Genomic DNA, 55776 nt, shown 5'->3' with positions numbered 1-55776 from the left:
GCTCGGCCATCCGATCGGTGCCTCCGGTGCGCGCATCCTGGTGACGCTTCTCAACGAAATGCAGCGCCGCGACGCCAAGAAGGGCCTCGCCACGTTGTGCATCGGCGGCGGCATGGGCATGGCGCTCTGCGTCGCTCGCGATTGAGGCGCTGAACCACCCGTCATCCTCCTCCCTCGCTCCCCCCGACCTCCGGCCCGACAGCTCCCTCCCATTCCAGATCGGTCCGGCGGTCGCGCCTCCCGCCCGTCCACACTTCCGGGCGGGAGGCGGCAGGGAGCCCGCTTCCTCCGCCCATTCGTCCCCCGCTCACGCCCCCCGCTTATCCTAGGACTTTTCCCATGACTGCCTTTTCTCAGATCCCCGAAACGCGTTCGCAGCTCGCCCGCCTCAAAGAGCTGTGCGCGCATCTGCCGCCGCTGCCGACCTCCGTCATCTACCCGTGCGACGAGACCTCTCTGCGCAGTGCGGCCGACGGTGCGCGCGAGGCGCTGATCGATCCCGTGCTCGTCGGTCCGAGTGCGATGATCGAGAAGCTCGCGCTCGCCCATGAGATCGACATTTCGGGCCTGCGCATCGTTGAGGCGCCGAATGCGGCCGCCGCTGCCGCGCGCGGTATCGATCTCGCCCGGGAAGGGGAGACCGGCGCGGTGATGAAGGGGGCGCTGCATTCCGACGAATTGATGGGCGCCGTCGTCAAGCGCGACCGCGGCCTGCGCACGTCAAAGCGCATCAGCCACGTCTTCATGATGCGCGTTCCGACCTATCCGAAATCGCTGATGATCACCGACGGCGTCGTCAACATCGCGCCGACGCTCGAAGACAAGGCGCATATTGCGCAAAACGCCATCGATCTGGCGCGGGCGCTGGGCGTGGAGGCGCCGCGGGTCGCGGTTCTTTCCGCGGTCGAAACGGTCAATCCGAAGATCCCGTCGACCGTCGATGCGGCGGCGCTCTGCAAGATGGCCGATCGCGGCCAGATCCGCGGCGGCATCATCGACGGGCCGCTCGCCTTCGACAATGCGATCTCGGCCGAAGCGGCGCAAACCAAGGGCATCGTCTCGGAAGTCGCGGGCCGTCCCGATATCCTGCTCGTGCCGGATCTCGCGGCCGGCAACATGCTCGTCAAGGAACTCACCTTCCTCGGGCGTGCCGAGGTCGCAGGCATCGTTCTCGGCACCGCCGTTCCGGTGATGCTGACGAGCCGCGCCGACAGCCTCGATTCCCGCCTGTCCTCCTGTGCGCTCGCCTCTCTCGTCGCCAACCATGCCGCGGTCGCGTGAAATGGAGTTTGCCATGCCCTCAGAAATGTCGCGCGAAGGCGCCCTCTTGGTTCTCAACAGCGGCTCCTCCAGCATCAAGTTCACCGTCTTTCAGGTCGCCGATGCCGGGAAAGACATTTCCCCTCTGTTTTCCGGCCAGGTGACCGGCATCGGCACGGCGGCGGAATTCTCCGTCAAGGATGTCGATGGCGCCTCGCTTGCCCGCGAATCCTGGGCGGAGCGGGATACGGGCGGTGTTGCGCCTCTGTTGCGCGATCTCATCGCCTGGATCCGCGCGCGCCTGCCGGATCTGCCGCTTCTCGCCGCCGGGCATCGTGTCGTTCACGGCGGGGCCGGCTTCCATCATCCCGTGCGGGTGACGAACCACGTTCTCGACGAGCTGGAAACTCTGGTTCCGCTCGCCCCTCTGCACCAGCCGCAGAACGTTTCGGCGATCCGGGTGCTCGCCGAGAGTTTCGACGGTCTGCCGCAGATCGCCTGCTTCGACACGGCCTTCCACCATTCGCAGCCGTTTATGGCGAAGACCTATGGTCTGCCGCGGCGATTGAGCGAGAAGGGTGTGCAGCGCTACGGCTTTCATGGCCTCTCTTATGAATATATCGCCGGCAAGCTGCGCGAGACGCTGCCGGAGGTGGCCGAGGGCCGGGTGGTGGTTGCCCATCTCGGCAACGGTTCGAGCCTCTGCGGCCTCAAAGACGGACGCAGCATCGACACGACGATGGGTTTTTCGGCGCTCGAAGGCGTGCCGATGGGGACGCGGTCCGGCAGCCTCGATCCCGGCATCCTGATCTATCTCATGCGCGAGATGGGGATGGATGCCGACGCGCTGGAACATCTCCTTTATCAGGAATCGGGACTTCTCGGCGTTTCGGGCATTTCGAACGACATGCGCGTGCTTCTGGAGAGTGACCGGCCGGAGGCGAAAGAGGCGGTCGATCTCTTCTGCTACCGCGTGGCGAAGGAGATCGGGGCGCTCTGCTGTGCGCTGGGCGGGCTCGACGCGCTCGTCTTCACCGCCGGCATCGGAGAGCATTCCGCGCCGGTACGGGCGCGGATCTGCGACTACCTCGCCTTCCTCGGGATCTCGATCGACGCGGCGGCGAACGAAAGCGGAGAGACCCTCATCTCCGCACCCGCGACGCTTCCCGTCGCGATCATCCCGACCAACGAGGAATTCATGATCGCCCGCCATGCCGTCGATCTCATGAATTTCCGCAACGCCGCGTAACGGGATCATGTCTGCTATTTGAGATGCGGTAAGGCGCGTGCGCCTTGCCATGATGCGTGGCGGGCTCTGTCCCTGAGCTCTCCGGCCCGACGCGCCGGGCGCCAGCAGCGCCGTTTCGCGCAGACGGCGCCATTTCCTCTGCCGTTTCGCTGGCTTATCCTGGGGACAGTCGCCCCTCGCGCAGGGGCGTGGATCGAAACAGGCGGAGCGCTGCGCGTTTGAGGCGGGGACGATCAGCCGCCTGCGCTCGGCGTATGGCCGAAGGTTCGTTTGAAGGCATGTGAGAAGGCGCTTTGTGAGCTGTAACCCACCGCGGCCGCAACGGTTGCGACGCTCTCGCCGGCGCTGAGCTGGCGCTGTGCCAGAACCATGCGCCAGCGGGTGAGGTAATCGAGCGGCGGGCGGCCGACACGATCGGCAAAACGCTGCGCAAAGGCTGAACGCGACATGCCGACCTCCGACGCCAAGATCGGGACTGTCCAACGGCGCGCGACATCGCCGTGCAGCGCCGTGAGCGCCTTGCCGATGCGCGGGTCCGCCAGCGCGGTGATCCAGCCGACTTTGTTTGCAGGACGGGTGGCGACGAAGGCGCGGACCGCCTCGATGACGAGAATTTCCGCCAATCGCTCGGCGACGAGCGCGCCGCCGAGCTCCTTGCTGTCGACCTCATGTCGCAAGGATTGCAGCGTCGTTGCGACAGATGCGGCGGCGGGTGAGGTCCGGTCGATGCGCAGAAACGCCGGCAGCGCGTCGAGGACGAACGCGGCGCTGCCACCGGAAAAGCCGCTGCCGCCGCCCATCATGACCGTCTCGTCGCCCGCCCCGAGACGCACCACGTCCTGGCCTGGGTTCTCATAGAGCGGCATGCCTTCGATCGGCTCGACCGCCGGATCGCTGGCGACGACATAGCGCGTGTTGGCGATCAGGACGACATCGCCTTCCTCCAGCATCTCCGGTGGCTGGCCCGGAAGGAGGAGAAAGCATCGGCCGCGGGTCACCGCCACGAATTTCAGCCGGGCGCGCCCGTCGAAGGCGAGGGCCCAGTCTCCAGCGGCTTCTAGGCCCGTTCCCCGAACGCTCCGAGCGCCAAGCGCGGCCAGAACCTGCGAGAAGGGATCCATGGATATTTCGGCGTATCGCGACGAAGACATGGCTTATCGAGCATAGATCATCCGGAAATGGCCGCATAGGCTCGTGCTTCCAATCGGGAGACGGAGCCTTCACCGTGACCATCGCCAACAAAGTCGTCGTCCTGACGGGAGCCGGCCGCGGGATCGGCCGGGCGACCGCCCTTCATCTTGCCGCGCACGGAGCGCATCTGGTGCTCGGCGCACGAAGCGAGGCGGAGATCGCCGCCGTGGCGCAAGAGATCGAGCGAGAGGGCGGCAAGGCCGTCTATCGTGCGACCGACGTCACCCGACGCGCGGACCTCGACGCGCTGGTTGGACTCGCCTGCGAGCGGTTCGGCCGGCTGGACGTCATCGTCAACAATGCGGGCATCGGCCCGATTTCGCGCTTCGACTCTCTGCATGTCGATGATTGGGACGCCATGATCGACGTGAATTTGCGGGGCGCGCTTTACGGCATCGCCGCGGCACTTCCCGTTTTCGGCCGTCAGGGAAGCGGGCATATCATCAACGTCGTTTCGACGGCGGGCCTCAAAATCGTGCCGACAATGGGCGTCTACGCGGCGACCAAGAACGCGCTGAGCACCGCCACCGAAGCGCTGCGGCAAGAATCGCCCAATCTGCGTACGACGGAAGTCTCTCCGGGTTTCATCGACACGTCGTTTGCAGAGCGCGCGATCAGCGATCCCGACATCAAGGCCGCGATCCAAAAGCGCAAGGACGAGCTGGCGATTTCACCCGATGCGATCGCACGGGCGATCGCCTTCACCATCGACCAGCCTGAGGATGTCGAGATCGGCAGCATTGTCGTGCGTCCGACCGCTCAGGATTGATGAGGCGGGCTCCTCACCCCCGCCGAAGAGCCTCGCCGCGATGCGGAACGTTCCGATGAGAGATTTTCGGCCCGTCTCAGAAGCGGGTGATGACGGTGGCGCCGACGGACTGGAATTTGTCCATGGCCATCAGGGCCTCGGGCGCCTCGGCAAGGCTGATCTGATCGCCCACCAGGCGGGCGGGATCGAGCTTGCCGCTCGCCACCATGTCGAGCATGGCGCCATAGCGGTGCGCCTGCATGCCGTGAGAGCCGATGAGTTCGATCTCCTGGCCGACGATCTTGGGCATGGGGATCGCAGGGGCGGCATGTTCGCCGAGCATCAGCCCAACCTGAATGTGTCTGCCCCGGGGCCTGAGGCCGAGGATGGAGTTCGTCATGGTCACCGGATGGCCGAGCGCATCGAGAGAGACATGCGCGCCGCCCCTGGTGATCTCTTTGATCGCGGCGGGGACATCCGCCTCCTGGCCGTTGATGACGGCGACGGCACCGAGGTCTTTCGCGAGATTGAGCTTTGCCTCATCGAGATCGACGCCGATGACGTTCGCCCCGGCCGCCGAGGCGATCATGACGGCGGAGAGACCGACACCGCCGCAGCCATGCACGGCCACCCACTGGCCGGCGCGCACCTTGCCCTGATCGATCACCGCCCGGAAAGAGGTGGCAAAGCGGCAGCCGAGGCTCGCCGCGGTCGCAAACGCCATCCCTTCGGGAAGGGCGACGAGGTTCAGATCCGCCTGATGGATGGCGACATATTCCGCAAACGAGCCCCAATGGGTGAAGCCCGGCTGCTCCTGATTGAGGCAGACCTGCTGATGCCCCGCGGCGCATTCCGGACAGCTGCCGCAGCCGCAGATGAAGGGCACGGTGACCTTGTCGCCCACCTTCCAGCGGGTGACATTCCGGCCGACGGCCGCGATGACGCCGGCGAGTTCGTGGCCTGGAACATGCGGCAGCTCAATGTCGCTGTCGTGCCCCATCCATCCATGCCAGTCGCTTCGACAGACGCCGGTCGCCGCGACCTTCAGCACGACCCCATGCGTCTCGGGGCTCGGGTCATGCACCGTGACCAGCCGGGGCGCTTCTTGAAATTTTTCGAACAGGACGGCTTTCATCGCAGGGGTCTCTCCGTTTCGCCGAGAGCTTTAGGGGGAAATCGCGGGCGTGAGAATGCCTTTGCCGATCTCGTGGGTCCGCTCACGCCCCGCCGCCCGATAACGATCACGCCTTGTCGGATGATGTCATATTGGCCACAATGATATCATTGCTATCACTGGGTCGGAGATGCCATCAGATGCCTGCGGTGACCATTCGCAATCTTTCGGACGAGACCCATCGCGCTCTCAAGGTGCGCGCGGCGCAGCATGGCCGCAGCACCGAAGCCGAAATGCGCGACATTCTGGAAGCGGCCGTGCGTCCGGCCGAGCGCCTGCGCCTCGGCTCTGCCCTGTCGGCGTTGAGCCGCGAGGCCGGGCTGACGAATGCCGATTTCGAGGCGCTGGAACAGGCCCGCGACAAGACGGCCGCCACGCCGATGAGCTTTGAATGATCGTTCTGGATACGAACGTCGTCTCCGAAGCGATGAAGCCGGAGCCGGAGCCCGCTTTGCGCGACTGGCTGGACGAACAGGCTGCCGAAACCCTCTACATCTCCAGCGTGAGCGTGGCGGAACTCTTGTTCGGCATCGGCGCGCTGCCGGATGGACGGCGCAAGCAGACACTCGCGGCGATGGTCGACGGGATGTTGCCACTGTTCGAGGGCAGAATCCTCGCCTTCGACACCGATGCCGCCCGTCATTATGCAGATCTTGCGATTGCAGCCCGCAAGGCCGGCAAGGACCTTCCAACGCCGGACGGCTATATCGCCGCGATTGCGACCGCCCATGGTTTTACGGTCGCGACCCGCGACGCCAGCGCTTTCCACGCGGCAGGCGTTCCGGTGATCGACCCTTGGATGGCCCGGCACTGAGAAGGGACGTAGCCGAAAGCAGACCGTCGCAGCTTTCGGGATCTGGCAACAAGGCAGGAACGTATGGCTGTTCCCACGAACAAAGACGAATTGCTCAAAGCGATAGATTTAAACTTTGATAAGCTTATCTTCAGTTATGAGTGATTTTGTTAACTTGGAACCATCGTTTGGGGGAGCGAATGCCTGGGTCGATCGAAATTTGCAATTTACGCAATATTCAACGCTTAAAATTCTCAATCCCCGACCGGGGCGTATGGCTACTGACCGGCGCCAATGGCTCAGGAAAGACCTCCCTACTGGCCTGCATTCGGCGATTGGGCACTCGCAACGCCTTTCCCGTACACTTCCCGTCGTCCCTGCGCTCTGATCGCCTCGACAATCACACAACGGGGACTGTGACCTATGAAGTCAACGGCATCACAGTCGAGTACGCTTATCGGGGCGAGCGTTGGACCCCAAGGCCGCGCAGCGCATCGCACATGTTTCAAAGCTTCGGATATTCCTCGGTCACCTACATTGGCGCAACGGCGGATCGTATTACGCCGAGGCCCGAAGATTTCGATACGCGACACGTCAAAACTGTAGACAAGCAAATCATCTCTGCCGCGAACCAGATCTTCCAGACTAAAAAATTCTTGAACCTGCGCTCGATTAACCTCGCTCGAGGAATCGGAAATGATGCCTTCGTGTTGGCCTTGGGCACGTCACCTCAGACCTATCATTCGGAGAAGCACTTCAGCCTTGGGGAGTTGTGCGTCCTAAAATTGCTGCGTTTATTGAAGAACGTTGCGAATAACAGCATGATCATCGTCGACGAGTTGGAGATGGCACTCCACCCGCGAGCGCAGGTGGAACTGCTTCGTTATCTGGAGCAGCAAGCTAAAGATAAGTCACTGACGGTCATTTTTTCGACCCACTCCGTTACCTTGCTCAAGACGATTGACCACACACGCATCATCTATCTTGAGAAGCAGGAGGACGGCGAGATCAGCCCCATCGTTGGTTGCTTCCCAACATATGCGATTGGCAACATCGCATCGGACGAGGAGGCCCTTCCTGACATCATGCTATATGTCGAGGATCTCTTCGCCAGAGATTTCTTGGCCTCTTTCTACGAACTTTTCGTCAACGAGAAATACACCAACCCCACCCTTCGTCCATCGGCAAAAATTGTGCCCGTGGGAGGGTTCAACGAAGTTGTCGGTTTCTTGGACCGCAATCGTTCTGTGCTTCCCGTTTCGGTCAAACAGATGGCCGTGCTCGACAGCGACGTTTCAGGCGAGGTGATTTCAGCTTGGAAAAAATCGAACAACCATGCGAAGATGTCAAAATACAATCAACTAAGAAAGCAGATCGCGTTCCTACCCTTCACTCCGGAGGTTGGTTTGATGAAGTATGCAGGCAGCAATTCTGCTGCGTTCGAACAGAAGATGCGAACAAGATTTGGAGACAATCTGCTGCAGATAACGAGCATTCTCTCGAAATATGATAAAAATCTCGAGGGTGCTGACCAGAGGAAAGCGGCAAAATTGATTGTCGAAGAGATGACTGACTATCTGAAGACGCGTACCCAAGGAACGGACGACGTCATTAGGGAGAAACTGTCTGGCGTGTTCGCCACGGCGACTTGGCCAACATATAAGGCGAGTTTCATGACGCTTCTTGGTGGTCTCGTGTAGGGATTAGCTTGTCATATTCTTGGAGCTGGCATCGGCGAGCAGCGGATGGGCCGCTATTGACATGGCCGTTCCAATTATGACTTCCGAGAATGCTATGGCAGTTAACGAGAATTAGATCGCTAATTCTGAATGTTCGATATGAGGTCGATAACTGCCGGGCGCTGGCCTCCAAGACTTATCGCGCTGTAGTGTAGAATCGGTCCTTCGTCAGGCCACACGGCGAATGTGCGCTCATCGGCAACAATATCGGATAATAGAGGGCAATCAGCGGGAAATGGCGGAGGGGCAGGGATTCGAACCCTGGGTACGCTCACGCGCACAACGGTTTTCGAGACCGCCCCGTTCGACCGCTCCGGCACCCCTCCGCGGGCGCTGAAATTCGAGGCGCCGCGTATCTACGCATGCATGATGCGTCTGACAAGGGTGTCGGAAAGATTTCCTGGAAAAGTGCAAGCCTGTCGCAAGATCGGCCGTTTTCGTGACAGCGTTTCGGACCGGCCGGGCCGCTTCGGGGCGTTCCTAAGGGGTGTTTGATGGGGCGCCCAGAGCGGTGCTCCCGAAGAGACGCTTCGGTGCTCAATGGGGAGCGTCCGGCGCGTCCGGCAGCAGGGAGGTCGGAAGGCTTGCCGAAGGGTGCGCTCACAGGGAGCGCCGAGCGAGGATGTTTCGCGGGGCTCCGAAGGAGGAGCCTCGGGGGGGGGATACGCAAGGGCGCAGCGAGGGCTGTCTTCAGGTGCCGGCGGCCTTGACTTTCGGGGCTCGCTGATCTTTATGCGGCTGAAATCGGCGTGGGCTCTGCCCGGCGCCGTTTTGCTTTGGCCGCAAGCGGCCCCATATCAACCGGTTCAGACTGAACAAAAAGCCGATCCGGCGGGCCACCGCCAGGACGGGAATTGAGGACGAAATGTTCGCAGTCATCAAAACCGGCGGCAAGCAATATCGCGTTGCCGCCGATACGCTTCTGGAAGTCGAAAAGCTCGCAGGCGAAGCCGGCGACACGGTCACCTTCGAAGAGGTGCTCATGGTCGGCGGCGAGGGTGATCCGAAGATCGGTTCGCCGTTTGTCGGCGGCGCCGCCGTCACCGCGGAAATCGTGGAGCATACGCGCGGCCGCAAGGTCATCATCTTCAAGAAGCGCCGGCGGCAGAATTCGCGCCGCAAGAACGGCCATCGCCAGGATTACACGCTCATCCGCGTGACCGACATCCTGACCGACGGCAAGAAGCCTTCGAAGGCGAAGAAGGCGGCGCCGAAGGACGAGGCGAAGCCGGCCGAGACGAAGGCGGACGCCCCGGCGGAGACGAAGGCCGAGACGAAAGCGGCCGAAAAGGCGGAAGCCAAGAAGCCTGCCAAGGACGCCGAGACGGACGGTGCCGTCTTCGAGGCGCCGGCGGGCGAGCCGGACGACCTGAAGAAGCTGAGCGGCGTCGGCCCGGCCATGGAAAAGAAGCTGAATGCGGCCGGCGTCACGCGCTACGACCAGATCGCCGGCTTTTCGAAGGACGACCTTCAGAAGCTGGACGAGGCTCTGAAGCTCAAGGGCAAGGCCGAAAACGAGGATTGGGTCGCGCAGGCCAAGGCCCTCGCTGACGAATCGAAGGAGAAGTAACCATGGCGCACAAAAAAGCAGGCGGCTCTTCGAGAAACGGCCGCGATACCGCTGGCCGGCGCCTCGGCGTCAAGAAGTTCGGCGGCGAAGCGGTCGTCTCCGGCAACATCATCGTTCGCCAGCGCGGCACGCAGTGGCATCCGGGCCAGAATGTCGGGCTTGGCAAGGACCACACGATCTTCGCGCTGACCGACGGACGCGTGGAATTCCACAAGGGCCTCAAGGGGCGCACCTATATTTCGGTGCTGCCGCCGGTGGAGGCTGCCGAATAGCTGCGTTGCGACGCGGCCTCCCGCCGATCCAGCGCAAGTGATGAAGGGGAAGCGGGCGACCGCTTCCCCTTTTCGATTCGGGGCCCTTTTCGATCCAGGCCCTTTTCGATTTGGGGCCCTGTTTTGCGGTTCGCCCGCCTCGGGTGCTGCCGGGCCGGGGGGCGCCCGCCGGCCCTTGCCGAAATCTCAGAAGAGGCCGCTAGGTTTTTGGCCCGCAAGGTTGACGAGACGATGCATTCACCGCTCAGCGATTTGACCACCGACCGGCTCGTTCTGACGCCGAAGCGCGCCCGTCATCTCGCCACCCTCGATCACCTCAAGAACGATTGGGAGGTGGTGCGCATGCTGGCGATGCCGGCCTGGCCGTTCGTGCAGCGTTCCGAGCAGGTGGAGCAGGACGAGGGTTTTCATCATCTCACGATGCTCTGCGGCAAACAGATCGTCGGCGAGGTGACGGTGAAGCGCGCCGGATCGGGCACGCCGCCGCGCAAGATGCCGCGTCTCGGCTATTTCGTCGGCCGGCCGTTCTGGGGGCGCGGCTATGCGACGGAAGCGCTGGCCGCGACGGTGGCTGCGATCTTCGATCGACCCGGTTTCGGCGGCGATGCGCCGGCCGAGAGGGTGGGCGCCGGCGTCTTCGTCGACAATCCCGCCTCGCGCCGGGTTCTGGAAAAGCTCGGCTTTACGAAGTCGGGCAGCTATTCGCTTTATTGCCGGGCCCGCGACAGTGACGTCGATGTCGACGACATGCAGGTGACCCGGTCCGAATTTGAGACCGTTGGAGGCAGAACGCCATGAAGTTCCTCGACCAGGCGAAGGTCTATCTGCGCTCCGGCGACGGCGGTTCGGGATCCGTCTCGTTCCGGCGCGAAAAGTTCATCGAATTCGGCGGGCCGGACGGCGGCGACGGCGGCCGCGGCGGCGATGTGTGGCTGGAGGCGGTCGACGGGCTCAACACGCTCATCGACTATCGCTACCAGCAGCATTTCAAGGCGGAGCGCGGCGGTCACGGCATGGGGCGCAACCGCACCGGTGCCGGCGGCAAGGACGTGGTCTTGAAAGTGCCGATCGGCACGCAGGTCTTTGCCGAAGACAACGAGACGATTCTTGCCGATCTCGACCATGTCGGCGAGCGGGTGAAGCTTCTCCATGGCGGCAATGGCGGCTTCGGCAACATCCATTTCAAGAGCTCCATCAACCAGGCGCCGCGGCGGGCCAATCCCGGCCAGGAAGGCCAGGAAATGTGGGTGTGGCTGCGCCTGAAGCTGATTGCCGATATCGGGCTCGTCGGGCTTCCGAACGCCGGCAAATCGACGTTTCTTGCCCGCGTTTCGGCGGCGAAACCGAAGATTGCCGATTATCCCTTCACGACGCTGCATCCCAATCTCGGCGTCGTGCGCCACAAGGGCGGCGAATTCGTGCTCGCAGACATTCCGGGCCTGATCGAAGGCGCGCATGACGGGGCGGGGATCGGCGACCGGTTCTTAGGCCATATCGAACGCTGCCGTGCGCTTCTGCATCTCGTCGATGCCTCCGGCGATCCCGCGGCCGCCTATCGCACGGTGCGCGAGGAACTTAACGCTTACGGTCACGGTCTTGCCGAAAAGCCGGTCATTGTCGCGTTGTCGCGCGTCGACCTTCTCGACGAGGGCGCGCGGGAGGTGGCGATTTCAGAGATCGTCGACGCGTCGGGCAAAGAGCCGTTCCTGGTGTCTGCCGGGACGGGCGAAGGCGTCTCGGAGGTTCTCGACGCTTGCCTTGCGGCGCTGCCGCGCGGCGGCAAGAAGGAGGCGGAAGAGGACGGCGAATGGACGCCGCTCTAATGAGGCGCGTTCTTTGATGACACGGGTTTTGCCTGGCGCGGGAGCGTGGGCAAGCGTCGGGGGGGCCGGCTGCGGTGCCGGGAGCCGGGCGAGGGGGCAATGAGAAAGCTATCGGGTTACAAGCGCATCGTCGTCAAAGTGGGTTCCGCCCTTCTGGTGGAGCGCGGCGGCGGCGTGCGCCGCGACTGGCTCGGCTCGCTGGCCGCCGATCTCGCGGCTTTGCGCCTGGAGGGGGCGGAATGCCTCGTCGTCTCGTCCGGGGCGATCGCGCTCGGGCGCGGGCGGCTTTCCCTCAACGGCCGGCGCTTCAAGCTGGAAGAGGCGCAGGCCGCGGCGGCCGTCGGCCAGATCGCGCTGGCAAAGGCCTGGGCAGAGGAGCTGCAGACGCGCGAGATCCATGCCGCGCAGGTGCTCCTGACGTTGGGCGACACCGAAGAGCGGCGGCGCTATCTCAATGCGCGCGCCACTTTGACGACGCTTCTCGGCATGGGCGTCGTGCCGGTGGTCAACGAAAACGACACGGTGGCGACGACCGAAATTCGCTACGGCGACAATGACCGGCTGGCGGCGCGCGTCGCGGCCATGGTCGGCGCCGATCTTCTGGTGCTCTTGTCGGATGTCGACGGGCTTTATTCGGCCCCTCCGGCGCAGGATGCCAATGCCCATCTCATTCCCGAGGTGACGGCGATCACGCCCGAGATCGAGGCGATGGCAGGCGACGCCGGCTCGGAATTGTCGCGCGGCGGCATGCGCACCAAGGTCGAGGCGGCGAAGATCGCGGTCGCGGCCGGCGCGGCCATGGTGATCGGCTCCGGCCATCACCTCAATCCGCTGACGCGCATCGACAGCGGGGCGCCCGTCACCTGGTTCCGGCCGCAGACGACGCCCGCCACGGCGCGAAAAGCCTGGATTGCCGGCCATCTGGAGCCGAAAGGCTCGCTCAGCCTCGATGCGGGGGCGGTGACGGCGCTCAGGGCCGGGCGGTCGCTGCTGCCGCCGGGCGTCAGCGGCTTTTCCGGTCATTTCGCCCGTGGCGATACGGTGCTTCTCGTCGATCCTGAGGGGATCGAGATCGGCCGCGGCATCGTCGGTTACGATGCCGACGAGGCGGCGCAGATCATCGGGCACCAATCGAAGGAAATCTCAGAGATTCTCGGCTATGTGCGGCGCTCGGCTATCGTCCATCACGACGATCTCGTGCTCCGAGAGACGTGAGCGGCCGACGAGCGAAGGGGATACGCGGCCCGACGCGTGTCACTTGCGGGCAAGGGTCGTTGGGATATGGTTCTGTAGGACTTGTTGGAGGGACGAATGGCCGAACGAAAGGCAGCCCTGAAGCGTGCGCCCGATCGACCCGAATTGCATGCGCGCTTGGAGCAAGCGAAGAATGTCGTGATGACGGATGAGCAAATTCTCGAGCAGAGGGCCAGTTTCGCCTACGGGAATGCGCCACGAGGATCTCGAATAACCAAGGAATCCGCCAAGGAGGCGGCCGGACATATTCGGATCCGAAACCCCGCCTGACGAAGTGGTTCGGCTTCCAGTCGAGGTCGATGATATGCTGGTTCTGGAAGAAGAGAACGGCGACCTGTACGTGCGGATGCAGGAGCAAAATCTTCTGCGTCAGTACGACTACATGACAAACTGCGTCGAGATCGGGCTGCAGCAGGGACGTGCCTTCGACAAATACATGTTGTGGGTGCTTAACCATATCGCGGTTGCCAACATCTCGGCATTCGGCGGGCGCTATCGGGAGGAGCCCATCTACGTTGGCGACCACAAGCCCCCGCATTTCAAAGATGTCGGCGATTGGATGGACCGTTTCATCTCCAACGTGCATGAAAACTGGTACATTTGGAGCCCGACCGAACTCGCCGCATACGGGTTATGGCGTTTGAACTGGATACACCCCTTCGTCGAGGGCAACGGCAGAACCGCGCGAGCGGCCAGCTACTATCTTCTTTGCGTCCGCGCGGGGGCTTTGCTGCCGGGCCGGAAGATCCTCCCAGAGCGCATCCGCGAGGACCGACGCGGGTATGAAGACGCTTTAGCCGCAGCCGATCAGGCTTGGGAAAACGGCCATCTCGATTTCACCGAGATGGAAGATTATCTGGCTGCGCTGGTGCAGGCGCAGCTGGAAGACGAGGGCCTGCCCTATCAGCGATAAGGCTCTGCACCTTGCCCCTGTTGCGCCTTGCTCCTCTTGCGCCTGGCGCGCTAACAGCACTTGTTCCCCTCCAAAAACGTGGAGACGAAGATGGTTTTCGCAGCCCTGCGACAGAACAACGACGCCGCTGCCTTGATGGCTGAAATGGGCATTCGTGCCCGCGCGGCTTCGCGAACGCTTGGGCTTGCGACGACGGACGAGAAGAATACGGCGCTTCGCGCGATGGCGGATGCCGTACGCGGACGGGCCGACGAAATTCTGGAGGCCAATGCGCGCGATATGCAGCGCGGCGAGGCGGAGGGTCTCGCGCCCGCAATGCTCGACCGGCTGAAGCTCGATGCGGCGCGCATCGAGGCGATCGCGAAGAGCCTTGAAGAGGTGGCGGCGCTTCCCGATCCAGTCGGCGACGTGATCGCCTCCTGGGAGCGGCCGAACGGGCTCAAGATTTCGCGCGTGCGCACGCCGCTCGGCGTCATCGGCGTGATCTATGAAAGCCGCCCGAACGTCACCGCCGATGCGGGCGCACTCTGCCTCAAGGCGGGCAATGCCGTCATCCTGCGCGGGGGCTCGGATTCACTGGAGAGTTCTTCGGCGATCCATGCCTGCCTCAGCGAGGGGCTGCGCGTCGCCGGGCTGCCGGAGGATGCAATCCAGCTCGTGCCGCTGCGCGACCGTGCGGCCGTCGGCGAAATGCTCGCAGGCCTCGCCGGCAATCTCGACGTCATCGTGCCGCGCGGCGGGCGCAGCCTGGTGGAGCGGGTGCAGAAGGAGGCGCGCGTGCCGGTCTTCGCGCATCTGGAAGGCGTCTGCCACGTTTATGTGCATGAAGCGGCAGACCTGCAGATGGCGGTAGACGTGACCGTCAATTCCAAGCTCCGGCGCACGGGCATTTGCGGGGCGGCGGAGACGCTGCTCGTCGACCAGGCCGTTGCCAAGACGCATCTTGAACCGATCCTGTCGGCGCTTTCCATGGGCGGCTGCGAGATCCGGGGCGACGAGAGCGTGCGGGCGCTCTTCCCGCAGGCCCATGCGGCGAGCGAGGAGGACTGGCCGAAGGAGTATCTCGACAAGATCATCGCCGTGAAGGTGGTGGACGGCGTCGAGGCGGCGAGCGAGCACATCGCCCGCTACGGGTCCGGGCATACGGAGACGATCATCACGCAGGATGAGGCGGCCGCCCGCCGTTTCATGGCGCTCGTCGATTCCGCCATCGTGCTGCACAACGCCTCCACCCAATTCGCCGATGGCGGCGAATTCGGTATGGGGGCGGAGATCGGCATCGCGACGGGGCGGATGCATGCGCGCGGTCCCGTCGGCGTGGAGCAGCTGACGAGCTTCAAATATTGCGTTTATGGCAGCGGCCAGACACGGCCCTAGGCGCGAGGCGCAACGATCTCCCGTTCGATCCATATCGCCCGCGACAGCCGGATTTACGAGGGCCTCCCGCCGCATGGGCGGGGGCAGCGGATCGGGCTTTATGGCGGCTCGTTCAATCCGCCGCATATCGGTCACCGGCAGGTGGCGCTGCGGGCGCTGCGGCTGTTGCGGCTCGATCAGGTGTGGTGGCTGGTGACGCCGGGCAATCCGTTGAAGGCGCCGCATGGCTTAAAGCCGCTGCGGGAGCGCCTGGAAGCGACGGCGCGGATCGCGAGCCATCCGCGCTTCAAGGTGACGGCGATCGAAAACCGCTGGCACATCCGCTTCACGGCCGATCTCGTGACGCGACTTGCGGCGCGCGAACCGGCGACGCGCTTCGTCTGGATCATGGGTGGCGACAATCTCCAGAACTTTCATCTGTGGGAAAGCTGGCAGGAGATCGCCGCGAGCGTGCCGATCGCCATCGTCCCGCGGCCGGGGTCATTGAGTGCGCCGCTGGCCGCGCCGGCAGCGCGGGCGCTTGCGCCTTATCGCCAGGGCAACGAATCGGCGGCCTGCCTCGCCGACCTGAGAGCGCCCGCCTTCGTCGTCCTGCCTGGTCCGCGCACGCCGGTTTCGTCGACGGCGCTGCGGGCCGCGAGCGGCTGACTTGCACTAAGGCTATGCCGGAAAGCGCGATTTTTCGCGTCACATCGTCCATGACAGGCCTCTTCCGGAGAGATTGGACTTGAAACCGTCATGGTGTCGTTTCTATCTTTAAGGGGTGACACAACGTCACCGTAGGCATGTGGCTTACTTTGGCCCGGCCTATTCACGGCAGGAAGGAAAGAGGATCTTACTCCTGACTACTAGCCAGAGCGAGGCGAGCATTCCGATGTTTGCGCCTCACGCGTCTCATGCCGGCGCCAACCTTATAGCGGCGGATGAGCTGAAAACCGTCCTCTCGAGCCTGGATGATGCGAAGGCCGAGGATGTTGTGACCATCGACATCGCCGGGAAATCCGCTTTGGGGGATCACATGGTGGTCGCCTCGGGGCGCTCGCATCGCCATGTCGGCGCCATCGCCGAAAGGGTGATCAGCGAGCTCAAGGGCCTCGGCCATAACATTCCCCGCGTCGAAGGGCTGCCCCATTGCGACTGGGTGCTGATCGATACCGGGGACGTGATCGTCCATGTCTTCCGTCCGGAAGTTCGCGAGTTCTACAATCTGGAAAAGATGTGGTCGGCGGAGCCCTATGCGGAGCGCCGCGTCCAGGGCTGAGTAGGCCGGGTTACACGCGTTGCAGATCCTTGTTCTCGCGGTCGGCCGGATGAAGGCCGGACCGGAAGCCGAGCTTGCGGCCCGCTATCTCGAGCGGGTCGGCAAAGCCGGCCGGTCGGTCGGCATCAGCGGGATCAGCGTGCGCGAAATTGCCGAATCCTCCGCCTCGAGGGCAGACGACCGCAAGGCGGAGGAGGCCGCGAGCCTCAAAAAGCTTGCGGCCGGATACCCGATCGTCGCGCTCGACGAGACGGGCCGCAATCTCTCATCTGAAGATTTCGCCGGGCTCATCGGCGGCGAGGCAGAAAAGGGCGTTTCCGGCCTTTGTCTCGTGATCGGCGGGCCGGACGGGCTCGATCCGAGCCTGCGCCAGGAGGCGATCGCGGCCATTGCCTTCGGGCGGATGACATGGCCGCACAAGCTCGCCCGTGCGATGCTCGCCGAGCAGGTCTACCGGGCCGTCACCATCTTGAGCGGGCATCCTTATCACCGGGCGTGAGGTTTCGCCGTGCATGAGGGGTCACCGTGCATGAGGGGCCGGGGCGTGTGAAAGACGCCTGCGAGAACGCACTTGACCGGACGGGCGTGCGTGGGTGTCTCTCCAAAAGGCGTGGCGCAAGGCCTTGATCGACTGGCATCGTGAGACGGTGACGAATCACTCTCCGACATATCGGGCGCGGATCCTGAGGAACGGCATTCGGGCGGCGGTGCTCGTCTGCGCCGGGCTGCCGCTCGCGTTCGGGCCGAGTTTTGCCACCGAGACGGAGGTGCCGGACGAGGCGGCGATCGCGGACGAAGCTGTGACGGAGGGGGGCATGTCCCTGTCCGCCGAAGCCAGACGCCGGGCGCGCGCGGCCGAGCTCGAAGCGGTGCGGCGCTCGATCGAAGTCTCCAAGAAACGCCAGGAAGCGCTCCGCCGCGAGATCGAGACGGTGGAGGCCGACCGGGCGAAGCTCAGCAGCGAGCTGATTGCGACGGCGCAACGGCTGCGCCGGGCGGAAAACAGCATCCAGGAAACCGAGATCCGGCTCGACCGGCTGCAGGCGAACGAGGACGGGGTGCGGCAGTCGCTGGAGGCACGGCGCGAAGTTCTGGGCGAAGTGCTTGCGGCCTTGCAGCGCATGGGCGGCACGCCGCCGCCGCCAATCCTGTCGCGGCCGGAGGATGCCTTGAAGGCGATCCGCGGTTCGATCCTCGCCGGCGCCGTTCTGCCGGATATTCGCGTGGAGGCGGAGGCGCTCGCCGCCGATCTTGCCGAGCTCACGCAGCTCAAGGCGCGGATCGAAGAAGAGCACGAGGATCTGAAGAAGCAATATGCGACGCTCGGCGAAGAGCAGACGCGCATCAATCTGTTGATCGAATCGAAGAAAGAGCAGCGCCAAAGAACCGAGGCCGCACTCACCGACGAACAGAAGAAAGCGGCCGCGCTCGCCGAGGATGCGAGCGGGCTCGAAGACCTGATCGGCTCGCTGGAAAAAGAGGTCGAGGCCTCGGCACGGGCCGCCGAAGAGGCGCGCCGGGCCGAGGAAGCTGCCCGCAACAAGACACCCGAAGAGGCGGCGCGCGATCTCCAGGATACGGCGCGCATGGCGCCGGCCGTGGAATTCGACAAGGCACGCGGGATTTTGCCGCTGCCGGCGGCGGGCCCGATCCTGACGCATTTCGGCGAAAAGGACGAATTCGGGGCGCATGCCGGGGGAATTTCGATCGCCACCCGCCCGGGTGCGCGTGTTGTCTCACCCGCCGATGGCTGGGTCGTCTATGCGGGACCCTTCCGCAGCTACGGGCAGGTCTTGATCCTGAACGTCGGGAGCGGATATCATGTTGTTCTGGCTGGGCTTGAACGCATAGATGTGGCACTTGGCCAGTTCGTGCTGGCTGGGGAGCCGGTCGCGGTTATGGGTGCGGAGCGGCTTGCAAGCCTTAGTGATATTGACCACACTTCCGCCCAGCCCGTTCTATATGTCGAGTTTCGCAAGGATGGACGGTCGATCGACCCGGATCCGTGGTGGGACCGGCGCGAGCAAAAAGAGGTTCGAGGATGATGCGTAAGATGGGCCTGCTGGCCGCAGGTGCGGTGGTTGGCGCGGTGGCCATGGGCGCTGTCGTGCAAGTCGGGCAGACCGGTTCGGCGACGGCCGCTTCCTCTGAAACCTACCGCCAACTCAACCTTTTCGGCGACGTCTTCGAACGGGTGCGCAGCGATTATGTCGAGGAGCCTTCGGAGAAGGATCTGATCGAATCGGCGATCGACGGCATGCTGACCTCGCTCGATCCGCATTCGAGCTATCTCGATCCGAAGAGCTTCCGCGACATGCAGGTGCAGACGCGCGGCGAATTCGGCGGGCTCGGCATCGAGGTGACGCAGGAGAACGACCTCATCAAGGTCGTGACGCCGATCGAAGATACGCCGGCCGACAAAGCGGGCGTGCGCGCCGGCGACGTGATCACGCATCTCGACGGCGAGCCGATCGCCGGTCTGTCGCTGCGTGAGGCCGTCGATCAGATGCGCGGCCCGGTGAATTCCCCGATCACGCTCACGGTCCGCCGCGAGGGCGTCGAGAAGCCGCTCGAGATCAAGATCATCCGCGACATCATTCAGGTGCGCTCGGTGCGCGACCGCGCCGAAGAGGATGTCGGCTATATCCGCATCACGCAGTTCAACGAGCAGACCGCCGACGGCCTCAACGACGCCTTCAGCGAGCTGAAGAAGGAAATCGGCAAGGACAAGCTCAAGGGCTATATCCTCGATCTGCGCAACAATCCGGGCGGTCTTCTGGATCAGGCGATCGCCGTGTCGGACGACTTCCTCGACAAGGGTGAGATCGTCTCCACGCGCGGCCGCAAGGAAGACGACGTGCAGCGTGCGACGGCGCGGGCCGGCGACAAGGCCGACGGCAAGCCGGTCATCGTTCTCGTCAACGGCGCTTCCGCCTCGGCTTCGGAGATCGTGGCCGGTGCGCTGCAGGACCACCGCCGCGCGACGATCGTCGGCACGCGCTCCTTCGGCAAAGGCTCGGTGCAGACGATCATTCCGCTCGGCCGCAACGGTGCCATCCGGCTGACGACGGCGCGCTACTACACGCCTTCGGGCCGTTCGATCCAGGCGAAGGGCATCGAGCCGGACATCGAGGTCGTGCAGGAGCTGCCGGAAGAGCTGAAGGGCAGCGAGGAAGCGACGGGCGAGGCCAATCTGCGCGGCCATCTGTCGAGCGAGGACGGCGAGGAGGAGAAGGTCTCCGCGGCGTCGGCCTATGTCCCGGCGGACGCCAAGGACGACAAGCAGCTGCAATATGCGCTCGATCTTCTGCGCGGCATCCAGGTCAACAACCGGTTTCCGGCAGACCCGTCCCAGGGTATACCTAACTGACGAATCAGCGGGGCATTTCGCCCCGCTGCATGAGCCAGCCGACGGGAATCGATGGCGGCCGACGAGCTCAATGCACCTTTGAAACGCCCGGCGCGGCCGGCCCGAAAGGGACGGCTGCGCTGGCTTTTCTATGTTCCGCTGGTTCTCGCCGGCGTGGTGTTCGTCACCGCCTTGATGTGGACGGCGCTCGTCGATGATCCCGATGGCGGGCGCGCCGTCGCGGTTGCCGACGTGAAGGGGGCCGGGCCCGAAACGACCGGCAGCATCGACAAGACCTCCCTTAAAGATGCGCGCCGCCAGGCGCTTGCGGCTCCCGGCTGGGAGATGGAGGCGGGCGCGAGCGCCCCCTCCGATGTGGGCTCGCTCTTCACCGATCCGGCGCAGCCTGGCGCGGCCGCCTCTTCCGAGCCGCAAACGGATTTCGAGCGCATGCAGGCGGCCTTGCAGCAGGCGCCGTCGAGCACCGCCTTCTTCGCCGGTGCGCCGCTTCCGGAATTGCAGGAAAGCTCCGCCTACGGGCCGCTGCCGCGCATCGGCGACGATGGCACGATGCCGCGCGAAGCCTATGCGCGGCCGGCCTATCTGGCGCCCGATCAGCCGCATATCGCCATCGTCGTCGGCGGGCTCGGCATCAGCCAGACGGGTACGCAGCGCGCCATCCGGGCCCTGCCGAGCGACGTCACCTTCGCCTTCGCAGCAACCGGATCGAGCCTCAATCGCTGGGCCGGCGATGCGCGCGCCGACGGCCATGAAATCCTGCTGCAGGCGCCGATGGAGCCTTTCGGCTATCCGAGCACCGATCCGGGCGAGCATACGCTCCTCGTCAGTGCGAAAAGCGGGGCGAATGCCGACAGTCTGGCGTGGATTTTGAGCCGGGCCGGTGGCTATACCGGCATCATGAATTATCTCGGCGGCCGGTTCACGGCCGAGGCGGATGCGATGCGGCCGCTTCTCGCCAATCTCGGCGAGCGCGGCCTTCTTTATGTCGACGACGGCAGTTCGGATCTGAGCGTTGCGGCCCGGCTCGGCCCGTCGCTCGGCACGCCCGTCGTGGTGGCCGACCGGATCATCGACGAGCAAAGGCAGCCGGCCTTGATTGCAAAGGCGCTCGACGATCTGGAGGCGATTGCGCGGCAGAAGGGCCGCGCCGTCGGCGTTGCCTCGGCCTTCCCGTCGACGGTGTCCGCGCTGGCGGAATGGATCCCCGAGGCGGAGGCGCGCGGGATCGCGTTCGTGCCGGTGAGCGCGCTGGCGCAGCAAGAGGAATGAACGAAAAAATGTTGCATGAAACCGGCTTTGCGGAGCCGCTCGAAGGTTATCGTCCGTGCGTGGGCCTGGCCGTGTTCAATGCCGAGGGGCTCGTCTTCGTCGGGCGCAGGACGGGCGGCGAGGAGAGCGTCTCGTCCGGCTATGCCTGGCAGATGCCGCAAGGCGGCATGGACCCCGGAGAGACGCCGCTGGAGGCGGCCAAGCGCGAGCTCTACGAGGAGACGGCGATGCGCTCCGTCACGCTTCTCGCCGAATCCCCGCTGTGGTGGCATTACGATCTGCCGGAAGAACTCTGCCGCTCCGCCTGGAAGGGGCGCTATTGCGGCCAGACGCAGAAATGGTTCGCCTTCCGCTTCGAGGGGGACGAAAGCGAGATCGATGTCGGCCCGCGCGACGGCCACAAGGCCGAATTCCTGAAATGGCGCTGGGAGCGTCTGGAGCGGACGCCGGAACTGATCGTGCCGTTCAAGCGCGACGTCTATGAGCGGGTCGCCTCAGCTTTTGCCGGTTTCGCCGCGGCCTGATCCCCGCGGCCGTCCGGGCTGGACGGCGTTACCCGAACGATTTCTGGCTTGAAGCAAGGGACGAAGCTGCCGGGAGACCGGGAGCGGCGCCCGTGCCGCAATCAGGTGCCTCAGTCCGAGATGACCTTGACCATGCGGCCGGCGCCGATGGGTTCGTCGTCGGAGAGGCCGTTCAGGATACGGAACAGCTCTTCGCCTCGTTCAACGCCCTTCATGCGGGTGGCGAGGCTCTGCACCGTGTCGCCCGGATTGGTGATGACGAGGTCGATCCTGAGCGGGCGCAGGCGCGCGACTTCCGCCGGGTCGAGGCGGTGGAAGCTTGCAAGCGTCTGCGACAAGGCCGCATCGATGTCGCCGGAACCGCCGCGCTGGGCAAAGATGAAGCGATAGATGGACCTGCCGAGCCGGATCGCGCCGATGCGGAACTGCCAGTCGCCCGCGACGGCCGTGGCGACGGCGGCGGGAAGGCCGTTGACGGTGCGCGGCTCGATCGATCCTTCTTCCAGACCGTTGATCCAACCTGAGGCGAGATAGGATTCAGGGCTCTGATTTTCAGTGGCCTTCACGCCGTCGAAGCGCATCGCCGTATCGCGGCCGGCAGCGGCGAGAACCGCCTCGCGCGTGTTTTCCAGGCGATATTGCGGGGGCACCTTGAAGCCGATCGCGAGGCGCGGATGCAGGAATTCGCGGCCGCGCACGAAGCCTTCCGAGGGATCGTCGCCGTAGACGAGGCCGTCGATCGCCTTGAGATAGGGGATGCGGCCCTGTTCGCCGACGCCCGGCGCCCCGAACTGGCGGGCCGCCTTGACGACGAGCGCGCGCCGCTCAAGCGCCGCCGGATGCGAGGACAGGAAGTTCTGCGCGTCATCCTTCTCGCCGCTTGCCGAGCGGAACGCCGCATAGCGCTGCAATTTGTCGAGGAAGCGGGAGGCCGCGAAGGGGTCGTACCCGGCGCGGCCGGCGATCTGCACGCCAGTTCTGTCGGCCTCGGCCTCCTGATCGCGGGAGAAGCTCGCAAGCGTCATGCGCGAATTGAGACGCGCGGACTGCCCGGCCTTGGAATCGGAGAGGACGTCGGTTGCGACTCGTTCCACGAGCTCGCTCGTCTGGGCCTTCTGGGCGCGCGCAATGGCGTGTTTCAGGATGACATGCGCCATTTCGTGCGACAGGACGGCGGCAACCTCGGCGCGGTCGTCGGCAAGCGCGAGCAGGCCGCGGGTGACGTAGACATAGCCGCCGGGCAGCGCGAAGGCATTGGCGACGGGCGAGTTCAGAATGGTGACGCGGTAGCTGCGGCCCGGCTCGTCGGAGGCTTCGACGAGGCGTTTGACGATCTGCTCGGTCTCGCGCTGCACGTCGGGGTCGCTGTAGACGCCGCCATACTGGGCGAGGACGCGCTGATGCTCACGCGCGCCGATGGCGCTCTCCGCCGGCGACACTGTCGGACCCGGCTGAGGCAAGGCTGCGACCGGCTCGACACGGCCGATCTGGCTCGGAGACGGTCCCAATTGGCAACCGCCGAGCAAGGCGACGACGAACAGAGAGAGCAACGACCTGCGCATACCAACGCCCATGCGCGTCTTTCGGTCGCAAATCAAGCTCTTGAACATCAGCCTTGGGGACCTCTGTTGCGAAACCTCAGGGGTGTTGCAGCGCGTCCATCATTTCAAGCTGCGAGGACCTTCGCAGAAGAAGCATCGGGCCACCTTTCTCCTCAAGGAAGCCACGCAGACGGACGGTCTTTCCGACAAGGCCCAGAAGTCGCTGTTCCCCGCCGAAGACCGGGACGTCCCGGCCGTCAATCTCCGCCGTGAAATCGTGCGACCAGTCGCGTCCGAAATTCAGATAGGTGCGATAGGGCCGGTTCCCAACAGAAATGATGGTCCCTTCCACTATGCCGTAACGGCCATATTGTGACGAAAGCGCCGCCGCGTCCTTGGCTTTGTGGACAAGGCCCGGGGTTTTCCAGATGCCACGGCCGGCTTTTCGCGCCTCTTCTTCCGCCGCAAAGAGGCGTGTGGCGCAGGTCTCGCCGAGAGCGTCACCCGCAAAAGGAACTGCGACGGCAAGGCCTTGCCGGAGAAGCTCCTCCTGCAGGAAGACGCTGTCGGTCATGATCCAGGCGGGGATGCGGTTCCAGCGGTCGGACTTTTGGGAGAGCGGGACCGCCCGAGCGGTTCGAGCGACCAGAAAATCGTTGATTGCGGCGAGCAACGGCTCGTCCGGCAGGCGCTCATCGAGAAGAGAGGGCGGAGAGATGCCGGCGAGCGCGAAGCTTTTCGCTTCCGTGACGATGGTGCGCGGCTCTTCGGCGTGCGCGGTCAAAAGACGTTCGCCGCCCGCGAGCTCGCAGGTGCCCGCCCGCGCCGGCAGGGGCGAGACGATGAGCGACAGGCAGAGGAAGGCGCCGCACAATCGGGCGCGGCGCGCCCGAAACCTCAGGTGTCGCTCTCGCCTTGCGCGCGCTCCTCGGCCCGCCGCTGCCGCCATGGATGCCCCCAGAAATCATAGGCCGCCATTGCGACCACAACGGCGAGGACGATGACGAGGTCCGGCTCGCGGACCCACCAGGCGATGATGAAGAGGAAGAGAGCGAAACCCGCAAGGGCCACGAAGGCCAGGATCCGGTTGCTCCAATCGGTCATGGGCGGTCCTCCGGCTCCGGCGACGCGGCGACATGATCCATCAGCCAGCGCGCGGTGCGCAGGAGACGCCCTTCCTGACCGCGGGCCCCGACGATCTGGATGCCGAGCGGCATGCCGTTTGCCCCGTTCGCCAGCGGCAGGCTGAGCGCCGGCACGCCGCAGAGCGACCAGATGGTGTTGAAGACGGGATCGCCGGTCGTTGAAAGATCCGCAGGCGCCTCGCCGGGCGCGGCCGGCGTCAGAATGGCGTCGTAGCGGGCAAAGACGCGGTCGAGCCCGGCATTGAGGATGTTGCGCCAGTCGAGAGCGGCGAGATAGTCGACGGCCTTGATCTCGCGGCCTTCTTCGATGGCGTCCTGCATGTGCTGGCTGAGCTGATCCCAGCCGCGCTCGGCCCAGGGGCGGAGATTGCGTGCAAAGCCCGCCATCATCAGGCGGCGATGGGCGGGATGGGCGTTGGCGAACGCGGCCGGCAGCTCGACCTCGTCGCATTGATCGCCGAGGAGGCCTGCGAGCTCCTGCATGGCGCCCTGCATGTCGGCATCGGCCTTGTCCCAGACGGGCGTCTTGATGAAGGCGAATTGCGGTTTGACGGGAGGCGCGCTCCGCGCCGCCTCGAGAAGCCGGTCGCTGGCGATCGGATGCGTGTCGTGGTCGCCGGCGTCGTAGCCCTGGAGCACCTCGGCGAGGAGGGCCGCATCTTCCACCGAGCGGCCGAAGACGCCGATCGTGTCAAGCGGCTCGGACTGTACGATGAGGCCGGTGCGGGGAATGACGCCGTGGCCCGGCTTGAAGCCGACGACGCCGCAATAAGACGCCGGGCGCAGCATCGAGCCGTTGGTCTGGGTGCCGACCGAGAGCGGCACCATGCCGGCGGCGACGGAGGCGGCAGAGCCGGCCGAAGACCCGCCCGGCGTGCGCGTCGTATCATGCGGATTGCGCGTCTTCGTCGGGGCGAGAAAGGCGAGCTCGGTCGTCGTCGTCTTGCCGAAGAGGATCGCCCCTTCCGCCCGCAATTTTGCGGCGACGAAGGCATCCTGGCGCGGACGGCGGCCGGCATCGAGCACGGTGCCGTTTTCCGTCGGCATATCGGCGGTGTCGATGATGTCTTTCAAGGCCACCGGCAGGCCGTGCAGGCGGCCGATCGGCTTGCCGGCCTTGCGCCAATCGTCGAGACGCTGCGCCTGGGCGAGGACATGGTCGGCATCGAGAAAGGCGAAGGCTTCGATCTCGCCTTCCTTCTCCGCGACGCGGGCGAGACAGGCCTCCGCCACGGCAAGTGCGCTGATCTCGCCGCGGGCGAGGTGGTCGCGCAACTCGCAGGCATCCAAGGTTCGTTCGGCCGTCATCTCGTTCTCCCCATTCGCTCACCGTCCGTAAACGAGATTCGGCAGCCAGTAGACCACCCCCGGGAAGACGTAGATGAGCGCCATGGCGAGGATGACCATGCCGAGAAAGGGCATGCAACCCTTGAAGATCTCGACAAGCTGCACCTGCGGCGGCGCGATGCCCTTGAGGTAATAGGCCGACATCGCCATCGGCGGGGTGAGGAAGGAGGTCTGCAGGTTGAGCGCGACGAGAATGCCGAAGAACAGGGGATCGATGCCGAAATGCGGCAGGAGCGGCAGGAAGATCGGCACGAAGATGATGATGATCTCCGACCATTCGAGCGGCCAGCCGAGCAGGAAGATGATGATCTGGGCGAGGATCAGAAAGACGATCGGCGAGATGTCGAGGCCGGTGACGAAATCGGAGATGACCTGTTCGCCGCCGAGATAGGAAAAGACCGACGAGAAGGTCCACGAGCCGACGAAGAGCCAGCACACCATCGCCGAGGTTCTGACCGTCAGATAGACGGATTCCTGCAGCCGCTGCCAGGTGAGGGCTCGGTAGGCAAGGGCCAGGATGAGGCCGCCGAGGGCGCCGACCGCTGCGGCCTCCGACGGTGTCGCAAGGCCGAAGAGAATGGCGCCGAGCACGGAGAGGATGAGGATCGCCAGCGGAAAGAACGAGGTGACGAGCAGCCATAAAAGAGCGAGACCCGAGATCTGCGTCTCCTCGGTCTCGGGCGGGCGCGGCGCGATCTTCGGATTGAGCCAGGCGCGGCCGACGACATAGAGGACGTAGAGGCCGGCGAGCAGCAGCCCCGGCAGGAGCGCACCGGCATAGAGCCGGACGATCGAGACACCCGAAGTCGCCGCATAGACGATCAGCATGATCGAGGGCGGGATGAGGATGCCGAGCGTGCCGCCGGCGCAGATGACGCCCGAGGCGAAGCTCGTGTTGTAACGGGCGTTGAGCATCGCCGGGAAGGCCAGCAGCCCCATCAGCGTGACGACGGCGCCGACGATGCCGGTGGCAGTCGCAAAGAGGGCGCAGGTGATGAGGGCGGCGACCGCCATCGAGCCCGGGATGCGCTTGGCCGCGATCTGAAGCGTGGAGAAGAGGCGGTCGACGATGTTGGCGCGCTCCACCACGTAGCCCATGAAGAGGAAGAGCGGCACGGCGGTCAGAACGTCGTTCGACATGACCGAGTAGGTCTGATTGACGAAGAGATCGAAGATGCGGTTGTTGAAGAAGCCGCCGAGCCAGGTTTCGATGCGCGTCCACAGATCCGCACCGTCGGTGAGGGCGCGCTCGTAGAGGCGCCATTGCCGGTCGGCGTCGAAATAGGCGTAGTAGCCGAAGCCCACACCGAGCGCCATCAAGGTGAAGGCGATCGGAAAGCCCAGCATGATGGTGAAGATGAAGATGCCGAGCATCGCCACGGCGATTTGCGGGTCGGTCATCTTTCGCCCTTCGTGCCGGGGCTTCCGGGTCGCTCGACGGGCGGCCCGCTATCGTCGCGTTCGTCGCGATGGCGGGGGTGATCGCGGTGGAAGATGTTGCGGGTCTGGCCGGCGGGCAGAACGATGTCGATCGCCTCGCCGCCATGGTGGAGGATGTCGCGCTCATGCTCCTTGATGAGCTGCTCTTCGAGTTCCTCCACATCGCTTTCGTGCTGCGGCCAGGCGCCCCTTCGGATGCACAGAATGCAGCGGAAGACCTGGGCGATGCCCTGCTGGAAGAGGAGGATGCCGGCGGCGACGATGATGAGCTTGAACTGGAAGATCGGCACGTTGGCCGGGCTCATCACGCTCACCTCCATGTAGCGGAGCGAGCGCGAGGCGTATTTCCAGCCGGCGAAGATGAGGGCGAGGATGCCCGGAAAGAAGAACAGGAAATAGAGAACGAGCTCGACGATCGCCTGGGTGCGCGGCCGCCAGAGCCGGTAGACGACGTCGCCGCGCACATGGCCGTCGCGCGACAGGGTGTAGGCGCCGCCCATCATGAAGAGCGCGCCGTACATCATGTAGGAAATGTCGAAGGCCCAGCTCGTTGGGGCCCCGAGCGCATAGCGCACGAAGACTTCGTAGCCGACGCCGAACGTCATGACGAGGATCGACCAGGCAAAGGCCTTGCCGAACCAGGCGGAGACCCTGTCGGCGAAACGGATATAGGCTTCCATCGGAAAACCGCTCGGGATCGGGCTGGGAAACGGGGAAGGGGCGGGGGCCCAAAACCCCCGCCGGAAGGTCTCAGAAGCCGAGCTTGCCGGGGAAGTAATGCTCGTAGGCGAGCTTGTAGTTCGCCTGGTTCATCAGGCTGTAGAAGGCGACGCGCTCCGACCAGGCTTTCTGGCTGTCGACCACCTTGGCGAAGAACTCGTCCTGCATCAGGCCTTCGAGGACGTTGTCCCAGGATTCAAGTTGGGCCGCCATGATGGCGTCCGGCGTGCGCGAAACGGTGACGCCGTCTTCGTTGATGAGGCCCTGCAGATCCTTCGAATACTGATCCATGGCGAGGCCGTAATTGGCGGTGTTCGCCGCCTCCGCCCCGTATTCCAGGATTGCCTGGAGATCGGGATCGAGGGAATCGAAGAGATCCTTGTTGAAGGCGATTTCGAAGAACTCCGCCGCCTGGTGATAGGAGCCGAGCATGTAGTTCTTCGACACGTCCTGGGCGCCGAAGCGGCGGTCGGAGGTCGGGTTGTTGAACTCGAAGGCTTCGATGACGCCGCGCTCGAGCGCCGGCACGATTTCGCCGCCTGGAAGCTGCGTCACCGACAGGCCCATGCCCTGCATGATGTCCGTGGCGAGGCCCACGGTGCGGTATTTGAGGCCCTTCATCTGATCGGCGGAGGTGATTTCCTCCTTGAACCAGCCGAGCGGCTGGGTCGGCATCGGCAGGGCGAAGAAGCCGACGATGTTGAGGCCGAGAACGTCCTGGACGAGCTCGCGGTAAAGGTCCTTGCCGCCGCCGAAATGGATCCAGGCAAGGATCTGCGACGCGTCGGCGCCGAAGACCGGGCCGGTGCCGAAGAGGGAGGCGGCCTTGTTCTTGCCGTACCAATAGGCGGTCACGGTGTGGGTGGCGTCGATGACGCCGTCGGCAACCGCGTCCTGGACCTGGAAGGCCTGGACCACGGCACCCGCCGGCAGAAGATCGATCTTGAGCCGACCTCCGGACATTGCCTCGACGCGGTCGGCATATTGCTTCGCCATGTCCTGAAAAACGTCCGAGGCGGGCCAGGACGACTGCATCTTCAAGGTTTGCGTGCCCTGGGCGGAGACGATGGCCGGAGCGGCAAGCGCGCCTGCCGCGCTCCCCGCGGCGAGGGTTCCGGCTTTCAAGAAAGATCGGCGCGATACGGGCGTTTTGTTCTCAGACATGTTTCCTCCCGGATGTCGTTTCCGGCTTTTGTCGCCGGTCTTTTGCTTGCCGGCATATCTGAGCCTGGAAAACGTCTGAGTTCAAGTAGAAGTCTTGAGTCGATGTAGAAAGACAGCGTCACAGGGCGGTGAAGAGAGACTTTTGTGGGCAAATTTTGTGGATCTGATTTCTAAGATAACTGACGGTTTTTTTAACTCGTAAAGTGATTGACTTGGGGTGTTAGGTGAGGCGGCGCCTGAGTGCTGCGGGGCGATGTCGACCGATGAGAGGCGCCTGCAGAACTCGCCGGGGTGACAGAGGGGGGCGCGACAAAGGGGGGCGCGACCGAGCGGGGGCGCGACAGAAGACGAAGGAAGCGGGGCTTGTTCGCTCTTCCTCGAGACGGTAGATAGCAGGAGCTTGGCGCCTGTGCCCGTCGGCCGCGTGTCGGGGCTCGGGTGCGATCGATCAGGCCCCGTAGCTCAGCAGGATAGAGCATCGGATTCCTAATCCGAGGGTCACAGGTTCGAATCCTGTCGGGGTCACCATTTTCTGAGTATTCGGCCCGGAGAAACGGGTGATGGCCTGGCTCCGGCGTGGGCGCCGCTCACCGTCTTTGGCTTTCGGTTTCCTGGCGTAATCCGCGCACCGGCCAGATCTCCAAAATGCCGGCGACGAGGACGAGGGCGCCGCCGATGATTTCGAGCCGCTGCAGCGCCTCGCCGGCGAGCACAGCGGCCGAGGCCGCCCCGACGAGAACCTCCGCCATTAAGAGAATTCCGACACGCGCCGGCTCCAGGCGGACGGTCGCCCACATGAGCGCGGCGATGGAAAGGCCCCACCACAGGCCGCCGCCGGCAAGCGTGACCGCAAGGAGGGAGAGGAGGGTGCGAATGCCCTCCGGCTGCGGCCAGGGCTCCAGGACGGGCGCGAGAAGGAGCGCGGTCGCCGCCGCGCCGATGGCGAAGACGAAGGCCGCCTCACGCGGGCGAAGACCCGATTTCGTGCGCATGCCGGTGGTGGCGACCGACCAGAGAATGCCCGCGAGAAGCCCCATCCATTCGCCGGTGCTTTTCGGCATCGGGACACCGCCATCGGCGCCGAGCATCACGACGAGACCGACAAGCCCGACGGCGATGGCGGCGATGCGCATCGGCGGCGTCGGCCAGCCCATGACGTAGCGGCCGATCAGCGTGCTCCAGACGGGCGTCAGGAAGTAAAGAAGGATGACGATCGCCACGCGGCCATAGACGAGGCCGATGGAATAGAGCGCAAAGGCGGCGCCGCCGAGCGCGACCGAGGCGAAAGCGGGGAGGCCGGCACGGGCAATGGCGTGGCGGCGGAAAATGGCTGCGGGAGAGAGAAGAAGGGCCGCGGCGAAGGTGATCGCCAGCGTGCCCCAGGCGCCGGGGAGGCCGAGACCCGATAGCGTGCGCACCGGAAGCCAGTAGAATCCCCACAGGACGCCCGTTGCAAAGACGATGGCGGTGGCCAGAGACGTGGTGCGCTCGCGCTGCATCCGGCCTTCTCTAAAGCGCTTCACGATCCGGCGGAAGCCGGCCGGTTCTTCGTCTTCTTACATATGCGAGCTGGCGGAGGTGCAAGCACCCCCGCCAGCTGTGTCAGCGGCAGCGCTTGGGGAGGCTTTCCGGCCAGAGGCGGCGGTTGTCCGGGCCGTAGAGTACGCGCACGCCGCAGGTTTCGTTGACGCGGGCGAGGGGGCGGCCCTCTCTGTCGATCATCATGGCGTTGGCGCCGGTCGTGACGATCGCCCGGTCGTCGGAGAAGCGCGACGCATCGCGGTAGACGGGCGGGATGAGATAGCGGCCCTCGCTGTCGATATAGCCGTAAAGGCCTTCCTGCGCGGCCGCATAGGCGAGGCCCTCATCGTCAGGCCGCGAAAGATCGCGGTACCGGCCGATCTCAAGGCGCTCGCCGGAACGGTCCATCCAGCCGGGCTTTTCGTTCCGGTTCGGACGATTGAGCGCGACGCCGTTGCGGAAGGAGCCGCCGCGGCCCTCGACGCTGAGCGTCTCATCGCCTTGCGCGTCGGCATAGACCGTCTTGTCCTCGTCGTCGTTCCAGCCGACGAGCCAGTCGGCGTCCGCGGGCCATGCCCATTGCGCGGCGGGGAGGTCGGCCGTCGTCTCGCCGTCGCGATCGATCAGATGGGCGCCCTCGGCGGTGGCGAAGAGGGCGCGATCGCCGTGGAAGGACGAGCCGACGCCGCGGCGGAGCGGCAGAGCCCATTCGCCTTCGGCTGTCAGATAGCCCGTGGCGGGCCGGCGGATGGTGCGCAGCCAATGCCCGACACGGGCGAATTGCGTCTCGCGGCCATCGATTTCAACGTCGCCGTTCTCCGACAGAAGTAGATGGAGACCGGCCTCGTGGGACAGGACTTCGACACGCCCGTCCGGCCAGGTTGTGACTTGCAGCGAGGGCGTGAACGCCACGACCGTCTCGCCCGCGGCATTCACGACCGCCTTTGGCTTTGTGCTGAATATTTCGTCGGAGGGTTCCTCGCGCACCGCCCAAAGCTTGCCGTTGATGCGTTCGATCTCGGCGTAATCGGGATCGATAATCCAGGCACCGCTCTGGTCGATGACGCCGAGCCGGCCCTCGGCGGTCCTGGCGATCGCCTGACCCGCGACGAAGTCCTGCACCGTGCGGAAGCGGGCCTCGCCCACCGGCTCCCCGGCCGCGATGTCGTAAAGCCTGAGGAGATCATCGGCCGCGGCCGTCTCCTGATAGGTGACGAGGCCGGGGGAGACGATCTTCAGGCCGAAGCCTGAGGGGATGTCGTGGAGTGTGCCGTCGCGGCCGAGCGCCTGGATGTCGCCGTTGCGGGAGGTCAGCGCGTAGCCGTTGTGGAAGCGGCTGATGTGATCCTGTGACGGTTCCAGCAGCACTTTGCCCGTCTCGTCGATCATGCCGACGCCTTCGGCCGTGGCGATGGCGAAGCGGGGTTCGTCGGTCGTGAGCGGCTCGTCCTCCAGGAGGCTCACGTTGCCCCACGATTTGTCGACCACCATGCTGCCATCGGAGAGGAGGAGGCCGGTGCCCTCCTCGTTGCACTGACACCAGGTCTGGCCGAGGATCGCGACCGGCACCGGGCCTTCGCCCTTGTCGACGCGCGGCACGATCTCGACGCCGAAGCCGTCGAGCTTCTCGACCGCTTCGGGCGTGAGGAGGGGTTCAAGGTCGGGACCGAGGATGTTGAGCCGACCGTCGATGTCGTTCGGCCAGTACCAGCCGCCTTTGATCTCGACGGAATCGATCTGGCCGACCCAGTCATGATCCTTGCGGGAGAGATAATGTCCGTCGCGCGAGATGAGCCCGGCGACGGCGCCGTTCTCGTCCTGAACGAGCAGGAGTTCGTCCTGGATCGTCCGCTCGGCGAGAAAACCCTTTTCGAGAACCACCGGCGCGTCCGCCTGAGGCGCGAAGACCTGTGTGCCATCCTCCGCGCGATAGGTGACGAAGGGGCCGAACTGGCCGATCGAGGTGCGGCCCGGCCGGTCGATCTCGGCGAGCGTTTTGCCTGCGCGATTGATGATGAAGACCTCTCCGTCATCACCGGAGGCCCACCAGAGATCGTTGCTGATTTGCCGGATCTCCCGGTATTCGGAGCCGACGACCGTGCCGTCGGGCTTGAGGAGCGCCTGATAGGTCGCGCCGCCAGCCGCGGTCCACAATCCGCCGGGCTGCCGCGGTGGGTCGATGTAATCGAAGAGCGGCGGCACCAGAACGTTCAAGTCGCTATCGACGATCCCGAGCGCGCCATGGGCGCGGACGAGGAAGAGGTTCGCCTCTGGAGCGCCGAACCCACCGACGATCTCCAGATCCGGCATCGAGCTGATCTCTTTGCCGTCCGGGCTTTTATAGACCGGGGCGTACGTGGTCCGGACCGGAGCGGGCTCGCCGGACCCGACGGAGAGGGAGGCGAGATGCCCCCCGAGATCGATATCGAGCCGCTTCCCGTCGCGCCCGATCAGCACCCATTCATAGAGTTTCCAGACCGGCGCCACACCGATTTCGGCAAAAGCCTTGGCCTCGCCGAAACCGGGCTCGATCACCCAGTCTCCCGATGTGTCGATGAAGCCCCAATGGCTTCCGTCCCTGGCGGCGGCGAGACCATGCGCGAAGGGCTGCACGGCGTCGAATTTCGGCGGGATCGCGAGCTTGCCGTCGCGATCGACGAAGCCCCATTTGTGATCGCTCAGGCCGTAGCCCTGGCGCTGGCCGGCCGCGATGTCATCGATGTTTCTGTCGGCTCTCGGAAGCTGCACCGCGGCCATGCCTTCGCCGAGCGCCGACATGCAGTCGTTGCTGCGGCTCGGCGTCTGTCCGGAGTTCGGATCCAGCGCGGAGAAGAGTATGGAGCTCCCCATGACGTCGCAGGTTCGCGTCTGCGCATGTGCCATCGGTGCGGTGAGGGCGCTCGCGAGGAGGGCGGCGCTAAGTGTCGTCAAGGATGCCGTCTTGCTCATGATGGGCCGCCTCACTGCTTGCTGCCTTTGTCGTCTGCACGTTGTTCGGACGCATTGTTTTCGGATGCCCTGTCGTCGGGCGCATCGCCGCTCGCGTCGGTTTCGCAGGTCACTTCGTCCGGCCAGGTGCGATTGCCTTTCCCATCCTCGACGATGATGTTGCCGCATTGGGCGGCGAAGCGGATCGTCGGCTCGCCCTCCTTGTCGATGAAGAAGAGATCGCCGTCGCGGTCGACCACGAGGGCCTTTCCTTCGCTGAAGGATTTGGCGGAGAGATAGATGGCGGGCGTGGCGCGCGTACCGTCGCGGCGGAGGTAGCCGAGCCGGTTGCCCGAAATGTCGAGGCGCCGGAAATAGGCGAGCCCCTCGCTCATCGGCCCGAGCGTTTCGAAGAACGGGCCGATGACCTTGTTGCCGTCGGCATCCATGAAGCCGACCTTGCTGGCCTCTTCGTCGCGATAGGCGACCAGACCCTCGCCGCCCGTTTCCTCGCGCAGGGCGTAGCGCCCGTCGATGCGTGCGAATTCCTTGCCCTCGCGGTCGATGAGCGTGGTCTCGCCCTCCTTGTCTAGAGTGCGGGCATAGCGGTCCATGCCCGGGATCGGCACGGTCGCGTCGGCATTGAGCGAAAGGATGTTGCCATCGGCACCGACGAGCAGGGTTTCGCTGCGGTCATAGGCACGCGCCACACGCTGCGGCAGGACGAAGTCCAGCCTTTGGGTGAAACGCGGGGGAACCCGCCATGCGCCGCTTGCATCGACGGCGCCCTGGCCGGAGCGGAAGGTCAGGATCGCCAAATTGCCTGCGGTCGTGACGTCTTCCGGATTGCCGTCCGCCTGCATGCGCGTCTCGCCGGCCTCGTCGAGGAGCAGGGCGCCGCCGTCCGCCGGGCGAACCAGAAAGCCTCCGCCCGGCATCTCGGTCGGTCTCTCGCCGAGGCCTTCGACGATCACCCGCTTTTCGCGGGGGGAGGCGAGGGCATAGGTCTGCTCGCCGTCGACCCGGTGCTCGAGAAGATAGAGGCCGGAGGCAAGACGTTTGGGCTCGCGCGAGATCGTCTCGTCCGGATCGATCACCCATCCGCCATTGCGGTCGATGATGCCCCAATGACGCCCTCCGTAGGTTGGAGCGGCCTTCTTCGCCGGGGCGAAGCCGTCTGCGAACTCGCCGATCTCGACGAATTTCGGCTCGCCCACCGTCTTGCCCGCCGCGATATCCCAGAGGCCCGCACGCGTGCTCCGGGTGTCGGGATCGCGCTCGCGATAGGTCAGGATGCCATCCGCCATCTTGTCGCGGCCGCGGAAGACGGCGCGCCGCACCGGATGCTCGCTGCCATCGGCGGCGACGATCAGGCCGTCGTCCTCGGACGGTTTCTGGGCGAGCGCATAGCCGTCGTGGAAGGAGGCAAGCTGCCGGTAGGCCGGCTCAACGACCCAGTCGCCATCGGCCGCGATGGCGCCGTAAAGATCGTTGTCGGCGCGCACGACGAGCGGACCTTCGTCCGCATAATAGGCGTCGATGTCGGACCAGTCCGCGCGGGTGACGATCTCGCCCTCGTGGGTGAGGATCGCAGGCGGCGCATTTCGATCGTTCGGGCGCAAGGTCGCAAGCGGCAGGCTTTCCGCCTTGCCGTCGGCAGCGGACACCCGCGAGATGGAATAGGCGTCAAGCTTTGCCAGCGTCTCGTCGTCGAGAAGCGGTGTGCCGTCCGGGCCGAGCGCCTGGATTGCACTGTTGTCGTTGTCGTAGATCCACAGCGTATCGCCCTGCTCGCGCGCATAGCCGATGTCGGGAAAGTCTCTTTCGACGACCTCGCCGCCGGCACTGGCGATGATCACGCCGTCTTCGGTCTGGAAATAGGTGGAGGTCTCGTCGGACTTGATCTCCCGCGTGCCCTTGCCGAGTTCGGCAAGCGTGTTGCCCGCCGCATCGAGCAGCAGCTCGGTGCGGCCTTCGGTTCTGGCGCGCCAGGTGCCGGGCGCGATCAGCCTGAGGCCGCGGAAGAAGGTGTCGTTCAGGGGCTTGCCGGTGGCATCCACCATCTGCCAGCCGTCTTCGCGGTCGACGGCGAAGGTTTTTCCGTCGGTGATCGGCAGTTTTTGCGTGCCGAGCACCTCCGGCGCGACAACCCACGCGCCGTCCATGCCGAGAAGGCCCCAGGAGCCGCGATAGCGGCTTTCGCGGATCTGGACGAAGACGCCGTCCTCGATGAAGGGGGCCGGCTCCACCCGCATGGTGCCGTCGGGCAGGGAGAGGGATTTCGTGCTCGCTGCGTCCCACACGACGGGCGCAAGCGGCGCCTCGATGGGGGTGAGCTGCACTTCCGCCTGGTTCGCCGGCTCGAAGTAGCGCGCGCCGAGCGGAAAACGCTTCACCACGGCGCCGGTCTTGTCGATCAGGCTGACCGCCTCTTCCTTTTCGACGATGGCGACGCCGGCGGCGTTGAAGGAATGGGCGGCGTCGTATTGCGGCTCGATCGCAAAGGCACCGGATTTGTCGACATAGCCCCATTTGCCGTCGAGTTTCACCGCGGCGAGGCCGTTGGCGAAGGGCGCCGCTTCCGTAAAGCGCGGGGCGATCGCCATTTTGCCGTCGTGGTCGAGATAGCCGTAGACCGGCGCGCCATCGAGCGGGCCGGTGGGAACGAGCGCCAGCCCCTCGTGGAAGCTGTGGAAGCAGCCCGCCACATCTTTCTGCCAGTCACAGCTCCGCGGCCAATTGTCGAGTGCGAAAGCGGGGGATGCGGCGAGGGCGGCCGCAACGAGAACTGAGGCGCGGAGCCTGGCGCAGGTCATGGGCTCTCCCGGTCATGCCGATGCCTCCGCAGGCGCAGAACGACATCGGTCGAATGGAAAGATCAACGCACCGGCGCGCCGGCACTATGGAAGGGCCGGCTGTGTAGCATCGCGGCTCAGGGAGCTGTCAATTCGTCACAGTTGAAATTTCGAAGCCGTTCTTCCGGCTTCGAGATTCGTGGCTTTCTCATGACGCGGGAGGAATGGTGGCGGGCCGAGCCGCGGGGAGGGAGGCGCATAAAAAAAGCCCCGCCCGCGACCGCCGCAGCGGCCGCAGACGGAGCCCTTGGCTCGTGCCTTGATGGGTTACTGGCTCGTGCCCGACGAGCTGTCGCCGCCGTTCATCGAATCGTTCTTCATCGAGCCGCTATCCGTCGCGCCCGAGCGCTGCTGCTTGTCCATGACGTCCGAGGCGCGGCTTTCCGGCGTTTCGCCACAAGCGATCAGGGTGCGTTCGACCGGCACCTCATAGAAGCCACGCATGGCGACCACTCTCGGATGCCCGGATTTGTCCTGGCTGCTCGCCATGCCCGACGTGGCGCTGTCGCGGGAGGCGCTGCTGCCGTCTGAGGACATGCTGCCTGCGTCCGATGACATGGCGTTGCTGTCCGAGGTCATGTCGCTGGTGTTCGTGTCGGCCCCCATACTGCCGGAGGTCGCGGTGTCGGCGCTCATCCCGGACGAGGTCGATGTCGTGCCGCTCGTGCCGGTGGACGTTCCGCTCGTGCCCATGGAGCCGCCACGCTCCTTCTCTGCCGCCGAATAGCCGGCGATGTAATAGAGCACGCCCGGGACGGCGGCCCGATCGAGCGCCGTCACCTCGCGGCAGGTGATGTCGGACGGGCTCTTGTCGCTGCCCATGTTGCTCGTGGCGGAAGTGGTCGTGCCGCTGCTTGTGCCGGTGGAGCCGCCGCTCGTCTGGGCGAGTGCCGGAGCGGCGCCAAGCGCACATGCCAGTGCGGTGACGGAAATTCCAAGAAGATGTTTCGACATGAGGTCCTCCCATTGTTGCGTGGAGCGGCGCCTTCGCGAGGGCGAATGGCGCCTGCTTGCGACGCAGAACCAATGAGAGGTCGGGGCCGGAGTTCCTGAGAAAATAGCTGTGCGGCTAAGCGCTTAGCGGCGTTTTTCAGGGCTCTGATAGCCGCAGGCGCAGTGTTCCGCGGCCTCTGCCGACATTGCGCCGGCTCAGCTGATCCAGCGGGTCAGAAGATAGCCGATCAGCGCCGAGAAGCCGGTGAGGAAGGTGCCCCAGCAGATGTCGACGATGCTGACGGAGGCCGGCCAGTCGCGCAGGGTAGCGAGGTTGGTCATGTCGTAGGTGCCGTAGGCGATGAAGCCGAGGATGGCGCCGGCGACGAGGGCCGTCGTCCAGCCGCCGCCGTTGATGGCGGGCCAGACGGCGAAATAGATGATGCCGAAGACATAGACGAGGTAGAAGAGGCCGGCGACGGCGAGATCGGGTTTTGCCGCCATCAGGTCGCCCAGCCGGTCCTTGTAGAAGGTGCCGCCCATCTGGCTCAGCCACACGAAATCGAGGCCGAAGAAGACGATTGCCGTCGCAATGTAGGCGGTGAGAGATGTGGGCATGGAAGATCCTTTCGGGGCGACCTGGCAGGTGTGGCGACTTGGAGTGACGCGCGTGTTCGAGGATACATACGCGCAAGGGGCCGTGCCAGTTCAGGCGACACTGGAAAAATCGACGGGCGGAAAAATCGACGGGAAGAAAAATCGACGGGAAGAAAAATCGACGGGAAGAAAAATCGACCGGCTTTCGTGTGCGCCACCAAAGTCGGACGCAGGATTTTTACCTGAAGCCGTTATCGTGGCCGCACGGAAGGGGCGGACATGCAGCGATTCGTGAATGACGGGCCGGAAACGGCGACCGGGGAGGCCGAGGGCGGCAAGGTCGCGGTGATCGGCAGTGGGATTTCGGGCCTCTCGGCCGCCTGGCTCTTGCGCCGGAGCGGGCGGCAGGTCGTGCTTTATGAGGCCGAGGGTCGGCCGGGCGGGCATTCCAACACCGTGGTGCTGCCGCCGGACAAGGGCGGGATCGCGGTCGATACCGGCTTCATCGTCTACAACGCCGCCAATTATCCCAATCTCGTTGCCATGTTCGAGTATCTCGGCGTGGCGACGGAGGCCTCCGACATGTCGTTTGCCGCCTCGCTCGACGGGGGGCGGCTGGAATATTCCGGCACCGGCCTCAACGGGCTTTTCGGCCAGCGCAGCAATCTCGTGAAGCCGCGCTTCTGGTCGATGCTGCGCGATCTCTTACGCTTCTACCGCGAGGCGCCGGCGCTGATCGGACAGGAGAGGGCGCTTTCTCTGACGCTCGGGGATTACCTTTCCGAACAGCGTTACGGCGAGCCTTTCGTCAAAGACCATCTTCTGCCGATGGCAGCGGCGATCTGGTCGACGACGGCTGAGGAAATGCGTGCCTATCCGGTTCTCGCTTTCGTGCGCTTTTTCGTGAGCCACGGCCTGTTGCAGCTGAAGGACCGGCCGGCCTGGCGCACGGTGAGCGGCGGCAGCCGGGAATATGTGGCGCGCATCCTCGACGGGTTCGGCTCCGACCTTCGGCTCGGCACGCCGGTCGCCGAGGTGACGCGGCAGGCGGACGGCGTCACCGTCGTCGACGACACGGGCAACCGGGACCGCTTTGCGGCCGTCGTCATCGCAAGTCACGGCGACCAGGCGCTCAAAATGCTGGGTGATGCCGATGCGGAGGAGCGCGACACGCTGTCGGCCTTCTCCTACACGCAGAACCGCGCCGTTCTGCACCAGGATGCGCGCCTGATGCCGCTCCGTCAGCGCGTGTGGTCGAGCTGGAACTATGTCGGCGAGACGGTCGCGGAGACGGCGGAGGGAGCAGACCCGAAACTGTGCGTCACCTATTGGATGAACCGGCTACAGAATCTCGATCCCGCCTGTCCGCTGTTCGTGACGCTCAATCCGGTGCGCGAGCCGGCGGCCGAGAGCGTGATCGAAGAGTTTTCTTACCAGCATCCGCTGTTCAATTCGGCCGCTTTGCAGGCGCAGCGTGAGCTCTGGCGTCTGCAGGGGCGCCGCAACACCTTCTTCTGCGGCTCCTATTTCGGTTACGGCTTCCATGAGGACGGGCTGCAGGCCGGGCTTGCCGCCGCCGAGGCGCTTTCCGGGGCGCGCCGGCCGTGGAACGTTGCCGCACAATCTGGTCGGATCACGCTTTCGCCCCATCTTGAGATGGCGCAATGACCTTTCGATCCGCCATCTATGCCGGCGATGTGGTGCACAGCCGGATGCGGCCCCGCCGCCACCGCTTGCACTATCGCGTGTTCTCGCTGCTCGTCGATCTCGACGAGCTCGAGAGCCTCAGCCGGGGCTTGCGTCTTTTCGGCTATAACCGCTTCTCTTTGTTCAGCTTTTACGATTCCGACCATGGCCGCGGAGAGGCCGGTGGCTTGCGCCGTTGGGTGTCGGAACGGCTCACAGAGGCGGGCATCGAGGCCGAAGGCGGGCGGGTTGCGCTTCTCACCTATCCGCGGGTTCTGGGTTATGTCTTCAACCCGCTCAGCGTCTATTTCTGCTACGACGCGAAAGATCGGCTCGTTGCGATCCTGCACGAAGTGTCGAACACGTTTTCCGAAAAGCACACTTATGTGATCCCGGTGACGGGGGAGGCGCAGGAGACGATCGAGCAGGCCTGCGACAAGCTCATGTATGTGTCGCCGTTCATTCCGATGGACTGTCGCTATCACTTCCGCATCGCGCCGCCCGAGGAGCGCGTTCTCGTGCGCATCGCCGAGGAGGACAGTGAGGGACCGCTCCTCATCGCCTCGTTCGCGGGGGAACGGCGCGCCATGAGCGATCGGGGGCTCTTCAAGGCCTTCATGTCCCATCCGCTGATGACGTGGAAAGTCACGGGTGGCATCTATTACGAGGCGCTGCGCCTGTGGTGGAAAGGCATGCCGCTCTTCCGCCACGAGAAGGCGCCGCAGCGCTACGCTTCCACGATCGTCCTGCCGCAAGCCCAAAATGGAGACAATCCGCAATGAGCCACGCCGAACGCCGGTCCTCATCATGGCCGGCGCTCCCCGCCGCTCTTTGGTCGCGCCTTGCCCGCCAGATCGTCGACCGGATTGCGGTCGGCGAGCTGACACTGCATTTCCCGGACGGCAGCCATATGACGGCCGCCGGCGCCACCGCAGGTCCGCACGCCGTCATGCATATTCATCGCGGCCGGTTCTTTCTGCGCCTTCTCAACTCAGGCGCGATCGGGCTTGCCGAGGGTTACATCGCCGAGGATTGGTCGTCGCCCGACCTTGAAGCGGTGCTCGAGCTCGCGCTTCTCAACGAGCCGGCCGTCGGCGATGCCGTGGCGCTCAATCGCCTGCAGGGGGCGTGGGAGCGCCTGCGACATCTCGGCCGAGCCAACACCCGGCGCGGCAGCCGGCGCAACATTGCGGCGCATTACGATCTCGGCAACGAGTTTTACCGACGCTGGCTCGACGAGACGATGACCTATTCGGCGGCGTTATTCGCGCGCTCCGACGTGGATCTCGCCGAGGCGCAGCGGGCGAAATACCGCCGCATCATCGATATTCTGAAGCTGAAACCCGGCGAGCGGGTGCTCGAGATCGGCTGCGGCTGGGGTGGCTTTGCCGAGATCGCTGCGAAGGAGGCCGATTGTCATGTGACCGGGCTCACCTTGTCGCGCGAGCAGGCGGCCTTTGCGCGTGAGCGGCTTGCCGGTGCGGGGCTCGACGGGAAGACGGAGATCCGTCTGGAAGATTACCGCGATACGGCCGGCTCCTACGACAAGATCGTCTCCATCGAGATGTTCGAGGCGGTCGGTGAGGCGAACTGGGCGACCTTCTTCAACGTCGTCCATCGAAGGCTGAAGGAGAACGGCCGCGCGCTCATCCAGGTGATCACCATGGACGAGGGGCGCTTCCAGCATTACCGCAAGAACGTCGATTTCATTCAGCGCTACGTCTTTCCGGGCGGGATGCTGCCGCCGCGCTCCGCTTTCGAGAGCCGTGCGCGCGAGGCGGGGTTCGAGATCGGCGACGCCTTCTTCTTCGGGCGCGATTATGCCGAGACGCTGCGGCGCTGGGAGAAGGCGTTTCTCGTGCATTGGCCGGCGATTTCCGAGCTCGGCTTCGACGAGCGCTTCCGCCGGCTGTGGCGCTATTATCTCACCTATTGCGCCGTCGGCTTCAAAGGCGGGCGCGTCGATGTCGGCCAGTTCCTCTTGGCGCGCGGCTGAGCCTCATTTGGGGATCATGAAACGCGTCAAAAGGAAGAGAAGCGGGTAGGGGAGCGCGCGCAGGAATTTCATCGACAGCGCCATCTGCCAGGGAAAGACGATCTCGAAGCGCTTCTTTTCAAGTCCTGAGACGATGGCATCGACGGCGCGGTCGACCGGGATCAGGAAAGGCATCGGGAAGCTGTTCTTTTCGGTGAGCGGCGTGTCGACGAAGCCCGGATTGATGACGGTGATGGCGACGCCCTTGCGCTTCAGCTCCGGCTGGAGCGATTCCGCCAGGGCGATCAACCCAGCTTTGGTGGCGCTATAGGCGGCCGCGGTCGGCAGGCCGACATAGCCGGCGACGGAGGCGACGATCGCGACATGGCCGCGGCCGCGTTCCATGAAACGCGGCAGGAGGGGCTCAAGTCCATGGACTGCGCCCATCAGATTGACTTCAACGGCCTGGCGGAATTCATCTGCCGAAAAATTCTCGACCTTGCGCTGTTTGTAGGTGCCCGCGTTCAGAACGGCGAGGTCGAGGGGGCCGAGCGCGTCTTCGATCGCGGCGACGGCCTCGGCGGTCTTCTCCTTGTCGGTGACGTCGAGGGGGAAGGCGAGGATGTCGCCCTTCAGGCTCTCCGCCTCGGCGGCGAGCGCATCAAGCTTGTCGGCGCTGCGGGCGCTGACGGCCACCTTCCAGCCTTCGCGCGCCAGCCGGAGCGCCAGGGCCCGGCCGATGCCGGTGCTCGCGCCCGTGATCCAGGCCGTGCGCCTTGCGTGCTGGCCTCGCGTCGATCCGATTTCCATGCGGTCTCCCTGTTATGCGGCCTCGTCGCGCCGCGTCAGCCTTTGAAAGTGTCGCGGCGCGGGGCGAGGGCAATGGGAGGAGCGTGCGACGCTCCCGCACAGATTGCGGATCAGAGCAGCGCTTCGACCTTTTCTTCAAGTTCGTCCTCTGTCATCGGGCCGGGCTTCCAGGCGCGGACGATGCCTTCGCGATCGACGATGACGGAGGTCGGAACGGCGATGACGCGGTAGCGCCGCGAGGTGATTTCGAGCTCGTCGGAGAGGAGCGGGAAGCTCACGCCGATGCGCCTTTGCGCGTCATGGATGACCTTCTGGCTCTGGCCGACATTGACGGCGAGGATTTCAAAGCCGTCCTTCTTCAGGCGCTGATAGACCTTGTCGTGCTCCGGCATTTCGCGCAGGCAGGGGCCGCATTCGGCGCGCCAGAAATTCACCAGCACGACCTTGCCGCGGTAATCGGCGAGATCGACCGGCTGGCTGTCGTCGTTGAGCGCGGCGATCGCCGGTGCTTGCTGGCCGACTTCCGCCGTCTCGTCCTTCTTGTTGCATCCGCAAAGGGCGACGGTCGTCGACAAAGCGAGGGCGGAGAGGAGCTTGATCATCACGCGGCCTCGGATGCACGGCGGACGCGGCGGCCGTGCTCGAACCAGATGGTGCGATCGGTGCGGCGGCCGAGTTCCGGATTGTGGGTGATGAGGACGATGACGCGGCCTTCACGGTGAAGCTCGGAGAAGAGCTCCATGACGAGGTGTTCGTTCTTGGCGTCGAGATTGCCGGTCGGCTCGTCGGCGAGGATCAAGGACGGCTCGTTGATGAGGGCGCGCGCGATGCAGACGCGCTGCTGTTCGCCGCCAGACAGCTGCGAGGGCAGGTGGTGGGCGCGGTCGGCGAGGCCGACACGTTCGAGCGCCCGCGTCGCCCCTTCCGCATCCACGACCGAATGGTAGTGCTGCGCCAGCATGACGTTTTCCTGAGCGTTCAGATACGGGATCAGGTGAAACTGCTGGAAGACGAGGCCGATGCGCTCGCGCCGCATCACCGCGCGCTCCTTCTCCGTGAAGGTGGACACATCGATGCCGTCGAGGAGGTAGGAGCCCTCCGTCGGCGTGTCGAGGCAGGAGATGAGATTGAGGAAGGTCGTCTTGCCCGAGCCCGACGGGCCCATGACGGAGACGAACTCGCCGGCGCGAATGGTGAGGTCGATGTGATCGAGCGCGGTGACCGTGCCGAAGCGTTTGGTCAGGCCGCGCGTCTCGATTACGGGACGGGTATGGCTTTCGGAGTTCGTCTCGAACTCCTCCAGCTCGTCGCTCGAAGCCTGGAGCATGGTCTACTCTCCCTTCAGCACTTGCGCAGGAACGATGCGGATCGCTCTGCGGATCGGGACGATGGCGGCGGCAAGCGCCGCAACAAGCGAAATGGCGAGCGTTGCCGGCACCACGATGGCACGGAACGAGATCGCCGTTGAAAAGACCGCCTGACCGAGAAGCTGGGCGAGGCCGAAGCCGATGACGAGGCCGGCGGCGACGCCGATCAGAGACAGGGTGACGGTTTCGATCAGGAACTGGCGCATGATGGCGGAATCGTCGGCGCCGAGGGCCTTCTGCAGGCCGATCTCGCGCCGCCGTTCCACGATCATCGCGGTCAGGGTGGAATTCACGCAAACGGCCGTGATGACGAGAATGATGCCGGCGACGAAGGCCATCAGCACCTTGATCTTGTCGAGAAGCTCGCCGTCGGATTGCGACACCTGGCGGATGGGGCGGATGTCGAGGCCGGGAAAATCGGCTTCGACCGTGCTCGCCAGCCTGTCGGCCTCCTCGCCCTCCGCCTGGATGCTCAGCATGGCGAGGTTGATGACGTTCGGCATGCCGAGGAGTTTCTGGGCGAGCGAACGGTTGACGAGGATCTGATCGTCCTCCGCCTCGCCGGTCTCCACGATGCCGCGCACGGTGAGCTCGGTTTTGAAGGAGCCGTCGTCGTTGGAGACCTCGATGGTATCGCCCGGGTGAAGGCCGAGGCTTTCCGCAAGACGTTCGCCCAGCATGCAGCGGCGCTCGTCGAAATCGACGCCGATCCAATTGCCTTCGACCTGCCAGTAGGGCGAAATCTTCTGCGCGCCGGCAAAATCGAGGCCGGCGATGACGGCTTCGCGGTCCTCGACCCGGGCGACGCCGTAAAGGAAGGGCGAGGCGCCGACGAGCCGGTCGGCCGGGAGTTCGGCGATGAGCTTGCGATAAGTCGCTTCGCTGAACGTCTTGTCGCCCTCCGCAGAGGCCGGCGCGACGATGAAGTTCGCGCCATAGGCTCTGAGCTCGCGGCTCATCTTGGCGGAGATATCGAAATAAAGGCTCGCGAGCGCCGCGATGACAGCCGCGCCGACGGCAATCGCCGTGACGGCGGCGAGAACGCGGCTGCGGCGCACCAGAAGCGCCCGCCAGAGAAGGCGCGCGCCCATGCCGCCACGGCGGACGGCGGTGGTTGGACGGTCAGCGGCGGCCATAAAGCGTCTCCACGGGAGCCAGAGCGGCAATGGTCCGCGAGGGCAGGACGGAGCCTGCGAGCGCGATCAGGATCGAAGCGATGACGACGACGAGGACGACGACACCGGGGAAGGTGATGGTGGCACCGAAGACGGTGAGGCCGATGATCTGCGAGAGGCCGGCACCGAGGGCGGCGCCGATCAGCCCGCCGATGATGCCGATGATGACGGCCTCGCCGAGAAAGAGCGACAGGATCGCCGTCTCCGATGCGCCGAGCGCCTTCATTAGCCCGATCTCGCGGCTGCGCTCCATGACGGAGGTGTTGAGGAGCGAGGAGATGGCCATCGCCGAGGAGGCGAAGGCGGCGAGCGCCACGACCGCCATCAGGAGCTGGATTTTGCCGATCACCACGCCTTCGCTGTCGGCGACCTGCCAGATGGGGCGGGCCGAGGCGTCGGGCAGGGCCTCTTCGATCTGGTGGACGATGGCGCTCACATAGGCGCTGCAATACCAGGTGTCGTATTGCTGCGCGTCGAGCGAGGAGGGATCGCTCCGGGCCTGACGGGAGAGCGAGTTCTCCGGGATCGTCAGTGCGCTGACGCTGACCGAGCCGACCTTGCCGGAAAGGCCTGCGAGATCCTGGGCGAGAGCGAGCGGGGCGACGATGCCGCCGGCTTCTTCCTCGCTCGCCGCGACGATGCCGCTCACCGTGACGTTGCGGCTTTTGCCCTCGGCGGAGGTGAGCGTGAGCGTCGCGCCGGGCTTGAGGCCTCGCCTATCCGCGAGCGCTTCGCCGACGAGAACCTGATTGAGCGAATCCTCTTCCGGCCAGGTGCCCGTCACCTGCCAGAAGGGATGCGTGACGGTGACGCCGGTGAAGAAATTGTCGAAGCCTTCGACCGGCATCAGCTTGTGAAAATAGGTGCCGATCAGGGGGACATGGTCGTCTTCGGCGCTGCCGAGCGTGACGGGCAAAGTGAGGAAGGGAGTGAGGCCGGTGATGTTGTTGCGCCAGAAGATGTCCTTGATCTTCGGCAGGTCGGCCTCGTTCAGATAATCACGGCCGCTCAGGGGGTTGTAATTGACGCCGCCGATCGTGAGCGGGATGGAATCGCTCTTCGGCACGACCTTGATGTTGGAGCCATAGGCCTTCATCTCGCGGGCCATCTTGTCGCCGACGTCGATCGACAGGCTCGCCAGCGCCGTCATCAGCGTGGTGGCGAGAACGATGGTGAAGATCGCCAGAAGCTTGCGGCGCCAGTCGCGGCGGAAGGATTGCTGGAGGAGGCGTGTGAACATGATCAGTCCTCCGGCTGCCAGCTGACGCGGGCAGGTGCGAGCGGTTCGTGGCTGTATTTCTCGGGCGCGTCGCGGAAAGCGTCGTAAGATTCCTCGCCGGTGAAATAATAGGTCCGGCCTTCGAATTCGAAGCTGAAGGGGGCGTCGGTGTTGACGAGGGTCTCGCCGGTGACGGGATCTGTCACATCGGTGGAGACGACCTCGGAGAAGAAGCGGGCGCCTTTTTCGAGCTCCAGCTGCGCGATGACGATGTCGCCGTTCGCTTCCTCATGCTTCAGCGGGATCGGATTGCAGCCGCCGGCCTTGCCGATCGAAGGAACGAAGATGCGCACGTTGCAGGCGATGCAGATGATTTCGTTGCCGCGCTGGATATAGCCTTTGTCGCCACAGATCATGCAGGCATCGTAGACCACGCCGATGGCGACATGCTCTGCGTCAAAGCGGTTGATGAGGAAGAACCGCACCCGGTGGCCGTCGCTGGAGACGTAGGCGAAACGGTGCAGCGTGCCGTCCTTCACCTGATCGACCGGGATGCGGACGGAGCCGTCATCGTCGACGGTGACGGGCGTCGCCTCCGAAAGGCGCGGCGGCTGCGAGGCGTAAAGGTCGTAATAGAGCATCGAGGCGACGATGAAGGTCATCGCCGCGGCCAGTCCGCGGAACCAGCGCCGCTCGCCGAGCGCAAACGCCTTCAGCTTGCGCCGCTCGGTGCGCGCCTGTCCGGCGAGGTCGTCGCTCAGCGTGGCAGGGCGTGGCGCGCGCAGAAGGAAGACGGCGCCGAGGATGAGGGCCAGGACGAGTTCGGCGTAAACGGCCGCTTCGGCGTAATAATCGGCCTTGGCGACGAGCGAGACGCGGGCCGAGGTGACCTGCAGCCAGCCGACCTGCAGGAGGCCCAGCATGACATCGCCGCCCCAGACCGCCGCCTCGATGAGGACGGCGAGAACGAGGAGGCCGAGGCCGATGAGCGGCGTGCGGCTCGCGGCGTGGCTGACGGCGGCGGCGAAGGCGCCGAGGGCGGCCGCCGCGATGGTCACGGCAAGGACGTTGAGGATGAGCTCGGTGTTGAGGACGCTCGTCGCCGTCAAGGCATGGGTGGTGGTGTCGTCGGCGAAGACGAGCGCCGCCTGTGCCGTCAGGATCGCGACGAGAAGCGCGAAGATCGGCAGCGCGACGAAGCGCGCCGCCGAAAAGCGCAAGGCGAAGGGGGCGGAAAGAAGGGCCAGGAGGGCGGCGGCCAGACACGCGCCCTCCATGACCATCTTCGCTTCCGTCAACGCCGCCGCGCCGTCCGCCCAGAAAAAGGCGAAAGCGCCGATCGCAATTCCTGCGATCAGCGCCGGCACGGCGATGAAGGTGAGGTGACGACGCAGCCTTTCTTCTGCGGCGAGCGTCGTTCTTGCCGCTTTCAGAAGAAGGCCCGCATAAAGCGCCGCTATGAACGTGGCGGGCCCGAAGGCGCGAAACATATCGGCGAGATAAAAACTCACGTCATCCCTCACTCACGCCCCAGGCTCCGCTTCGAAAAGCGGAGCCTGACACGTGTCATGTCGTTGCGCTTAGTCCTTGAGCGGGACGAAGCTGAATTCGTATTCGACGTCGAGCGGTTCGAACCAGCGGCCGACGCCCGTATCCTCGTCGGTGTGGCGACCGAAGCCCTGCCGCGACGGCGGATCGATGTGATAGCTGAGACGGTAATTGCCGGGGCCCGACATCTTGATGTTGGAGCCGTAATGCGGCCCGTCGATGGCCACCATCGGCATCAGGTTGCCGCTCGTCACCTTGCCGGTGTCGAGGTTTTCAAGCGTATAGCCGATGGTGAGGTAGGGAATCCACTCGCCGGCACCGAAACCGTTCGGGTTGCCCTGCGTGGCGTGGATGTCGGCCTCGATATGAATGTCCGCCTGATCGGCCGGAAGGTCGATGCCGCGCGGCTCCATGTCGATCGGCGAGAGATAGACGGCCGCGATCTCCATATTGGCCATCTCTTTGGCCTCGCCGGCCGGATATTCCTTGAATTCGGCATGGGCGGCGCTGGCCATGCCGGCGGAGAAAATCACCGCAGTCAATAACTTGGTACATCTTGCAATCATCGCCAATTCTCCTGTCTGGCGGGTGAGAAGCTTGGTCGTTGTCAGGCGGACTTTCGTCCGGGCTCGGCGCCGCGGCGGAGGTCAGCCGGCATGGGCGGGCCTCCCGGAGCGGCGGACGAGGGGGATGGCCAGAAGCGCAAGCGCAATCAGCACAAGCTGGGGCGCGAGCGTCTGGACGTAGGGGAAGATGCCGAGAAGCGGGACTTGCGGCACCCAGGCGATGAGCGTCGGCTCCAGAACCTTGCCTTCGATCAGCTCCATGACGCCTTTGCCGGCGAAGACGAAGGCGAGGTAATAGAGGAGCGCGCTGGTGAAGATGAAGAAGGGCCGGATCGGCAGCTTCAGGGCGCCGTAGCTCATGGCGAAATAGATGATCGCGAGGAGGCCGAGGCCGATGATGAAGCCGGCGAGGATCGACGAGCCGCCGCTCGCATCGGCGCCGACGGCGAGCGCCTTGTAGAAGAGGACGGTTTCCGCACCCTCGCGGTAGACGGCGAGGAAGCCCGCGAGCCAGAGCGCCGTCAGGGAACCGGTCGACAGGGAATCGCCGATCTTGCCCTTGAGATAGGCGGTCCACTTCTGCGCTTCGGCCTTGGAGATGAGCCAGTAGCTCATGGTGAAGAGGACGACGGTGGCAATCAGCATCGTCGCGCCTTCGAGGATCTCCTGCTGCGAGGCGGCGATGTCGAAGACCCATTGCACGAGGATGGCGGTCGCAACGCTGAGGACGAGGGCGACGACGACGGAATTGTAGACGACGCGCTTCTTCTCGCGGTGGCCGATCTTTTCCAGATAGGTGAGCATCGCGGTGACCACGAGCATCGCCTCGAAGCCTTCGCGCAGGATGATGGTGAGCGAATAGACGAAGAGCGTCCACGGGGAATCGGCGGTGCCGCCGCCGAGCTGTTCCGCGGCAGTCGCAAAATCCGTGTTTGCCGTGGCGAGGTCTTCTTCGAGCGCTGCCGGCTCGAGGCCGGCGCGCATGGCGCCGACGAGCTTGGTGAAATGACCTTCGAGCTTCGTCTTGAACGCCGTGTCGCGGGCGCCGATCGCGGCTTCCATGCCGCTGCCTTCGAAGACGTCGAAATAGGTGTCCTGAACCTCGCCGATCGCCTTTCCGGTGTCGCCGGCGCGGTAGGTTTCGATCGCGGCCGCGAGACGCTCGTCGATGGTGGCGATGACGCCCTGCCAGTCCTTGGAATTTGCGGATGAAGCTGCCGTCGCGCGGTTTTCCATGCCGGGCAGGAGAGGCAGGCCCGGAAGGTCGTCTTCGATGTCGGCAACCAGAATGTCGCCCGAGGCACGCACCATGCGCGCCGGCTTGCCGTCTTCGACGAGGCCGAGGATGCGGGTGAACTCGGCGTTGAATTCGGCGTCCTGGCGCTGCGAGACGTGACGGCGGATGACAGTTTCGAGGAGAGAATTCTTGTAGCCTTCGAACTGTGCCTGGGTAATCAGCGCCTTGGCCTTGTCGGCATTGCCGTTTTCATAGGCGTCGGCCGCGTCCGACATCAGCTTGCCGACATGATCGATCGCCTGCTGCCAGTAGGGTTCGACCGTCTTGGGCGCGGCGTCTGCCGGGGGATTTGCGGAGGCGTCGGCCGTGGCTGCGGCATGGCCCGTCTCCGCCTTGATGTGCACGCCCTCTTCGAGTTGCGGCACGACCTCTTCGAGTGCAGCGATCTGGGCTTCGATGCGCTCGCGAACCGTTGTGGCGGGAGCGCCGTCGATGATCGCCTTGCGAATGTCGCCGAATTCCGCCTCCAGCTCGTAGCTGCGCCTGGCCGAGATGTTGATGCGGATGGGGCCTTCAAGATTTTCGAAGATTTCAAAGTAAGAGCCCTGGACGAGATCTTTGGCGGTGTCTGCATCGCCTGCGTCATAGCTGTCGGCAGCTTTCGCCAGCCGCTCTTCGATCTTGCTTACCAAGCCGCGATAGTCGGGCTCGGCCGCATAAGACGGCGCGGCAAAGAAGGCCGCGAGCAGAAGCACAACCAGGAGCGCCGGCCAGGCGAAAGACGAAAGCGGGGGGCGTGCCTTCATCTTTCGCCTGCCGGCGTCGGGAAACGCAGCGCGATCGGGTGCGACAGCCGCAAGCGGCAGGGTTTGCGTTTCCGATAGCATTTAAGACCTCGTCCAAAGAACAGTTTGGGGTTAGCTCTTCTTGACTTTTAGAGTCAACATTGATTTGCAGCGACCAAATGTCCGTCGCGCAAGACGTCGCGATGGTGGGAGACAGCGGAGGGCCGCAGGCCTATGAACGACAAGAACAAAGTGATCCGGCCGACGGACGACGAGGCACGGAGCCTCGCCAAGCGGCTCATCCGTATGGCCCGTTTCGGCGCGTTGGCGACGCTCGAGGCGGAAAGCGGTCACCCGCTTGCCACCCGCACGGCGCTTGCTACCGATATGGATGGTACACCGATCATTCTGATCTCGGAACTCTCCGCGCATCGCCACGCGCTCATGTCAGATCCGCGCTGTTCGCTGATGGTGGGCGAACCCGGACGGGGCGACCCTTTGGCGCATCCACGGCTGACCATGATGGGCAAGGCGCGGCGGGTCGATGCGGACGATCCGGCGCATCCGCGGCTTAAGCGCCGCTATCTCGCGCGCCAGCCGAAGGCGCAGCTTTACGTGGATTTCGCCGATTTCGCCTTCTTCCGCATCGAGCCGGAGCGGGCGAGCCTCAATGGCGGCTTCGGCAAGGCGTTTCTGCTCGACCGCGCGGATTTCGTGCTGCCGACGGACCTCGTGGAGGAGCTGGAGCCGGTCGAGTATGGGGCCGTCAAGCATATGAACGAGGATCACCGCGAGGCGATCGGGCTTTACGCGACGGTTCTGTGCAAAGGCAAAGCCCCGGCCGATGAATGGTGGATGGCTTCGCTCGATCCGGAAGGGGCCGATCTCGTCTCCGGCGATCTCGTGGAGCGGCTCGTCTTTCCGGAGAGACTTGCGTCCCCCCAGGATTTGCAGCCGATGCTGGTGCGGCTTGCGAAAGAGGCGCGGTCCCGCCAGGCGGCGGCCTGAGGAGGGCGCCGCCGGGGAGCGTGGCGAGAGGCGCCGCCGGGAAACGTCTCAGTGGCAGGCGGCGCAGCGCCCTTTGATTTCCAAAGTGGTGCGGGTCGGGATGAAATCGTGCTCGCGGCTCCAGGCGGCGAGCCGGCTCTGCAGGACGGGATCGCAGAATTCCTCCACCCGACCGCAGGCCTCGCAGATCGCAAACGCAACCATTTCGCCGCCATGCTCGGCCGCGTGCGAACAGGCGACGAAGGCGTTCAGCGATTCGATGCGATGGACGAGCTTGTGCTCGGTCAGCTTGTCGAGAGCACGATAGACCTGGAGCGGCGCCCGCAATCCTTTGGGGCGCAATTCGTCGAGGATCTGATAGGCGCTGAGCGGGCTCTTGGCCTCGCTGAGAACCGACATCACCAGCGACTGGTTTTTGGTCAGGGCGGGCGTTTCATGCATTGTCTCACTCCGTTCCCGTGACTTCTTCGGCCTTGCTGCGCTCCGGCTCGACCATCTTCCATGTGAGGCTTGCCAGGAACAGGATCAATGCGGCGACGACGATCGAGGGGCCGGAGGGGGTGTCGAATTCGAGGGACCCGAAGAGGCCGCCCGAGGCTGCGAGCGCGCCGACGATCGCCGCAATCACCGCCATCCGCTCCGGCGTCGAGGCAAAGCGACGCGCCGTTGCCGCCGGAATGATGAGCAGCGAGGTGATGAGGAGGACGCCGACGATCTTCATGGCGCCTGCGATGACGGCCGCCATCAAAAGCATGAAGACGAGGCGGGCGCGTTCGGTCGCAAGGCCTTCGGCGACGGCGATCTCCGGGGAGATCGTGCCGGCGAGAAGCGGGCGCCAGATGGCGACGAGAATGGCGAGAACGACGGCGCCGACGCCGTAGATGAGCATCACGTCGGTGCGCGAAACGGCAAGGATGTCGCCAAAAAGGTAGCTCATCAGATCGATGCGGATCCAGGTCATGAAGGCGATGAGGACGAGACCCAAAGCGAGCGTCGAATGGGCGAGGATGCCGAGAAGCGCATCGGCGGGGAGCGAGCGGTTGCGCGACAGGGCCACGAGGCCGAGCGAGGCGGAGGTGGCGACGGCGAAGACGCCGAAGGTCAGGTTGATGTCGAAGAGAAAGGCGATGGCGACGCCGAGAAGCGCCGAATGGGCCATGGTGTCGCCGAAATAGGCCATGCGCCGCCAGACGACGAAGCAGCCGAGCGGTCCGGCGACGAGCGCAACGCCGATGCCGGCGAGAAGGGCGCGGACGAAGAAATCATCAAGCATGGCGGTGGCCTCCCTCCGTGCCGGTGCGGGCCGGCTGAGAGAGAGTGTTTTCTTCCACATCGTCGCTGTTGGCCGACAGGGGGGCGGCGGCGTCGTGAGTATGGGCGTGATGGTGGCGGTAGATCGCGAGCGTTTCGGAAGCGCGCGGCCCGAAAAGACGCTGATAGGCTTCGCTCGCGGCCACCTGTTCCGGCGGACCCGAGCAGCAGACATGGCCGTTCAGACACAGAACCCTGTCCGTCTGCGCCATGACGATGTGCAGGTCGTGGGAAATCAGCAGGATTCCGCAATCGAGCCGGTCGCGGATCTGGCCGATCAGATCGTAAATCGCGATCTCGCCGGTGAAATCGACGCCCTGCACGGGCTCGTCGAAAACGAGGAGGTCGGGCTTGCGAATGAGCGCGCGGGCGATGAGGACACGCTGAAATTCCCCGCCGGAGAGCTGCTGCAAAGCGGCGCCGGCGAGATGCGCCACGCCGGTTTCGGCGAGGGCCGCGGTGATCGCGTCGGCCGGAAAACGGGCGGTCAAGGCCATGAAGCGGCTGACCGACAAGGGCATGGTGCGATCGATCGTCAATTGCTGCGGCACATAGCCGACCGTCAGTTTCGGGGCGCGCCGGATCTCGCCTTCGTCGGGGGAGATGACGCCGAGGAGCGATTTTGCCGTGGTGCTCTTGCCGCTGCCGTTCGGCCCGATGAGCGTGACGATTTCGCCGCGGCGGATGGAGAGATCGACGCCCCGCACCAGCCATTTGCGGCCCCTGCGCACGCCGAGACCTTCGATCTCGACGAGGAGGTCGGCGTCCTTTCCGTTTTTTTCGCTGCGCATCATCGTCTCCGGTTGCCGCGCTCTATGACCCATGTTATAGGGTTACGCAAGGTATGTAATGTAATAACATATCTAACTTGCACAATTCAGAGGTCGATTTCATGCGCAAAAGGCATCCTCTTGCATCCCTCGCTCAGGGGCTTGCGGCAGGGCTCGTTCTGTCCTGGGGCACGCAGGCGATGGCCGCGGCTCCCGATGTCGCCGTTTCCATCAAGCCCGTGCACTCGCTGGTCGCGGCCGTCATGGAGGGGGTCGGAAGTCCGCATCTCATCGTCGCGAACGGTTCGCCGCACGATTACGCCCTGAAGCCGTCCGATGCACGGGCCTTGGAGGGGGCGGACATCGTTTTCTGGGTCGGACCGGAAATCGAGGCGTTTCTGACGGAGCCGCTTGAGACGATCGCGCCCGATGCCAAGAAGGTTGCGCTGTCGCGGGCGCCCGGCGTCACGCTTCTGCCGCCGCGCGAAGATGGCGCTTTCGAGCCTCACGACCACGACCACGACCATGACCATGACCATGGACATGAGCATGAGGCGGATGGCGCTCATGAAGAGGCCGGGCACGACCATGAGGGCGACGCGCATGCCAGCGACGAGCATGCGGACAATGATCATGCCGATCATGACCATGGCGACCATGACCATGCCGGGCATGACCATGAAGGCGAGATCGACCCGCATTTGTGGCTCGATCCGGAGAATGCGAAGGCGATGGTGAACGAGATCGAGACGGAGCTTGCCGACATCGATCCCGACAATGCTGCGACCTATGCCAGGAACGCCGACAAGACGCGCGAGCGGCTCGACAGTCTCACATCGGAGCTTTCCGACGAACTCGCCGGACTGAAGGGCAAGCCCTTCATCGTCTTCCACGACGCCTATCAGTATTTCGAGAAGCGGTTCGGGCTCGAAGCGGCCGGTTCCGTCACCGTGAGCCCGGAAGTCTCTCCCGGCGCACAGCGGGTTTCGGAGATCGCTGCGAAGATCCGCAATCTCGGCGTCGTCTGTGTTTTTGCCGAGCCCCAGTTCACGCCGAAGCTGATCGCGGTCGTCACCGAAGGCACGGACGCCAAGAGCGGCGTGCTCGATCCGCTCGGCGCCGACCTCAAGGCGGGACCCGACCTCTATTTCGAGCTGCTCGAGGAGAATGCCGCGGCGCTTCAGGAGTGTCTGGGCTGACGATCCCCCAATCCTTGGACGGATGGGATGAAAGGCGCTATTGCCTGTCCCTATGAACGACGAAGCGATGGCCGGGACAGGCGAGCGTGAAGGGCGCGTCTTATACGTGAAGGCGCAGGACGGGCTGAAGCTCGCCCTGCGCCTTTATGGCGATTGGCAGAGCCCGGCGCTGCCGCTCGTCTGCCTGCCGGGTCTGTCGCGCAACGGGCGCGATTTCGACAAACTGGCGCGGTTTTTTTCGGCCCATGCCGACACGCCGCGAATGGTTGCGGCGCTCGATTACCGCGGACGCGGATTGTCCGGCTACGATCCGGACTGGACGCATTACACGCCGATGGTGGAGGCCGACGACGTTCTCGCCGTCGCGACGGCACTCGGCATCGAGAGAGCGATCCTCGTTGGGACCTCGCGCGGGGGCATCATCTCGATGATCCTGGGCGCCATGCGCCCCGGCCTGATCGCGGGTGTCGTCCTCAACGATATCGGCCCCAAGATCGAGGGAACCGGCCTCGCGCGCATCAAGAATTATCTCTCCAATATGCGCACGCCGCAATCGATGTCGGACGCCGAGAAGATGGTTCGCCAGATCGCCAGCCATTCCTTTGCCGCCCTCAGCGATGACGATTGGCGCGCCTATACTGAGGCGCTGTTCGTGGAGCGGGATGGGGCGATCAAGCCGGATTACGATCCGAAGCTTCTGAAGACCGTTGCCACGCTCGATCTCGAAGAGGCGGTGCCGACGCTCTGGCCGCAATTCGACAGCCTGCGGCACGTGCCGCTGTTGTCGATCCGGGGCGAGAATTCCGATCTGTTGACCGCTGCGACCGTGGAGGAGATGGCCTGGCGCCATCCCGGCATGGAGCGGCTGACGGTCGAAGGGCAGGGGCATGCGCCTCTGCTGCGCGATCAGCCGACGCTCGATCGGATCGCGGCCTTCGCACGCCGTTGCGATCTCCATCAGCCTGCGAAGCCATAGAGGTGTCGCCGAATTCCCCCTGAGACTTTCGTGAGGCGCCTCTGCCGCCGCGACAAAGGTCGGGGTGGCTCACGTCCTGGCTTCGGGAGAGGCGAGGGGCGGCGCTTGCGGCTTCATCGGGCAGGCTGAGAAGCCTGCCGAGTTCTGCCAAGTTCGCACGGCCTCA

Annotated in this window: 54 protein-coding genes and 2 tRNA genes (1 of these 56 running past the window's edge); 30 read left to right on the top strand and 26 right to left on the bottom strand. The window is 64.7% G+C overall.

Going from position 1 to position 55776, the window contains the following annotated elements; genetic code table 11:
* From NYQ83_RS10620 to NYQ83_RS10610, 3 genes are all read left to right on the top strand, one after another.
* Nucleotides 1-145, top strand: the 3' portion of a protein-coding gene (locus NYQ83_RS10620; protein WP_261214574.1) for an acetyl-CoA C-acetyltransferase. 1031 nt of this gene lie to the left of the window's left edge; only the last 145 of its 1176 coding nucleotides appear in the window; its start codon lies off the left edge, out of view; its stop codon occupies nt 143-145.
* Between the two features lie 194 nt (nt 146-339).
* A complete protein-coding gene (locus tag NYQ83_RS10615; RefSeq protein WP_261214573.1) occupies nt 340-1281 on the top strand; it encodes a bifunctional enoyl-CoA hydratase/phosphate acetyltransferase in 942 nt (313 codons plus the stop codon).
* Nucleotides 1282-1294: 13 nt separating this feature from the next.
* Nucleotides 1295-2509, top strand: a complete 1215-nt coding sequence (locus NYQ83_RS10610) for an acetate/propionate family kinase (protein WP_261214572.1) — start codon at nt 1295-1297, stop codon at nt 2507-2509.
* Between the two features lie 233 nt (nt 2510-2742).
* On the opposite strand, the gene NYQ83_RS10605 is transcribed toward NYQ83_RS10610, so the two are convergent.
* On the bottom strand, nt 2743-3630 hold the full coding sequence (locus NYQ83_RS10605; RefSeq protein ID WP_261214571.1) for an AraC family transcriptional regulator: 888 nt from the start codon (nt 3628-3630) through the stop codon (nt 2743-2745).
* 104 nt (nt 3631-3734) lie between these two features.
* Here NYQ83_RS10605 and NYQ83_RS10600 point away from each other — a divergent pair, with 104 nt between their 5' ends.
* The gene (locus NYQ83_RS10600; protein ID WP_261214570.1) at nt 3735-4469 is read left to right on the top strand and encodes an SDR family oxidoreductase; all 735 of its coding nucleotides are present in this window, start codon (nt 3735-3737) and stop codon (nt 4467-4469) included.
* Between the two features lie 76 nt (nt 4470-4545).
* Here the strand turns inward: NYQ83_RS10600 and NYQ83_RS10595 are convergent, their stop codons facing one another.
* Nucleotides 4546-5583 carry a zinc-dependent alcohol dehydrogenase family protein gene (locus tag NYQ83_RS10595; RefSeq protein WP_261214569.1) on the bottom strand — a complete coding sequence of 346 codons (1038 nt, stop codon included), beginning with the start codon at nt 5581-5583 and terminating at the stop codon, nt 4546-4548.
* Nucleotides 5584-5762: 179 nt separating this feature from the next.
* Between NYQ83_RS10595 and NYQ83_RS10590 the strand changes: the two genes are divergently transcribed.
* The 3 genes from NYQ83_RS10590 to NYQ83_RS10580 all read left to right on the top strand — a co-directional run bounded on the left by NYQ83_RS10590 (nt 5763) and on the right by NYQ83_RS10580 (nt 8115).
* Entirely contained in the window at nt 5763-6017 is a 255-nt protein-coding gene (locus tag NYQ83_RS10590) for a FitA-like ribbon-helix-helix domain-containing protein (RefSeq protein WP_234628659.1), read from the top strand.
* Nucleotides 6014-6436: a type II toxin-antitoxin system VapC family toxin gene (locus tag NYQ83_RS10585; RefSeq protein ID WP_261214568.1), complete on the top strand. Its 423-nt coding sequence runs from the start codon at nt 6014-6016 to the stop codon at nt 6434-6436. Before NYQ83_RS10590 ends, NYQ83_RS10585 begins: the two co-directional genes overlap by 4 nt.
* Before the next feature lie 179 nt (nt 6437-6615).
* A complete protein-coding gene (locus NYQ83_RS10580) occupies nt 6616-8115 on the top strand; it encodes an ATP-dependent nuclease (RefSeq protein WP_261214567.1) in 1500 nt (499 codons plus the stop codon).
* A 275-nt stretch (nt 8116-8390) separates the two neighbouring features.
* Here the strand turns inward: NYQ83_RS10580 and NYQ83_RS10575 are convergent.
* Nucleotides 8391-8480 (bottom strand) — tRNA-Ser (locus NYQ83_RS10575).
* 539 nt (nt 8481-9019) lie between these two features.
* On the opposite strand from NYQ83_RS10575, the gene NYQ83_RS10570 reads away from it, so the two are divergent.
* The 15 genes from NYQ83_RS10570 (at nt 9020) to NYQ83_RS10500 (ending at nt 21787) form a co-directional block, all read left to right on the top strand.
* Complete coding sequence (locus NYQ83_RS10570) at nt 9020-9724, top strand: 50S ribosomal protein L21 (RefSeq protein ID WP_261214566.1); 705 nt, start codon at nt 9020-9022, stop codon at nt 9722-9724.
* Between the two features lie 2 nt (nt 9725-9726).
* Nucleotides 9727-9996 (top strand): 50S ribosomal protein L27, encoded by a 270-nt coding sequence (gene rpmA / locus NYQ83_RS10565; RefSeq protein ID WP_092810591.1) that lies wholly within the window; start codon nt 9727-9729, stop codon nt 9994-9996.
* 231 nt (nt 9997-10227) lie between these two features.
* Nucleotides 10228-10794, top strand: coding sequence for a GNAT family N-acetyltransferase (locus NYQ83_RS10560; RefSeq protein ID WP_261214565.1), 567 nt, complete (start codon nt 10228-10230; stop codon nt 10792-10794).
* Nucleotides 10791-11819: a GTPase ObgE gene (gene obgE, locus NYQ83_RS10555; RefSeq protein WP_261214564.1), complete on the top strand. Its 1029-nt coding sequence runs from the start codon at nt 10791-10793 to the stop codon at nt 11817-11819. The genes NYQ83_RS10560 and obgE overlap by 4 nt, the downstream gene beginning before the upstream one ends.
* Before the next feature lie 99 nt (nt 11820-11918).
* On the top strand, nt 11919-13034 hold the full coding sequence (gene proB / locus NYQ83_RS10550; protein WP_261214563.1) for a glutamate 5-kinase: 1116 nt from the start codon (nt 11919-11921) through the stop codon (nt 13032-13034).
* Nucleotides 13035-13130: 96 nt separating this feature from the next.
* Entirely contained in the window at nt 13131-13343 is a 213-nt protein-coding gene (locus tag NYQ83_RS10545) for a hypothetical protein (RefSeq protein WP_261214562.1), read from the top strand.
* A 34-nt stretch (nt 13344-13377) separates the two neighbouring features.
* Nucleotides 13378-13986, top strand: a complete 609-nt coding sequence (locus tag NYQ83_RS10540; RefSeq protein ID WP_261214561.1) for a Fic family protein — start codon at nt 13378-13380, stop codon at nt 13984-13986.
* A 90-nt stretch (nt 13987-14076) separates the two neighbouring features.
* Nucleotides 14077-15363, top strand: a complete 1287-nt coding sequence (locus tag NYQ83_RS10535; protein WP_261214559.1) for a glutamate-5-semialdehyde dehydrogenase — start codon at nt 14077-14079, stop codon at nt 15361-15363.
* 15 nt (nt 15364-15378) lie between these two features.
* Nucleotides 15379-16011: a nicotinate-nucleotide adenylyltransferase gene (locus tag NYQ83_RS10530; RefSeq protein WP_314733306.1), complete on the top strand. Its 633-nt coding sequence runs from the start codon at nt 15379-15381 to the stop codon at nt 16009-16011.
* 226 nt (nt 16012-16237) lie between these two features.
* On the top strand, nt 16238-16624 hold the full coding sequence (gene rsfS / locus NYQ83_RS10525; RefSeq protein WP_092810605.1) for a ribosome silencing factor: 387 nt from the start codon (nt 16238-16240) through the stop codon (nt 16622-16624).
* A gap of 19 nt (nt 16625-16643) precedes the next feature.
* Nucleotides 16644-17123 (top strand): 23S rRNA (pseudouridine(1915)-N(3))-methyltransferase RlmH, encoded by a 480-nt coding sequence (gene rlmH / locus NYQ83_RS10520; RefSeq protein ID WP_261214558.1) that lies wholly within the window; start codon nt 16644-16646, stop codon nt 17121-17123.
* Between the two features lie 148 nt (nt 17124-17271).
* Nucleotides 17272-18669 (top strand): murein hydrolase activator EnvC family protein, encoded by a 1398-nt coding sequence (locus tag NYQ83_RS10515; RefSeq protein ID WP_261214557.1) that lies wholly within the window; start codon nt 17272-17274, stop codon nt 18667-18669.
* The gene (locus NYQ83_RS10510; RefSeq protein ID WP_092810609.1) at nt 18666-19994 is read left to right on the top strand and encodes a S41 family peptidase; all 1329 of its coding nucleotides are present in this window, start codon (nt 18666-18668) and stop codon (nt 19992-19994) included. Before NYQ83_RS10515 ends, NYQ83_RS10510 begins: the two co-directional genes overlap by 4 nt.
* 51 nt (nt 19995-20045) lie before the next feature.
* The gene (locus NYQ83_RS10505; RefSeq protein ID WP_261214554.1) at nt 20046-21263 is read left to right on the top strand and encodes a divergent polysaccharide deacetylase family protein; all 1218 of its coding nucleotides are present in this window, start codon (nt 20046-20048) and stop codon (nt 21261-21263) included.
* A complete protein-coding gene (locus tag NYQ83_RS10500) occupies nt 21260-21787 on the top strand; it encodes an RNA pyrophosphohydrolase (RefSeq protein ID WP_261214552.1) in 528 nt (175 codons plus the stop codon). The genes NYQ83_RS10505 and NYQ83_RS10500 overlap by 4 nt, the downstream gene beginning before the upstream one ends.
* A 110-nt stretch (nt 21788-21897) precedes the next feature.
* Here NYQ83_RS10500 and NYQ83_RS10495 read toward each other — a convergent pair whose 3' ends face one another.
* From NYQ83_RS10495 to NYQ83_RS10465, 7 genes are all read right to left on the bottom strand, one after another.
* A complete protein-coding gene (locus NYQ83_RS10495) occupies nt 21898-23349 on the bottom strand; it encodes a M48 family metalloprotease (RefSeq protein WP_261214550.1) in 1452 nt (483 codons plus the stop codon).
* 76 nt (nt 23350-23425) lie between these two features.
* A complete protein-coding gene (locus NYQ83_RS10490) occupies nt 23426-24202 on the bottom strand; it encodes a thermonuclease family protein (protein ID WP_261214549.1) in 777 nt (258 codons plus the stop codon).
* A gap of 23 nt (nt 24203-24225) precedes the next feature.
* Nucleotides 24226-24432 (bottom strand): hypothetical protein, encoded by a 207-nt coding sequence (locus NYQ83_RS10485; RefSeq protein ID WP_128291344.1) that lies wholly within the window; start codon nt 24430-24432, stop codon nt 24226-24228.
* The gene (locus NYQ83_RS10480) at nt 24429-25781 is read right to left on the bottom strand and encodes an amidase (RefSeq protein ID WP_261214548.1); all 1353 of its coding nucleotides are present in this window, start codon (nt 25779-25781) and stop codon (nt 24429-24431) included. The genes NYQ83_RS10485 and NYQ83_RS10480 overlap by 4 nt, the downstream gene beginning before the upstream one ends.
* A gap of 18 nt (nt 25782-25799) precedes the next feature.
* Nucleotides 25800-27221: a TRAP transporter large permease subunit gene (locus NYQ83_RS10475; RefSeq protein ID WP_234628639.1), complete on the bottom strand. Its 1422-nt coding sequence runs from the start codon at nt 27219-27221 to the stop codon at nt 25800-25802.
* Nucleotides 27218-27940, bottom strand: a complete 723-nt coding sequence (locus tag NYQ83_RS10470) for a TRAP transporter small permease subunit (protein ID WP_261214547.1) — start codon at nt 27938-27940, stop codon at nt 27218-27220. Before NYQ83_RS10470 ends, NYQ83_RS10475 begins: the two co-directional genes overlap by 4 nt.
* 70 nt (nt 27941-28010) lie before the next feature.
* Nucleotides 28011-29144, bottom strand: coding sequence for a TRAP transporter substrate-binding protein (locus tag NYQ83_RS10465; RefSeq protein WP_261214546.1), 1134 nt, complete (start codon nt 29142-29144; stop codon nt 28011-28013).
* A 451-nt stretch (nt 29145-29595) separates the two neighbouring features.
* On the opposite strand from NYQ83_RS10465, the gene NYQ83_RS10460 reads away from it, so the two are divergent.
* Nucleotides 29596-29672 (top strand) — tRNA-Arg (locus tag NYQ83_RS10460).
* A gap of 59 nt (nt 29673-29731) precedes the next feature.
* Here NYQ83_RS10460 and NYQ83_RS10455 read toward each other — a convergent pair.
* From NYQ83_RS10455 to NYQ83_RS10435, 5 genes are all read right to left on the bottom strand, one after another.
* Nucleotides 29732-30643 (bottom strand): DMT family transporter, encoded by a 912-nt coding sequence (locus tag NYQ83_RS10455; RefSeq protein ID WP_261214545.1) that lies wholly within the window; start codon nt 30641-30643, stop codon nt 29732-29734.
* A 103-nt stretch (nt 30644-30746) separates the two neighbouring features.
* Complete coding sequence (locus NYQ83_RS10450; RefSeq protein WP_261214543.1) at nt 30747-33614, bottom strand: WG repeat-containing protein; 2868 nt, start codon at nt 33612-33614, stop codon at nt 30747-30749.
* A gap of 11 nt (nt 33615-33625) precedes the next feature.
* Entirely contained in the window at nt 33626-36409 is a 2784-nt protein-coding gene (locus NYQ83_RS10445; protein WP_261214541.1) for a WG repeat-containing protein, read from the bottom strand.
* A 306-nt stretch (nt 36410-36715) separates the two neighbouring features.
* On the bottom strand, nt 36716-37402 hold the full coding sequence (locus tag NYQ83_RS10440; RefSeq protein WP_261214539.1) for an HdeA family protein: 687 nt from the start codon (nt 37400-37402) through the stop codon (nt 36716-36718).
* A 195-nt stretch (nt 37403-37597) separates the two neighbouring features.
* Entirely contained in the window at nt 37598-37999 is a 402-nt protein-coding gene (locus tag NYQ83_RS10435; RefSeq protein WP_128291353.1) for a DUF2177 family protein, read from the bottom strand.
* On the opposite strand from NYQ83_RS10435, the gene NYQ83_RS10430 reads away from it, so the two are divergent.
* Genes NYQ83_RS10430 through NYQ83_RS10415 form a run of 4 tightly spaced genes read left to right on the top strand, consistent with a single transcriptional unit; the run spans nt 37998 to nt 41660 of the window.
* Entirely contained in the window at nt 37998-38273 is a 276-nt protein-coding gene (locus tag NYQ83_RS10430) for a hypothetical protein (protein ID WP_261214538.1), read from the top strand. The two genes, NYQ83_RS10435 and NYQ83_RS10430, sit on opposite strands and share 2 nt — an antisense overlap.
* Nucleotides 38258-39646: an NAD(P)/FAD-dependent oxidoreductase gene (locus tag NYQ83_RS10425; RefSeq protein ID WP_261214536.1), complete on the top strand. Its 1389-nt coding sequence runs from the start codon at nt 38258-38260 to the stop codon at nt 39644-39646. The genes NYQ83_RS10430 and NYQ83_RS10425 overlap by 16 nt, the downstream gene beginning before the upstream one ends.
* Nucleotides 39643-40446 (top strand): DUF1365 domain-containing protein, encoded by an 804-nt coding sequence (locus NYQ83_RS10420; RefSeq protein ID WP_261214534.1) that lies wholly within the window; start codon nt 39643-39645, stop codon nt 40444-40446. Before NYQ83_RS10425 ends, NYQ83_RS10420 begins: the two co-directional genes overlap by 4 nt.
* Nucleotides 40443-41660 carry an SAM-dependent methyltransferase gene (locus tag NYQ83_RS10415; RefSeq protein ID WP_261214533.1) on the top strand — a complete coding sequence of 406 codons (1218 nt, stop codon included), beginning with the start codon at nt 40443-40445 and terminating at the stop codon, nt 41658-41660. Before NYQ83_RS10420 ends, NYQ83_RS10415 begins: the two co-directional genes overlap by 4 nt.
* A gap of 3 nt (nt 41661-41663) precedes the next feature.
* Here NYQ83_RS10415 and NYQ83_RS10410 read toward each other — a convergent pair whose 3' ends face one another.
* From NYQ83_RS10410 to NYQ83_RS10375, 8 genes are all read right to left on the bottom strand, one after another.
* On the bottom strand, nt 41664-42449 hold the full coding sequence (locus NYQ83_RS10410) for an SDR family NAD(P)-dependent oxidoreductase (protein ID WP_261214532.1): 786 nt from the start codon (nt 42447-42449) through the stop codon (nt 41664-41666).
* Nucleotides 42450-42559: 110 nt separating this feature from the next.
* Nucleotides 42560-43051 (bottom strand): TlpA family protein disulfide reductase, encoded by a 492-nt coding sequence (locus tag NYQ83_RS10405; RefSeq protein ID WP_261214530.1) that lies wholly within the window; start codon nt 43049-43051, stop codon nt 42560-42562.
* Complete coding sequence (locus tag NYQ83_RS10400; RefSeq protein ID WP_261214529.1) at nt 43051-43776, bottom strand: ABC transporter ATP-binding protein; 726 nt, start codon at nt 43774-43776, stop codon at nt 43051-43053. Before NYQ83_RS10400 ends, NYQ83_RS10405 begins: the two co-directional genes overlap by 1 nt.
* 3 nt (nt 43777-43779) lie before the next feature.
* Nucleotides 43780-44952: an ABC transporter permease gene (locus NYQ83_RS10395; RefSeq protein ID WP_261214527.1), complete on the bottom strand. Its 1173-nt coding sequence runs from the start codon at nt 44950-44952 to the stop codon at nt 43780-43782.
* Entirely contained in the window at nt 44939-46231 is a 1293-nt protein-coding gene (locus NYQ83_RS10390; protein WP_261214525.1) for an ABC transporter permease, read from the bottom strand. The genes NYQ83_RS10395 and NYQ83_RS10390 overlap by 14 nt, the downstream gene beginning before the upstream one ends.
* A 2-nt stretch (nt 46232-46233) precedes the next feature.
* Nucleotides 46234-47721 (bottom strand): Fe-S-containing protein, encoded by a 1488-nt coding sequence (locus NYQ83_RS10385; RefSeq protein WP_261214523.1) that lies wholly within the window; start codon nt 47719-47721, stop codon nt 46234-46236.
* A 69-nt stretch (nt 47722-47790) separates the two neighbouring features.
* Nucleotides 47791-48324 carry an iron transporter gene (locus NYQ83_RS10380; protein ID WP_128291362.1) on the bottom strand — a complete coding sequence of 178 codons (534 nt, stop codon included), beginning with the start codon at nt 48322-48324 and terminating at the stop codon, nt 47791-47793.
* A gap of 81 nt (nt 48325-48405) precedes the next feature.
* Complete coding sequence (locus NYQ83_RS10375) at nt 48406-50367, bottom strand: FTR1 family protein (protein WP_261214522.1); 1962 nt, start codon at nt 50365-50367, stop codon at nt 48406-48408.
* A 213-nt stretch (nt 50368-50580) separates the two neighbouring features.
* Here NYQ83_RS10375 and NYQ83_RS10370 point away from each other — a divergent pair, with 213 nt between their 5' ends.
* Nucleotides 50581-51354 carry a HugZ family protein gene (locus NYQ83_RS10370; RefSeq protein ID WP_261214520.1) on the top strand — a complete coding sequence of 258 codons (774 nt, stop codon included), beginning with the start codon at nt 50581-50583 and terminating at the stop codon, nt 51352-51354.
* A gap of 48 nt (nt 51355-51402) precedes the next feature.
* Here NYQ83_RS10370 and NYQ83_RS10365 read toward each other — a convergent pair whose 3' ends face one another.
* From NYQ83_RS10365 to NYQ83_RS10355, 3 genes are read right to left on the bottom strand one after another with little or no spacing between them, the layout of a single operon-like run.
* Nucleotides 51403-51795, bottom strand: a complete 393-nt coding sequence (locus tag NYQ83_RS10365; protein ID WP_261214518.1) for a Fur family transcriptional regulator — start codon at nt 51793-51795, stop codon at nt 51403-51405.
* Nucleotides 51796-51799: 4 nt separating this feature from the next.
* Nucleotides 51800-52627, bottom strand: coding sequence for a zinc ABC transporter permease subunit ZnuB (gene znuB, locus NYQ83_RS10360; RefSeq protein WP_261214517.1), 828 nt, complete (start codon nt 52625-52627; stop codon nt 51800-51802).
* A complete protein-coding gene (locus NYQ83_RS10355) occupies nt 52620-53456 on the bottom strand; it encodes an ATP-binding cassette domain-containing protein (protein WP_409976990.1) in 837 nt (278 codons plus the stop codon). The genes znuB and NYQ83_RS10355 overlap by 8 nt, the downstream gene beginning before the upstream one ends.
* Nucleotides 53457-53635: 179 nt before the next feature.
* Here NYQ83_RS10355 and NYQ83_RS10350 point away from each other — a divergent pair, with 179 nt between their 5' ends.
* Nucleotides 53636-54634, top strand: coding sequence for a zinc ABC transporter substrate-binding protein (locus tag NYQ83_RS10350; protein ID WP_261215177.1), 999 nt, complete (start codon nt 53636-53638; stop codon nt 54632-54634).
* 52 nt (nt 54635-54686) lie between these two features.
* Nucleotides 54687-55610 carry an alpha/beta fold hydrolase gene (locus NYQ83_RS10345; protein WP_261214515.1) on the top strand — a complete coding sequence of 308 codons (924 nt, stop codon included), beginning with the start codon at nt 54687-54689 and terminating at the stop codon, nt 55608-55610.
* The last annotated feature ends 166 nt before the right edge of the window (nt 55611-55776 follow it).

This window comes from Afifella sp. JA880, assembly GCF_025379905.1.
GTDB classification, from domain to species: Bacteria; Pseudomonadota; Alphaproteobacteria; order Rhizobiales; family Afifellaceae; genus Afifella; species Afifella aestuarii.
The sequence above is the reverse complement of the archived record's forward strand: the minus strand, read 5'-3'. Positions and strand labels throughout refer to the sequence as shown.

Coding starts and splice junctions, on each gene's coding strand:
- NYQ83_RS10470 (WP_261214547.1), bottom strand. CDS start 27,940: ATGGAAGCCTATATCCGTTTCGCCGACAGGGTCTCCGCCTGGTTCGGC.
- NYQ83_RS10545 (WP_261214562.1), top strand. CDS start 13,131: ATGGCCGAACGAAAGGCAGCCCTGAAGCGTGCGCCCGATCGACCCGAA.
- NYQ83_RS10410 (WP_261214532.1), bottom strand. CDS start 42,449: ATGGAAATCGGATCGACGCGAGGCCAGCACGCAAGGCGCACGGCCTGG.
- NYQ83_RS10405 (WP_261214530.1), bottom strand. CDS start 43,051: ATGATCAAGCTCCTCTCCGCCCTCGCTTTGTCGACGACCGTCGCCCTT.
- NYQ83_RS10395 (WP_261214527.1), bottom strand. CDS start 44,952: ATGGCCGCCGCTGACCGTCCAACCACCGCCGTCCGCCGTGGCGGCATG.
- NYQ83_RS10605 (WP_261214571.1), bottom strand. CDS start 3,630: ATGGATCCCTTCTCGCAGGTTCTGGCCGCGCTTGGCGCTCGGAGCGTT.
- rsfS (WP_092810605.1), top strand. CDS start 16,238: ATGTTTGCGCCTCACGCGTCTCATGCCGGCGCCAACCTTATAGCGGCG.
- NYQ83_RS10560 (WP_261214565.1), top strand. CDS start 10,228: ATGCATTCACCGCTCAGCGATTTGACCACCGACCGGCTCGTTCTGACG.
- NYQ83_RS10455 (WP_261214545.1), bottom strand. CDS start 30,643: ATGCAGCGCGAGCGCACCACGTCTCTGGCCACCGCCATCGTCTTTGCA.
- NYQ83_RS10430 (WP_261214538.1), top strand. CDS start 37,998: ATGGAAGATCCTTTCGGGGCGACCTGGCAGGTGTGGCGACTTGGAGTG.
- NYQ83_RS10595 (WP_261214569.1), bottom strand. CDS start 5,583: ATGAAAGCCGTCCTGTTCGAAAAATTTCAAGAAGCGCCCCGGCTGGTC.
- NYQ83_RS10615 (WP_261214573.1), top strand. CDS start 340: ATGACTGCCTTTTCTCAGATCCCCGAAACGCGTTCGCAGCTCGCCCGC.
- proB (WP_261214563.1), top strand. CDS start 11,919: ATGAGAAAGCTATCGGGTTACAAGCGCATCGTCGTCAAAGTGGGTTCC.
- NYQ83_RS10510 (WP_092810609.1), top strand. CDS start 18,666: ATGATGCGTAAGATGGGCCTGCTGGCCGCAGGTGCGGTGGTTGGCGCG.
- NYQ83_RS10400 (WP_261214529.1), bottom strand. CDS start 43,776: ATGCTCCAGGCTTCGAGCGACGAGCTGGAGGAGTTCGAGACGAACTCC.
- NYQ83_RS10495 (WP_261214550.1), bottom strand. CDS start 23,349: ATGCGCAGGTCGTTGCTCTCTCTGTTCGTCGTCGCCTTGCTCGGCGGT.
- NYQ83_RS10350 (WP_261215177.1), top strand. CDS start 53,636: ATGGCCGCGGCTCCCGATGTCGCCGTTTCCATCAAGCCCGTGCACTCG.
- NYQ83_RS10585 (WP_261214568.1), top strand. CDS start 6,014: ATGATCGTTCTGGATACGAACGTCGTCTCCGAAGCGATGAAGCCGGAG.
- NYQ83_RS10505 (WP_261214554.1), top strand. CDS start 20,046: ATGGCGGCCGACGAGCTCAATGCACCTTTGAAACGCCCGGCGCGGCCG.
- NYQ83_RS10345 (WP_261214515.1), top strand. CDS start 54,687: ATGAACGACGAAGCGATGGCCGGGACAGGCGAGCGTGAAGGGCGCGTC.
- NYQ83_RS10610 (WP_261214572.1), top strand. CDS start 1,295: ATGCCCTCAGAAATGTCGCGCGAAGGCGCCCTCTTGGTTCTCAACAGC.
- znuB (WP_261214517.1), bottom strand. CDS start 52,627: ATGCTTGATGATTTCTTCGTCCGCGCCCTTCTCGCCGGCATCGGCGTT.
- NYQ83_RS10540 (WP_261214561.1), top strand. CDS start 13,378: ATGCTGGTTCTGGAAGAAGAGAACGGCGACCTGTACGTGCGGATGCAG.
- NYQ83_RS10480 (WP_261214548.1), bottom strand. CDS start 25,781: ATGACGGCCGAACGAACCTTGGATGCCTGCGAGTTGCGCGACCACCTC.
- NYQ83_RS10435 (WP_128291353.1), bottom strand. CDS start 37,999: ATGCCCACATCTCTCACCGCCTACATTGCGACGGCAATCGTCTTCTTC.
- NYQ83_RS10570 (WP_261214566.1), top strand. CDS start 9,020: ATGTTCGCAGTCATCAAAACCGGCGGCAAGCAATATCGCGTTGCCGCC.
- NYQ83_RS10390 (WP_261214525.1), bottom strand. CDS start 46,231: ATGTTCACACGCCTCCTCCAGCAATCCTTCCGCCGCGACTGGCGCCGC.
- NYQ83_RS10415 (WP_261214533.1), top strand. CDS start 40,443: ATGAGCCACGCCGAACGCCGGTCCTCATCATGGCCGGCGCTCCCCGCC.
- NYQ83_RS10580 (WP_261214567.1), top strand. CDS start 6,616: ATGCCTGGGTCGATCGAAATTTGCAATTTACGCAATATTCAACGCTTA.
- NYQ83_RS10375 (WP_261214522.1), bottom strand. CDS start 50,367: ATGAAGGCACGCCCCCCGCTTTCGTCTTTCGCCTGGCCGGCGCTCCTG.
- NYQ83_RS10380 (WP_128291362.1), bottom strand. CDS start 48,324: ATGATTGCAAGATGTACCAAGTTATTGACTGCGGTGATTTTCTCCGCC.
- NYQ83_RS10355 (WP_409976990.1), bottom strand. CDS start 53,456: ATGCGCAGCGAAAAAAACGGAAAGGACGCCGACCTCCTCGTCGAGATC.
- NYQ83_RS10485 (WP_128291344.1), bottom strand. CDS start 24,432: ATGACCGATTGGAGCAACCGGATCCTGGCCTTCGTGGCCCTTGCGGGT.
- NYQ83_RS10440 (WP_261214539.1), bottom strand. CDS start 37,402: ATGTCGAAACATCTTCTTGGAATTTCCGTCACCGCACTGGCATGTGCG.
- NYQ83_RS10535 (WP_261214559.1), top strand. CDS start 14,077: ATGGTTTTCGCAGCCCTGCGACAGAACAACGACGCCGCTGCCTTGATG.
- NYQ83_RS10420 (WP_261214534.1), top strand. CDS start 39,643: ATGACCTTTCGATCCGCCATCTATGCCGGCGATGTGGTGCACAGCCGG.
- NYQ83_RS10590 (WP_234628659.1), top strand. CDS start 5,763: ATGCCTGCGGTGACCATTCGCAATCTTTCGGACGAGACCCATCGCGCT.
- NYQ83_RS10445 (WP_261214541.1), bottom strand. CDS start 36,409: ATGACCTGCGCCAGGCTCCGCGCCTCAGTTCTCGTTGCGGCCGCCCTC.
- NYQ83_RS10465 (WP_261214546.1), bottom strand. CDS start 29,144: ATGTCTGAGAACAAAACGCCCGTATCGCGCCGATCTTTCTTGAAAGCC.
- rpmA (WP_092810591.1), top strand. CDS start 9,727: ATGGCGCACAAAAAAGCAGGCGGCTCTTCGAGAAACGGCCGCGATACC.
- obgE (WP_261214564.1), top strand. CDS start 10,791: ATGAAGTTCCTCGACCAGGCGAAGGTCTATCTGCGCTCCGGCGACGGC.
- NYQ83_RS10500 (WP_261214552.1), top strand. CDS start 21,260: ATGAACGAAAAAATGTTGCATGAAACCGGCTTTGCGGAGCCGCTCGAA.
- NYQ83_RS10450 (WP_261214543.1), bottom strand. CDS start 33,614: ATGAGCAAGACGGCATCCTTGACGACACTTAGCGCCGCCCTCCTCGCG.
- NYQ83_RS10370 (WP_261214520.1), top strand. CDS start 50,581: ATGAACGACAAGAACAAAGTGATCCGGCCGACGGACGACGAGGCACGG.
- NYQ83_RS10425 (WP_261214536.1), top strand. CDS start 38,258: ATGCAGCGATTCGTGAATGACGGGCCGGAAACGGCGACCGGGGAGGCC.
- NYQ83_RS10365 (WP_261214518.1), bottom strand. CDS start 51,795: ATGCATGAAACGCCCGCCCTGACCAAAAACCAGTCGCTGGTGATGTCG.
- NYQ83_RS10475 (WP_234628639.1), bottom strand. CDS start 27,221: ATGACCGACCCGCAAATCGCCGTGGCGATGCTCGGCATCTTCATCTTC.